Below are 56259 nucleotides of genomic sequence, written 5' to 3' on the forward strand. Positions count from 1 at the left end.
ATCAGCCAAGCAGGCCTGCGCCCCTTCATCCACGGCATGACCGTCCCCAACAGGCGCGACGTGGGCGTTTCAGAGTCAAACCGCATGTCCGGGTGATAAGGCAGAACGAACCGCATCGGCCAACTGATATGCGGCATGGCACGCAATAGCGTTTCACGTTCGATCAGGGCCTCGCGGACCAAGCGGAACTCGAAATACTCCAGATAGCGCAGCCCTCCGTGAAACAGCTTGGTCGAGGCTGACGAGGTGGCCGAGGCCAGATCGTTCATCTCGGCGAGCGTGACGCTCAACCCGCGCCCTGCGGCGTCGCGCGCGATGCCGCAGCCATTGATGCCGCCACCGATGATGAAAAGATCGGTGATCTGGGTGTCCGGCTGTTTCATGGTCTGATGATTCCATTTGCAAAAGGGTCGCCCGCATTAACGCGACAGGCACTCGTTTAGTCAATTTTGTTTTTCGTTTTTGTTCGCTTTGTCGCATCTCGCACAACTTGATCGTCGTTGACCTCTAGTTCCTTGGATGTCAAAGCAAGAAAACATCGGGCTTGCGCCCGATGCTAAAAAAGAACAAAAACGAACAACGCCAAACCCGCGGAGCCGAATATGTCCCTGTCCTTTCGCCAATCCGACATCCTGAGCCTTGCCAAGCAAAACGGGCGCGTCGCGGTCGAGGATCTGGCCGAGCGGTTCAATGTCACCGTCCAGACCATTCGTCGGGACCTGTCGGAACTGTCCGATGCCGGGATGCTGGACCGCGTTCACGGCGGCGCGGTTCTGAGGTCGGGCGTTTCGAATATCGGTTACGAAGACCGCCGCGGATTGAACGACGAAGCAAAGACCCGCATTGCCAAAAGATGTGCCGCCGACATACCGGACGGGGCATCGGTGTTCATGAACATCGGCACCTCGACCGAGGCCGTGGCGCGGCAACTTCTGAGCCACAAGAACCTGATGGTCGTGACCAACAATATGAACGTGGCCAACATTCTGGTCGAAAACCCCGAATGCGAGATCGTGGTCGCTGGTGGTGTGCTGCGCCGCTCCGATGGTGGCCTGATCGGAAACCTGACCGTTTCGACCATTCGCCAGTTCAAGTTTGACTACGCGGTCATAGGGTGTTCTGCGTTGGATGACGAAGGCGATCTGCTGGATTTCGATTTTCAGGAAGTGAATGTCAGCCAGACGATCATCGCGCAGGCGCGGCATACCAGCCTTGTTGCAGACCACTCGAAATTCCAGCGCTCGGCTCCGGCCCGCATCACGTCATTGTCCGAAATCGACACGTTCTACACAGACGCTCCCGTCACATCCGAACTGGCGGCGCGCTGCCGCGAATGGCAGACCCAATTGGTGGTGTGCGGCTAGGGTTCGCTCGCACATAAGGCGAACGGCCGACACCGAAACTTGCCAGATGGCAGCGGGCCTGACAGTATCACCACTACTGCAATCGTTGCACGGGAGGGGAGGACCGAGCCATGATCGCGCTTTTATTTGCGTTACTTACAGCCGTTATGGCGCTGAATTACTTTGGACGGACAAAAGCCGGGAACGTGGTTTTCTTTCTCACGCTGGCGTTGAGCGTCTATTGGCTCAAGTTTCACGCCACAAGCCAGCTGACAATACAGTTGTAGAAAGGGACGATCATGACACCTGAACTGTCCCGTACTCTGAATGCCCTTGGAATGCTGGCCGTCAGCCTTGTTCTGCTGCTGGCCTATGTCTACCAGCTCAAGCTGTACGAACTACCCTGCCCGCTCTGCCTGTTGCAGCGAGTTGGCTTCGTTGCGGTTGGTGTCGGTCTGGGCCTGAACCTGCTTTATGGCCCGCGGCCCCAACACTATGCGATCATGCTGATTGCAGCCCTCTACGGCGGCAGCGTGTCGGTGCGGCAGATCCTTCTGCACATCGTGCCGGGAACCGGGCACTATGGCTCTCCGGTGTTGGGCCTGCACTACTATACCTGGGCGGCCATCTGCTTTTTCCTGATCCTGTTGGGCACAGCGATCATGCTGATGTTCGAGAAACAGTATGTCTCGGACACGCGCGCGGAACCACGCTTTGGCGGCAGCACATTGGCAAAGGTCGCGTTCTTCATCATGCTGGGTCTTGCGGTGCTGAACGCTGGTTCGACGCTGTTGGAATGCGGTCCGGGCATCTGCGCCGACCCGCCGACCAGCTACAAATTGATTGACGAACTGGACACCAACAACTGAGGATGGGGCAACCGTCCAGACAGGAGGCGCGACGATGGGACTACTGGGGCAGCCGCTGGGCTATTATGACTACCTGACATTCGTCGCGCTGATCCTGCTGCTGGCGGCGGTCATGGCCTTGTTTCTGTTCATCATGGGCCTGCCCGGCCGCATCGCAATCAAACGGAACCACCCCCATGCCGAAGCCGTCAAACTGATGGGATGGATGGGGTTTCTGGCGATCATCCCCTGGGTGCACGCCTTCATCTGGGCCTATCATGATGGCATGACCGTGGACATCCGCCGCCTGCCCGAGGGCGAGCGCGAAGCGATCCGCAAGGAAATCGAGCGCCTTGGCGGACAGGTCAAGGACGAATACCGGGCCCCTGCTGCCGACGACCCACAGAAAACCTGACGCCGAAGGAAATCCACCACTATGTTCGTCGCCCTCGGCATCACGCTTTTCTACATCATTTTTGTCTGGTTCATTTTCTTCAAAGCACAATGGCTCAAGTTCAACATTGTCTGGGGGATCGTGTCGTTCTGGGTTGGCGCCCATCTGCTGCTGATCTTTCTGGTCGCGCTGCGGTTCTTCCAACCCTTCTCGATCGACAGCCACGTGGTGCGGTCCACCATCCAGATCGTCCCGAAACTGACCCAACCGACCATCCTGACCGAGGTCTTGGTCGAACCCAACACGCCCATCACCAAGGGCGATCCGCTGTACCGGTTCGATGACACGGTGTTCAAGCTGGCCGTCGAGAACGCGCAAGCGCAACTGGTGGCTGCCGAGCAAAACGCCAAGATCCTTGAACAGGACGTGATCGCCTCGACCGAGGCGGTGGAGCGTGCCAATGCCCAGCTGGCCTACGCGATGACGCAGAAGGCGCGCTATGAAAACCTGGTGCCTGCCGGGGGCGCGCGTCAGGACGAACTGGACCGCTGGAACGAACAAGTGACCGAAGATCAGGCTGCGGTCAAACAGGCTGAGGCCAATCTTAGAAAAGCGCAACTTGCGCAGGAGTCACAGATCGACGGAGTGAACACCGGTATCCTTCAGGCCAAGGCGCAGCTGGCCGAAGCGCAGTATTTCCTCGACAATACAACGATCTACGCTCCTGAAAACGGTATGATCGTCTCGCAACAGGCCCGTCCCGGCCTTGTGGTGGGTGATATCCGACTTGGGGCCATCGCCAGCTTCGTGACCGAGGATTCTCCCTATATCCTGGCCACATACCGTCAGCAGAACCTGAAATTCGTCGAACCCGGTCAGCCCGTCGAAGTCGCGCTGGATCTTTATCCGGGTGAAATTCTGACCGGCAAGGTCGAGGCCATCTGGTGGGCCACACGGCAAGGGCAATACCTGCCCTCTGGCCGCCTGCCCGGGTTCGAGCTGCCCAAAATTCCCGGGCGCATCGCGGTGCAGATTTCGGTCGACGTACCCGAAGGGCATACCTTCCCCGCTGGCGGGCACGCGGCAGTGGCCATCTACACGGGACAAGGCAAAAGCTTCGAGTTTTTGCGCCGCATCAACATCCGCCTCTATTCCTTCGCCAACTTCATCCGACCGTTGGATATCTGAGCATGACACACATGAACCCGGACCGTCCGCGCAGGCCACGAAACCGCCGCCGCATGTTGATCGGCACCGCGCTGAGCGCCGCATTGCTGTTTGCCTGCACCCCGGTCGGGCCGGATTTCGTGCGGCCCAACTCGCCGGTCGTGAAACAGTGGATGGAGGCCAACAGCCCCAGCGCCAGCCAGGCCAGCGGGCTGACATCGCGCAGCGCCCCTGTGGTCAAATGGTGGCAGAGCTTCAATGATCCGACCCTGAACAAGCTGGTGGCCGAGGCCTATGCCCAGAACCTGACCCTTCAGGTCGCAGGCGCGCGCGTGTTGCAGGCCCGCGCGCAACTGGGCATCGCCTTCGGCGAGCTCTATCCGCAATCTCAGGCCGTGGGCGGCGCGTTGGAGCGGCGCCGGATCAGCGACAATCTCGGTCCCATCGCAGACATCAACCGCATCATTCCGCTGGATACCGAGTTCTCGACGTCGCAGGTGGGATTTGACGCCCAGTGGGAACTGGACGTCTGGGGGGCGCAGCGGCGCGGGGTGCAGGCGGCGCGGTCGAACCTGGCGCTACAGGTCGCCAACTATGACGACGCGCTGGTGACGCTGACGGGCGATGTGGCCGCGCTGTACATCAACATCCGCGCGCTGCAGGAGTCGCTGGCCGTCGCGCGCGAGAACATCAAGCTGCAGCAGGAAGCCAATGATCTGACCCAGTTGCGGTTCACCAATGGTGTGACGACGGAATTGGATGTGCAGGAGTCCACCGCCCTGCTGAACAACACCAAGGCGCTGGTGCCGACATTGGAAAGCGATTTGCAGCAGGCCAAGAACGCGCTGGCGGTTCTGCTGGGCACGACACCGTCGCGCATGACCGGCCTTCTGGGAACGTCAGGGCGAATTCCGTCAGCAAGATCGAACGTGGCTGTCGGCGTTCCGGCCGAACTGCTGCGTCGCCGCCCCGACGTTCGCGCGGCCGAACTGGCCGCAGCCACGCAATCTGCGCAGGTGGGCATCGCCATGGCGGACCTGTATCCGCAGTTCATCCTGTCGGGCTCGATCGGCCTGCAGGCGTCGGGCGGGCGCGACCTGTTCAGCTCGAACAGCACCACGGGTCTGGCCAGCGCCGGCGTGGTCTGGAATGTTCTGAACTATGGGCGGATCAAGAACAACGTACGTGCGCAGGACGCCGCCTATCAGGCGCTGATTGCCAACTATCAGAACACCGTTCTGACGGCTTATTCCGAGGTCGAAAGCGCCATGGTCGCCTATGCCCAGGCGCGCAAGCAGGTGTCGTTTTACCAACGCAGTGTCGACGCGGCGCGCAAGGCCGCCGACATCGCCGTCAGCCAGTATCGCGACGGCATCGCCGACTATTCCCGCGTGCTGAACACGCAGACCGCGCTTCTGCGCTCGCAAGCCAACCTGATCGAGGCGCGCCAGCAGGTGTCGTCGAACCTGGTCGCGGTCTACAAGGGTCTGGGCGGGGGCTGGCAGATCCGTCAAAACCAGGAGTTCCTGCCGGAAACCGTACTGGCCGAGATGTCCTATCGCACCGATTGGGGTGACCTGCTGCAGCAGGATCCGACACGGGCAAGTCTGAACTAGGCGCTATTTCGTCAGGCCCGTCAGGCCACCAGAGATCAGGATGTTCACCTCGTACAGGATGCGCGGCGCGGCCAGACCGCCTGGGCTGGCCAGATAGTTGGGGCTCCATTCCGGGTCGAACTTCTGCTTGAAGGCGCGCAGACCCTCGAAGTGGTAGAACTGCTCACCGTGCTCGTAGACGAAGCCGCCGATCCGGTTCCAGAGAGAGGCGAGTTGCCGGTTCTCGATCCCGGAAAACGGCGCGGCCCCCAACGAGAACCAATGGAACCCTTGGCCGGCGCCCCAGTTCATCATCTCGGCGAACAGAGCATCCATAACAAAGCTGGGGCAGTCGGGCGCGTACCGCATCAGATCCAGCGACAGTTCCGACTTGTTGCCGCCCTGAAACAGGTTGGCAAAAGCCACGATCTTGCCTGTCTCGCCGTTCTTCAGAACCGCATGATCGAAATAGGACAAATACTGCTCGTCGAACCCGCCCAGGGCAAAACCCTTTTCCGCGCCCGCCTTGCCTTCCAGCCAGTGATCCGAGATCTGGCGCAGCTCCGGCAGGACAGGTCCCAGCTGTTCTTTGGGAATGATCTCGAAGACATACCCTTCACGCTCGGCCCGGTTCCGGGCCTGACGGAACCGCTTGCGGGATTTGCCGTCAAGCGTGAAGTCCTTCAGCGGAACACGGGCGACCTCGCCGATCTTGAGGATCGAGAGGCCGAGGTCCAGAAACGTAGGCAGATACTTGGTGGACACGCTGTAAAATGCGCAGAGCTTGCCTTCGGCATCCGCCATCTCGCGCAACTGCCAGATCAGTTGCTGGCCGGCGGCCTCATCGCCGACAGGCTCGCCCTTGCTGATCAACGCGTTGCCGGAATCGGCATAGGCCAGAAAGGCGCTTTCATCTGGCGCGATCAGGAACTGCTTGTCGCCGGTCAGGCTGATCTGCGCCTCGGTGTCTTCGCTGGCCATTGCCAGACGTTCGACCGCCGCGGGGATCTCGGTGCGTTGACGTGCGGGGATCGTGCGTCCGAACAACGAGTTCACGGCCACCACCCCGACGATCACCGCCACCACCATGCTGGAGCGCAGGAACCGCGAGGCATCGCCGTTCCATGCAAACTCCCACCACAACGCGTTTTCGTATTCGACATGGGAATAGGCGAACAACCCGATCCAGAAGATCACCGCCAGCAACGTGAGCAGGCTGACCAGCCAGGGAATGTTCAGTCGGAAGATGGATGCGCCGCTGACCCGGTAGAACGCCCCGCGAAACAGGGCCAACAAACCGATGGCTGCAAGCATTCCGACGGCCTCATGCGTATCCAGCCCCTTGGCCAGTGATGCGAAGAACCCGGCCAGCATCAGGATCATGGCAACGATCCATGCCCGGTACAGCTTGCGGTACAGCCCCCTCGCCACAAGCAGCAGCAGAACGCCAATGGCGCTTCCGGCCAGATGCGATGCCTCGACGAAGGATAGGGGCAGAAACTCGCGCAGGATCCCCAGTTTCGTCGAGCTGGCAGGCAAGGTGCCGGACACCAGAAGAACCACACCGGCCACTGCTGCAATACCGGCAGCCACCATCGGCACGATTGGCCGGACGGCCCGATAAAACCAGGTGGCCGCGCCGCTGATGTGATGCCGGTGTGCCAGCGCCGAAGCGATAGCGATCGACAGGCTTGCGATGGCAAATGGCAAAAACGTGTAGACAACCCGGTAGAGCAGCAAGGCGGCAATCACGTCCGACCGGCCCGAGGCCCCCAGCCCTGCGATCAACGTGGCCTCGAACACACCGATTCCGCCCGGCGCATGGCTGAGAATCCCAACTGCGATTGCGCAGATATAGATGGTGAAGAAATAGGGATAACCGACGCCCAGATCGTCGGGCATCAGAACATAAAGAGCCATCGACGCGCCGAACAGATCCCCGATTGCGGCCAGTGTCAAAAAGCTGGCCAACTTGCCTCCGGGCAGGTCAAATCCCACCCCGCCAAAGGACAGCCGACGCCCGCCTTTGGCCAGCCATACAAACAGCACCAGCAGACCGGCCAGCAGGGCGACCCCGATGACCGTTTCAAGCGTTCCGCTGATCGGCAACGCTTGGGCGATCCCGTCCGGATGAAGCGTCATCATTCCGCCGAGGATCAGGATGAGGCCCATCCAGAAGGCCACCCATGATGTGGCGATCACGCCCGCGACCCGTCCCAGATCCAACCCCAGCGACGCATAGATCCGATAGCGGATCGCCGTACCCGTGATGTACGAAAATCCTAGGCAATTCGACACCGCATAGCCGCTGGCCCCGGCCATGGCCGCAATGCGAAGGGGGACCGTTCCCCCCGCCACGCTCTGCACGGCGAAGACGTCATAGAAGGACAGAGACAGAAAACTGAAAGCCGTCCAGAACACGGCAAGGAACATCACCCGCCAGGACGTTCCGGCAATGTCAGCTTGCACGTCCGACCATTTCACATGGCTCGACAGGTCGTGCAGCACCGTCAACGCGATCAGCGTTATCACCACAGGTATCGCCAACCTGACGATCGGCTGCTCCAACAGACCGGTCACCCGGGCAATCAGGATCTCCGCCCGCGAGTTTTCGCCTGGGTCTGCTGTGCTCATATTGATTTCCCTGCCCATGGGCTTGATCAAGCCTGCGGGAAAACTCTTGCACAAATCGTTTGGTATTCAAAGCTATGCCGCGCCGGTGAATGGCGGGCGGTTCAAAAGCGGCCTTTTCGAGTGGACAGAAGCAGATTGGTCTCGGAGCGGGTCACGCCTTCGATGCGGCGGATCTGGAACAGAACCTCGTCCAGTTCGGCCAGCGTCTCGGTCCCGATCTCGGCGATCAGGTCCCATCCGCCATTGGTGGAATGCACCGCCCGCACTTGCCGCATGGCTGCGATCCGGGCCATGATGCGCTCGGTCCCGCGCCCTTCGATTTCCAGCATCATCAGCCCGCGCACCGGGCTTTGCGCGACGTCCCGACGGGTCAGGACGGTAAAGCCCACAATCTCACCCGATTGCTTGAGCCGCTGCAGCCGGCTGCGCACGGTCGTCCGCGTTACACCCAGCACTTCTGCAAGCTCTGACAGGGACGCGCGAGCGTCTCGGTGAAGGGCGCTGAGCAAGCGGCTGTCCAGATCGTCCATTTCGTGTTTCCAATTTGGATTTTCAGATTTCATTTTGAGCATTTTGCCTCCTTCACGCAACCCGCTTTGCACCGCTAAATGAACGTATGGATACCAAATCAGTCATTCTCGTTGGTGCCGGCATGGACGTCGGCAAGCGGCGCCAGGGTTGCCGGATGGGACCCGACGCGTACCGCGTGGCCGGAATCGCCGAGGCTCTGTCCGACCTCGGGCACACGGTCACAGACTTTGGCGACACCCGCCCGGACACTGTCGACATGCCGCAACATGATCACCTCTTTGCCCTACCCGAATGCGTAGGGTGGACGCGGGCTTTGAAACGGGTCGCGCAACAGGCGGCCCAACAAGGTCTGCCGATCTTCATGGGCGGGGACCACGCCCTGTCGATGGGCACGGTCTCGGGCATGGCCGCCCATGCGCAGCAGATCGGGCGCCCGCTGTTCGTTCTTTGGCTGGACGCGCACAGCGATTTCCACACGCCCAACAGCACCGGCAGCGGCAACCTGCATGGCACACCGGTCGCCTATTTCACCGGTCAGCCCGGGTTCGACGCTTTCCCCGCTTTGGATGCTCCGATACCCACGGACCGCGTCGGTATGATCGGCCTGCGCTCGGTCGATCCGGCCGAGCGCGCCGCGCTGGAGAAAGACCGCGCCATGCTGGCCGACATGCGCAGCATCGACGAACACGGCATCAAGGCCCCGCTGATGGCCTTTCTGGACCGCGTCCGCGCCGCGAACGGCATCCTGCATGTCTCGCTGGACGTGGATTTCCTTGACCCCGCCATCGCGCCGGCCGTCGGCACCACGGTTCCCGGCGGCGCCACCGAACGCGAGGCGCATCTGGCCATGGAACTGCTGCACGAAAGCGGGCTGGTCTGCTCGCTGGACCTGGTCGAGCTGAACCCCTTTCTTGATGAACGCGGCCGAACCGCGAAACTGATGGTCGACCTGGCCGCCTCGCTGCTGGGCCGCCGCATCTTCGACCGCATTACCCGGAGCTTCTGATGCATTCCCTTCAGGCCCCTTCGGCGGTGGTCATGATCCGGCCACACGCCTTTGCCTCGAACCCCGAGACCCGCGACGACAATGCGTTCCAGACGCTGGCCAACCGCTCGGCCGAGGCAACCTCGGCCGCCGCCCGCGACGAGCATGACCGCGCGGTCGAGCAACTGCGCAACGCCGGCGTGACCGTGCATGTGTTCGACGATTTCGGTGACAGCGACACGCCCGACAGCGTGTTTCCGAACAACTGGTTCTCGACCCATCCGGGCGGGCACGTGGCGATCTATCCGATGTTCGTTCCCTCGCGCCGGCGCGAACGTCGGATGGATGTGATCGAGATGCTGAAACGCGATTATCGCGTACAGGACGTGATCGACTATTCCGGCCTCGAGCAGGACAACCTCGCGCTGGAGGGTACCGGTGCGATGGTGCTCGATCACGTCGGGCGCATTGCCTATACCGTCAAATCCAACCGTGCCGACCCGGTGCTGTTGGAACGGTTCTGCACCCATTTCAACTACGAGCCCATCGCCTTCGAGGCCCGCGACGCGCAAGGCCGCGATGTCTATCACACCAATGTGCTGATGGGGATCGGCACGCATTACGCCCTGATCTGTCTGGACATGATCACCGACCCCGAGCGGCGCGCGACCGTGAAGGCGCGGCTCGAGGAGTCCGGCCGCACGGTGATCGACCTGACCCATGACCAGATCGCCGAATTTGCCGGAAACGCCATCGAACTGACGGGCCGTGACGGGCTGGTTCTGGCGCTGTCCAGCCGGGCTTTGGCCGCGCTGCGCCCGGATCAGATCGACATCATCCACGACAGCGCGACGCCCCTGCCGCTGTCCGTACCCACCATCGAAACCGCCGGCGGGTCGGTGCGCTGCATGATCGCAGGCATCCACCTGTCACGCCGCTAGGAGAGACCCCATGCAACCTTCCGACAAGGCGCTTGTTCCCTTCGTATCCGTCGACAACATGATGCGGCTGATCCACCACATCGGTGTCGAAAGAATGATTATCGAGATCGCCACCCAGATCGAGGACGATTTCAAACGGTGGGAGAGCTTTGACAAGACCCCGCGCATCCCGGCCCATTCCCCGCATGGCGTGATCGAACTGATGCCGACCTCGGATGGCGAGGCCTATGGGTTCAAATATGTGAACGGCCACCCCAAGAACACGTCCGAGGGCTTGCAGACCGTCACCGCGTTCGGCCTGCTTGCGGACGTGTACACCGGGTATCCGACCCTGTTGACCGAGATGACGATGTTGACGGCGCTGCGCACCGCGGCCACTTCGGCGCTTGTCGGCAAGTACCTGGCCCCCAAGAATGCGTCCACGATGGCGATGATCGGCAATGGCGCGCAGTCCGAATTCCAGTGCCTGGCCTTCAAGGCCATGTGCGGGATTGATACCGTTCGCCTTTTTGACATCGATCCCGCCGCCACCGCGAAATGCGCGGCCAACTTGCAGGGGACCGGGTTGAACGTGGTTTCGTGCCGCTCGGCTGAAGAGGCGATCGAGGGCGCGCAGATCATCACCACCTGCACCGCCGACAAGAAATATGCCACCATCCTGACTGACAACATGGTCGGTCCGGGCGTGCATATCAACGCGATCGGAGGCGACTGCCCCGGCAAGACCGAATTGCATCGCGACATACTTCTGCGGTCCGACATCTTCGTGGAATACCCCGAGCAGACCCGGATCGAAGGTGAAATTCAGGCCCTGGACCCTGACCACCCGGTCACCGAGATGTGGCAGGTCATCACCGGTCAGGCCGAAGGTCGCCGTGACGACCGGCAGATCACTCTGTTCGACAGCGTCGGTTTCGCGATCGAGGACTTCTCGGCCCTGCGCTACGTCAAGCGCGCGATCGAGGGAACCGAGTTCTTCGAACCCCTGGACATGCTGGCCGACCCGGACGATCCGCGCGACCTGTTTGGCATGCTCATGCGGGCAAAGTGAGCCGTTTCGCCCGATTTAGACGTTAGGCCGGATGGGGACGCTGCCCCCGTTCAGTCTTTGCGACACCGAGGTATTGGGTCCACTGCGGCACCGAGACTTCGTGCCGCCCGAATTTTCTATGCGCGCGGCAGAGCCATGCATCACAGCCCGTGCCTGGATTGCCCAAAACCTCAGCCGGCAAGCGATGGCAGATACAGAACGATCGCCGGAAACGCGACCAGCAGCGCAATCGTCACCGCATCAGCGACAAAGAACGGGGCCACGCCCTTGAACACGTCCTGAACGCTCAGGTCCGGGCGCACGCCAGCGACCACGAAGCAGTTCAGGCCGATTGGCGGCGTGATCAGACAGAACTCGGCCATCTTGACCACCAGAATGCCAAACCAGATCGCGCACATGGGGCCCGACATGCCAAATGTGCTGTCGGCCGCGCTTACCGCCTCGCCCCCGTTCAGGGCCATGACGGCAGGATAGACCACCGGCAGAGTCAGCAGCAGCATCCCGATTGCATCCATGAACATGCCAAGCACGGCATAGGCCAACAGGATACAGATCAGGATCAGCATGGGTGACATATGGAGGGAAGTAATCCAATCCGAGAACGCTCCGGGCAGGTCGGCGAAACCCAGAAAGCGCACGTAGATCAAGACACCCCAGATGATCGAGAAGATCATCGCCGTCAGCTTGGCGGTTTCCAACAGCGCCGACTTCAGCTCGGTCCAGCGCATGCCGTGGAACAGCGCAAAGCAGAACACGATGAATGCACCGATTGCGCCGCCCTCGGTCGGCGTTCCCCACGCCTTGTCACCAAATGGGTTGTAGACAAAACAGATGATGATCAGGATTACCGCGAAGATCGGCAGCGCACCGGGCAACGCGGCAAAGCGCTGTTTCCAGGTAAAGCCCCGCACCGGCGGACCCACGTTTTTGAAGAAAACCGCTATACCGATGATCAGCAGTCCGTAGATCACCGCCGAAAACGCACCTGGGATGAACCCGGCGAGCAGCAGTTTGCCCACGTCCTGCTCGACGATGATCGCGTAGATCACGAGGATCGCGGAAGGTGGGATCAGCGACGCCAAAGTACCGCCTGCGGCCACGACGCCTGCGGCAAACCTTTTGTTGTAGCCGACGTCCAGCATCTCGGGGATGGCAATGCGGGCAAAGACGGCCGACGTAGCCACTGACGCGCCTGACACGGCTGCAAAGCCGGCCGTCGCGAAAACCGTGGACACCGCCAAACCACCCGGCACCCAGGCGACCCAGCGCTTGGCCGCTTCGAACAACGCCCGGGTCAATCCCGCGTAATAGGCCAGGTATCCGATCAGGATGAAAGTTGGGATCAGGCTGAGCGTGTGCGAGGCCACTTTGGAATGCGGCACCTGCCCCGCCGTCTTGACGGCAACGGTCAAAGCCTTACCAAACCGATCCGGGTCGTATCCGAATTTGGCCCAGAATATCCAGACCAGCCCTACCAGCCCTGCAAGGCCTGCGGCAAACGCAACGCGCATGCCCGCGACGACAAGAACCAGCAGGCCGCCCGTGACCCACAGGCCGATTTCAATCGTGTCCATTTGTCAGCCCTGCCTCTCAAACTGCTCGGCTTCGGCCGCGGCCTGCGCGGCGGCGTCCTGGATCAGCGGCACCGCAACCGGAGATTCCAGCCCCAACAGGAACGCCCGACCATACCCCCAGATCTGGAGACACAACCGCAGACACAAAACGGAGAAGGCAACTGGCGCCAACAGCTTGGCGGGCCAGATCGGAATACCGATGTCGATCGAGCTGTCACGGCTCCACATCGGTGCGCCGAAATCAAACGATCGATCGAAATGGGACCAGCTGCCCCAGACCAACGCCAACATCAGGACAAGGATCAACACGACCGAAATCAGCTCGAACAACCACATTGCGCGCCCGTGCAGACGTGCAATCACAATGTCCATGCGGATGTGCCCGCCGTCCCGCTGAACGTAGGAAATGCCAAGAAACGCGATCAGAGGCATGGCCTGCTCGATCCAGTCGACATAGCCCGGCAATGGGGCGTTGATCGCGTTGCGGCCGCTGACGGACACAACAGCCAACACCATCAAACCGAAAACGGCGATGCCACTGAGAAGGGCCAGAAATCGTTCAAGTCGCAGCAATTGCCGGTCGAGACGGCTCAGGAGGCTGCCGTCCTCCAATACCGTGGCGTGTCCTGCCATCCGGTTGTCCCCTGTTCCAGATGATTCCGGGGGCATTTCAGCCCCCGGCTGTTTTTATCAGTTGCCGCCGCGCTGCTGCTTCAGCGTTGCCTGCACCAGATCATACAGATCCTGCGCCGGCAGGCCTTGCGCGGACATGTCGGCAATCCACTGGTCGCGGATCGGGTCGGCCGCCTTGGCACGGAACTCGTCCAGAACGGAGTCATCGATCATGACTTTCTGAACGCCCTTTTCTTCGAGCACGCCATCCCACTTTTTCAGCAGCTCACCGTAGTTGGTCAGGTAGTGGTCAATCGCCTCGTCGATCGAGCTGTCCAGCGCCTCACGGTGCTCCGGCGGCAATGCTTCATAGGCGTCGATGTTCACGACCACCGGGCAGTTCACCGTGCCGGGGTTCAGGTTCGCGGTCCACCAGTCGGCCTCATTGATGGTGCCGAACGACAGGTGTGCGTGCTGAGCAAATGCGACGGTGTCCACGACACCGGACTGCATCGCATTATAGGCTTCGGTCGCCGGAACCGATGTCGGAACGGCACCAACGGCCTCGAACGCCTGACCAAGGCCCCCGGTCGCACGAACGCGCATACCTTCAAACTCTGCCAGTTCGTCACGCGGCTCGCCTGTCCCGACCAGATTGTACTGCGGCATCGGAGAGGTCATGAGGATCCGAGCGTTCCACTTGGCCATCTCTTCCTTGACCGCAGGATGATCGTAGACCGCGTGGCTGACGGCCACTTCCTCATCCAGTGTGTTCACGCCCAGAAACGGCAGTTCCAGAACGGTGATCGCGCGGTTCTTGTCGCGATGATAACCAGCGCAGAACTGGGCCATCTCGAAGGCGCCGATTTCGATGCCGTCCAGGTTTTCCTTGGGCTTGGAAAGGCCGCCATAGCTGACGTTGATGGTGAACGCGCCATCGGTTTTCTCGCTGACCAGTTCGGCCAGTTTCTCAACATGTTCGGTGAAGGCGCGGCGCTTGCCCCAGACCGAGGCATTCCACTCGGTCGCAGCCGCCTCGGTGACAAAAGCAACGCCAAGGGCGGCGATGGCCGCTCCGCTCAACATCTTGTTCATAATGATCTCTCCCATTGGTGCACCCCCTCCCGGGGCGCTTGCGAGTCAAGCTAGCGCCAACATCGACACGTGCCAAGCCCCGCTGCCCGAATGGTACACTCGCGCAAGCGGTGATTTCTGCACGGCCCAGAAAGCCGGGCCGACACGTTCGACCCACAGGAGAAAAGACGTCGTCCTGGACCGTTAACAGTTCTTGGATCTTTAAATTATTGTTTTTTATCATGTTATCGCAAACTCAACTCGGTCGAATTTACAAAAAGCCCCGAGAAACGGAAAGTTGTTTACAAACAAATCCAAGGATTACGGCAATTTATTTCTTTCTTTTCTCGAAGGCGTATTATCCCGACCGGGGAGGAAACGGATCGACAATGCCAATCAATTGGGCAAACTCGGTCCACCTGAAGTCCAGTCAGAGGGAGGAGCCTCAGAATGACCACCGCTGCCCAGGCAGAAGCCAAGGTATTTCCGCCATCCGCAGAAACCGTCGCTCGCGCTCATGTCGATGCCGAAAAATACACCCAGATGTACGAGGCATCTGTCAATGACCCCGTGAAATTCTGGGGTGAGCATGGCAAGCGGATCGACTGGATCAAGCCCTACACCCAGGTCAAGGACGTCAACTACGACTTCGGCTCGGTCAAGATCAACTGGTATGCTGACGGCACGCTGAACGTCTCGGCCAACTGCCTGGACCGTCACCTGAAGACCCGCGGCGATCAGACCGCGATCATCTGGGAACCGGATGATCCGAACGACGAAGCCCAGCACATCACCTATGCCGAGCTGCACCGCCGCACCTGCCGTATGGCCAACATCCTCGAATCGATGGGCGTGCGCAAAGGCGACCGGGTCGTCATCTATCTGCCGATGATCCCCGAGGCCGCCTATGCCATGCTGGCCTGCGCCCGCATCGGCGCGATCCACTCGATCGTGTTTGCCGGCTTCTCGCCTGACGCACTGGCCGCTCGGGTCAACGGTTGTGACGCCAAGGTCATCATCACCGCCGACGAAGCCCCGCGCGGCGGCCGCAAGACTCCGCTGAAATCGAACGCCGACGCCGCGCTGCTGCATTGCAAGGACACGGTAAAGTGTCTGGTGGTCAAGCGCACCGGTGGCCAGACCACCTGGATCGACGGGCGCGACTACGACTACAACGAAATGGCGCTGGAGGCCGACGACTATTGCGCCCCGGCCGAGATGAACGCCGAAGACCCGCTGTTCATCCTCTACACCTCGGGCTCGACCGGACAGCCGAAAGGTGTGGTGCACACCACGGGTGGGTATCTGGTTTACGCCGCGATGACCCACGAAATCACCTTCGACTATCATGACGGCGACATCTACTGGTGCACCGCCGATGTGGGCTGGGTCACTGGCCACAGCTATATCGTCTATGGCCCGTTGGCCAATGGCGGCACCACACTGATGTTCGAAGGCGTGCCGACCTATCCCGACGCCTCGCGGTTCTGGCAGGTTTGCGAGAAGCACAAGGTCAACCAGTTCTACACGGCACCGACCGCGATCCGCGCACTTATGGGTCAGGGCAACGAGTTCGTAGAAAAATGCGACCTGAGTTCCCTGAAAACACTCGGCACGGTGGGCGAACCCATCAACCCCGAAGCCTGGAACTGGTACAATGACGTGGTCGGCAAGGGCAAATGCCCGATCGTTGACACCTGGTGGCAGACCGAGACCGGTGGCCACATGATGACCCCCCTGCCCGGCGCGCATGCGACCAAGCCCGGCTCGGCGATGAAGCCCTTCTTTGGCGTTCAACCCGTCGTGCTGGATCCGCAGTCGGGTGTCGAAATCACCGGAAACGGAGTCGAAGGCGTGCTGTGCATCAAGGACAGCTGGCCGGGCCAAATGCGTACCGTCTGGGGCGACCATGAGCGGTTCGAGAAGACCTATTTCTCGGACTACAAGGGGTATTACTTCACCGGTGACGGCTGCCGCCGCGACGAAGATGGCGATTACTGGATCACGGGCCGCGTCGATGACGTGATCAACGTTTCGGGCCACCGCATGGGCACCGCAGAAGTCGAAAGCGCGCTGGTGGCTCACGCCGCGGTCGCCGAAGCGGCCGTCGTTGGTTATCCCCATGAAATCAAGGGCCAAGGCATCTATTGCTACGTCACCCTGATGAATGACCGAGAGCCCTCGGATGAATTGCTGAAAGAGCTCCGCACATGGGTTCGGACAGAAATCGGCCCGATCGCCAGCCCCGACGTGATCCAATGGGCCCCGGGCCTGCCCAAGACGCGTTCGGGCAAAATCATGCGCCGCATTCTGCGCAAGATCGCCGAGAACGACTTCGGCTCGCTGGGCGACACCTCGACCCTGGCCGACCCGTCCGTCGTCGAAGATCTGATCGCCAACCGGGCCAACAAGTGAGGGCGTGATGCAGGTTGAAACAATCACAAAGCCCGCTGTCCTGATCCTTCTCGGCCCTCCGGGCGCCGGGAAGGGCACACAGGCGCGAATGCTGGAACAGAAATTTGGCCTGGTGCAGCTTAGCACCGGCGACCTGCTGCGCGCCGCGGTTGCTGCCGGGACCGAGGCCGGAAAGGCCGCAAAAGCGGTGATGGAAGCCGGCGACCTAGTCAGCGATGATATCGTCATCGCGATCCTGCGCGATCGCATTGCCGAGCCCGATTGCGCGCGCGGTGTCATCCTGGATGGGTTTCCCCGCACCACGGTTCAGGCCGAAGCGTTGGACAGGCTGCTGGCCGAAAACGGACAGAAGGTTAATGCGGCCATCAGCCTCGAGGTCAAGGACGCCGAGATGGTCACCCGGATCGCCGGACGCTACACCTGTGCAATGTGCGGTGAAGGCTATCACGATCAATACAAGCAGCCGAAGTTGGACGGTGTATGTGACAAGTGCGGCAGCACCGAATTCAGCCGCCGCGCCGATGACAATGCCGAAACTGTGGCGTCCCGGCTGGAGGCCTATCACGAACAAACCGCTCCACTGATCGACTACTACAAGGATCGCGGCGTACTCAGAAAACTGGATGCCATGGGGCAGATCGATCAGATCGCCCATGGCCTGGAAAGCATCGTGGGCGACGCGATGCGGTAAGGGGAAGAGGACTCCCCAAAGCGGGCACTGACCCCGACACGAGTTTCTTCAACGGAACCGCTCTGGCGGACCGGAGAAGCTTTGCCTGGCGCCATCGCGGCGCTCGGCGCAATCGAATGGCGGCCCTTCGCCGGAGGACAAATGCACCGGGCCGCCTTGGAGGAACCAAGGAGGAAACCGCAATGGCGGATAATTCAACAAACTCCGCGCAGACTGCCGAGTCCGACAAGGGCTATTGGCAGGCAAACCTGCGTCTCATCTACATCAGCCTCATCATCTGGGCGCTGGTATCTTTCGGGTTCGGCATTCTGCTGCGCCCGTTGCTGTCGGGCATCGCCGTCGGCGGCACCGACCTGGGCTTCTGGTTCGCGCAGCAAGGCTCGATCCTGGTCTTTCTGGCGCTGATCTTCTTCTACGCCTGGCGCATGAACAAGCTGGATGCCGAATACGGCGTCGAAGAAGAATAAGGGAGCGACGGAACAATGGATCAGTTTACCATCAACCTGCTGTTCGTGGGCGCGTCGTTCGCGCTCTACATCGGCATCGCGATCTGGGCCCGCGCGGGGTCCACGTCGGAATTCTACGCCGCCGGGCGCGGCATTCACCCGGTCACCAACGGCATGGCCACGGCGGCCGACTGGATGTCGGCGGCCTCGTTCATCTCGATGGCGGGCCTGATTGCCTTTACCGGCTATGACAACAGCTCGTTTCTGATGGGCTGGACCGGCGGCTACGTGCTGCTGGCGCTGCTGCTGGCGCCCTATCTGCGCAAATTCGGCAAGTACACGGTTTCGGAATTCATCGGCGACCGTTTCTACAGCCAAACCGCACGTGTCGTGGCCGTGATCTGTCTGATCGTGGCCTCGGTCACCTATGTGATCGGCCAGATGACCGGCGTCGGCGTGGCCTTTGGCCGCTTTCTGGAGGTGTCGAACACCACCGGTCTGCTGATCGGCGCAGGCGTCGTGTTCGCCTACGCGGTGTTCGGCGGCATGAAGGGCGTGACCTATACTCAGGTCGCGCAGTACTGTGTGCTGATCACCGCCTACACGATCCCGGCGATCTTCATCTCGCTGCAGCTGACCGGCAACCCGATCCCGGCCCTGGGCCTGTTCGGCGACACCGCCGGCGGCGAGCCGCTGCTGACCAAGCTGGATGCCATCGTGGCCGAGCTGGGCTTTGCGGAATACACCGCTCATCATTCGAACACGCTGAACATGGTTCTGTTCACCCTGTCGCTGATGATCGGCACCGCCGGCCTGCCCCACGTCATCATGCGGTTCTTCACCGTTCCCAAAGTGTCTGACGCACGTTGGTCGGCCGGTTGGGCGCTGGTGTTCATCGCGCTGCTGTACCTGACCGCCCCCGCGGTCGGCGCCATGGCCCGCCTGAACATCACCGACATGATGTGGCCCAATGGCGGTATCGAAGGTGGCGCGGTTTCGGTCGAGCAGATCGACAACGATGCCCGCTATGACTGGATGGCCACCTGGCAGAAAACCGGCCTTCTGGACTGGGAAGACAAGAACGGCGACGGCAAGATCCAGTACTACAACGATCAGAACGCCGACATGCAGGCGCTTGCCGAAGAAAAGGGCTGGGTCGGCAACGAGTTGACCAAGTTCAACCGCGACATCCTGGTTCTGGCCAACCCCGAAATCGCCAACCTGCCGGGTTGGGTGATTGGTCTGGTCGCGGCCGGTGGTCTTGCGGCTGCGCTTTCGACCGCTGCGGGCCTGCTGCTGGCAATCTCGTCGGCGGTGTCGCACGACCTGATCAAGGGCTCGATCAACCCGAGCATCTCGGAAAAGGGCGAGCTTCTGGCGGCGCGGATCGCAATGGCCGTAGCCATCGTGGTCGCCACCTATCTGGGCCTCAACCCTCCGGGCTTTGCGGCGCAAACCGTGGCGTTGGCCTTCGGTCTGGCGGCGGCCTCGATCTTCCCGGCGCTGATGATGGGGATCTTCTCGACCCGCATCAACAACACCGGCGCGGTCGCAGGCATGCTGGCTGGTCTGACCGTGACCCTGGTCTACATCTTCCTGCACAAGGGCTGGCTGTTCATTCCGGGCACCAACTCGTTCACCGATGCAGACCCGCTGCTGGGTCCGATCAAATCGACCTCGTTCGGTGCGATCGGTGCCATGGTCAACTTCGGCGTCGCCTATGTGGTGGCCGGCATGACCAAGGAAACCCCGCAGGAGATCAAAGATCTGGTCGAAAGCGTGCGCATTCCCCGTGGTGCGGGCGCGGCTCAGGACCACTGAGCCGGATGCGGTCCGCGATGATCCATCACGGGCCGTTTCCCTCGACCAACTTTTCCCGCCCGGCTAACCCCCGGGCGGGGCTTTTCATTCAAGCGGACGGGCGAACCCATGGCACTTTCACCTGATCAGATCACCCGGTTCCTGAAATCCGTGCACCCCTATGACGCGCTGCCTGTCGAGGAACTGGCCGACATCGCCGCCCGGATCGAAGCGCGCGAAATCCCCAAAGGCACCGTCATCTATCGCCGCGGCGCGCAGTTGCCCGGCCTGTTCATCATCTACGAAGGCCAGGTCGAGATCACCGACGAAAACGGCGCGGTCGTATCCCATCTGGGCCTGCGCAACTCGTTCGGCGAGCGTGGTCTGATGCGCGACGGGCGCGCGGTGACCACGGCAACGGCTGACGCCCCCTCGGTGCTGATGATCATCCCCACCGACCTGTTTTCCGATCTGCTCAAGCGCCACGTCGTCTTCGCCAAATTCTTCAACCGGGCCCGCCCCGCGCGGCCGGAACAGCAATCGCTGGCCACCACCCGTGTCGAAACTCTGATGGCGCGCAAGCCGGCCACCTGCACCCCGGACACGACCGTTCAGGAAGCCGCGCGCCTGATGCGCGACCGGGGCATTTCGTCGGTCTGCATCACCGAGCGCGGTGCGTTGCGCGGCATTGCCACAGTTCGGGACCTGTCGGGCAAGGTCGTGGCGGGCGCCCTGCCCCCGACGACCCCGGTGTCGCAGATCATGACCCCGGACCCGCTGACCCTGTCGCCCGGTGATATCGGCTCGGACGTTCTGCACGCGATGCTGGAACGCGGTATCGGCCATATCCCGATCACCGAGGGCGGTCGTCTGGTCGGGATCGTCACCCAAACCGACCTGACCCGGTTCCAGGCCGTCAGCTCGGCCGAGTTGGTTAGCCGCATCGCCCGGGCCGGATCGGCGACTGAGATGGCCGCGGTCACGGCCGAGATCCCGAACCTGCTGGTGCAACTGGTGGCGGGCGGCAACCGGCACGAGATCGTCACCCGCCTGATCACCGACATCGCCGACGCCGCGACGCGCCGGCTGCTGGCGCTGGCTGAACGCGACCTCGGCCCGGCGCCCGTCCCCTATCTGTGGCTGGCCTGCGGCTCGCAAGGCCGGCAGGAGCAGACAGGCGTATCCGATCAGGACAATTGCCTGATGCTGGATGACAGCGTCACCGATGCCGACCTGCCCTATTTCGAGGCGCTGGCCAAATTCGTGTCCGACGGGCTGGATGCTTGCGGGTATTTCTATTGCCCCGGCGACATGATGGCGACCAATCCGCGCTGGCGGCAGCCGGTCCGGGTCTGGCGCGACTATTTCAACGGCTGGATCGCCAAGCCCAACCCCGAGGCGCAGATGCTGGCCTCGGTCATGTTCGACCTGCGCCCCATCGGTGGCCGGTTCGAGCTGTTTTCCGACCTGCAGGCCGAAACTCTGCGCGCGGCCCGGGCGAACTCGATTTTCGTGGCGCACATGATCTCGAATTCTCTGAAGCACACGCCGCCGCTGGGCCTGCTGCGCGGGATCGCCACGATCCGCTCGGGCGAGCATCGCAACACGCTGGACCTCAAACACAACGGCGTGGTCCCGGTGGTCGATCTGGGCCGCGTCTACAGCCTGCAGGGTGAATTGACCGAGGTGAACACCCGCGCGCGCCTCAAGGCCGCCGAGGCCGCCGGGGTGCTCAGCCCGTCGGGCGCGCGGGACCTGCTGGATGCCTATGACCTGATCGCGGAAACCCGGTTGAACCATCAGGTCAAACAGATCAGGAATGGCGACAGGCCCGACAACTATCTTGCGCCCTCGGAATTGTCGGACTTTGAGCGAAGTCATCTTCGGGACGCGTTTGTCGTGGTAAAGACGATGCAATCCGCGGTCGGGCACGGCAAGGGGATGCTGGGGTAAAAACCCCGGCGGAAAGAACGGAGGAGGAAGATGTTTCTTGAGCTGATCGGCACGATCTTTGCGGGCTTTGCCATCGCGGGCCTCGTGATGGGCCTGAACCGGCTGACCGGTGGCCGTCTGCCGAAATGGTCGGCTCCGGTTGCGGCCGGTTTGGGCATGATCGCGGTCACGATCATCAGCGAGTATTCCTGGTACGACCGCACCCGGGACGCCCTGCCCGACGGCCTGACCGTCGTGCAAGAGGTCGAAAGCCGCGCGCTCTATCGCCCCTGGACCTATGCGGTGCCCTATGTCGACCGTTTCGCGGCCGTCGATACGGCCTCGTTGCGGACCAATGCGCAGGTGCCGGATCAGCGCCTGATCGACCTGTACTTCTTTGGCCGCTGGGCGCCAGTGTCCAAGATGCCGATCGCGGTGAATTGCGCCGAGCACAGCCGGGCAAGTCTGGCGGATGGGGCCGAGTTCTCGGATGACGGGCGTCTGGTCGGTGCCGATTGGGTAACGGTTGGCGCGGACGATCCGGTGGTCTCAGCTACTTGTGAGGCCTGACCATGCTGACCCGCCTGAGCCTGCGCCTGAGAATATTTCTGTTCTTCTGCTTGCTTGCGGCGGGTGGCATCGCCATCACCGTGATCGCCCTTTGGCTTGGCCTGCAACGCGCGGATCCGAATGATCTAACCAGCGCCTTCGTGTTCAGCGGCCTGCTGATCTCGTTTGGCTTGCTGGGGCTGGTTGTCGGTGTCTGGCTGCTGTTCGACGACAACGTGGCCAAACCGATCGAACGCCTGTCGGCGCAGTTGCGTGCGCGTGCACATGCGGGGGTGGATACTGATCTCGACCTGCAAGCGGCACGCTATCTGGGTGACCTCGCCCCCGCCGCCGCCAGCCTGGCCGAACGACTGGCCACCACCGCCCTGTCCACGGCCGAGGCTGTCGCTGCCGAAACCGCGCATCTGGCGTCAGAGAAGGAACGCCTGACCGCGCTTCTGTCCGAGATCCCGGTCGCGATGCTGCTGGCGGGGCCAAACCACCAGATCGTTCTGTATGACGCGCAGGCCGCCGAGGTTCTGGCGCAGATCGCCCATCCTCGCCTGAACGCCTCACTGTTCGACTATCTCGAACGCAAACCCTTGCTGGACGCTTACGAGAAGCTGGCGAAAACCGGCATGGATGTCTATTGCACCCTGGCCAGCGTGGACGGTCGGCAGACCTACACGGCACGCATGAAACCGCTGGGCGATGCGCCGGGCTATATGCTGATCTTCGAAGACAGCGTCGCCCGTATTCCGCCCGAGGCCGCGCGCCCTCTGGTCTATGATTTCGATCTTCTGGACACCCCCGGCGACGATGCGTTCGAAAACCGCCCCCTGTCGCAGCTGTGTTTCGTGGTTTTCGACACCGAAACCACCGGTTTGCTGCCGCACAAGGACGAAATCGTGCAGATCGGCGCCGTCCGTGTCGTCAAGGGGCGCATCGTCGAGGGCGAGCGGCTGGACACGCTGGTCAATCCGGGCATTCCGATCCCACCCGCTTCGACCAAGGTTCACAAGGTCAGTGACCGTATGGTGCAGGACGCACCCGACATCGCACAAGCCGGGCGCATGTTCCACCACTTCGCCCGTGATGCAGTGATCGTGGCGCACAATGCACCTTTCGACATGGCGTTTCTGCGCCGTCACGCCAAGCGCATGGAAGTCACGTGGGATCATCCCATCCTGGACACGGTTCTGCTGTCGGCCGTTCTGTTCGGAGCCAGCGAAACCCATACGCTGGACGCTTTGTGCGAAAGACTGGGCGTGGAAATTCCCGAGACGCTCCGTCATACGGCCTTGGGGGATGCGGTTGCGACGGCTGAAGCGTTGGTGCGAATGTTACCGATGTTGGCTGCACGCGGAATGCAGACCTTCGGCGACGTAATCGTAGAAACCCGCAAGCACGGTCGGCTGCTGGAAGACCTGAACTGACTCAGCCTATTGATCGCGATACAGCTTTTCGTGGACAATTCTGCTGCGGCATGGCACCCCGTGCCCGTCCACCACACGAGCGCGCGATGACCGAAAGAACATTCAAACCCGGACACGATCAAAGCATGGCCTTCCGCGAGGCCTTGGGGTGCTTTGGCACTGGTGTAACGGTCGTGACGACCAGCACCTCGGATGGGCCGTCGGCCATCACCGTCAACTCGTTTGCATCGGTGTCGCTGGATCCACCATTGGTCCTGTGGTGTCTGGCAAAAGAGTCGAACCGTTACGGGGCCTTTCAAGCGGCGCAGCATTACTCGATCCATGTCGTGGCCGAGGATCAGCAGGACCTGGCCCTTCGTTTTGCGCGCAATGGCCTCGATTTCTCGCATGCAGACTGGTCCCCGGATCACAAAGGTCGGCCGCAGCTGAGCCAGTGCCTGGCCCGATTTGACTGCACATTGTCTGCCCGCCACGAGGCCGGGGATCATCTGATTCTCGTGGGAGAGGTCGAACAGGTCATGTACCGCACCGGCAAGGGCTTGATCTTCAAGCGCGGACAGTTCGGCGGTTTTGCCGACCTTTTGTAATCACTCGTCCAATGACCCGTGCACGGCAAAGGCCTCCAACTCGGCCTCTTGCGGCGTGATCACCCGAAAAGCCTCGTGAACGCCGGACTCGGTCAGGCTGCGGGCAACGGTCAGCAGGGTGTTGGGGGCATGATCGTCACACAACTCGGACATGTGAGCCAGCTCGGCCCGGGCCACGTCCAGCGCCGCCTCGACCGACGGCGCGCCGTAAAGGCGCACGAAATGCTCGGCCAGATTGGTGGCCAGCCGCTCCATCTCGACCGGCTCGATCTGCGTCACCGCTACGAAGGTCACGCGCCCGAAGGTCTCGAGCCCCAGCCACCCATTGGCAAAGGCCTGGCGCGCCTTGCCGGCCAGGTCGGCCTCGCCCCAGTTCGAAAACTCGAACCCGCCCGAGATGCACCACTCGCCCGTTCGGGCAGGCGAGTGAAAGACGTTCAGGTCGCTTTCGTCGAAATGAATGGCGCGGGCCAGATTCAATGGGCGTCCTCCAACAGATGGGTCAAGGGAACAATCTGCGTATCCGCCCCGTTCCGCAACAGCATGCCGAACCGCTCATCGGCCCCGAGAAACACGCCGCGATCACCATAGGGCTCTCCGACGCCCTGCAGCAAGCCCATCCATTCCCCGTGCAATGGTGCGTTGCCGTCCTCGGACCAACGGTTCAGCCAGGTCAGCATGTGGCGCGACCAGCTTTCGACCAGCTGCACCGGGGACACATCCGCGCAGCCTTCGTCATACAGGGCCGTCACATCGGGCGACTTGCCGGGCTCGTCCCCGGTTTGCAGCAAGGCCAGTTCCCAGCCGACGACCAGCCAGTCGGGCACGGCTTCCGGATCCGAGGTCGACGCGGTCACACGAAATCGGCCACACCGGGCCCCGTTGACGAAAATCGGACCATCCCAGCCGAGATGCACCGCCACCTCGGGCGGAGCCAGCGCGCCCAGCGCGTTCTGGAACCCGACGGCGCACAGCGGCAGCATGGCCATTGCGTCCTGCAAGGGCACCTCGGGCGCAAAGACGATGGCCGCGCGTAGGCGATCCGCCTGGATGTTGTAGACGACGCTGCCCGCATCGCAGCCCAGCGCCGCCATTGCCTGTGCATGGTCGAACGGGTCTTCCCCACCCTGCACCGGGTGCCCGGACAGCAATGGGGGAAAGACCGGCTGCGTCATGCCTTGCCCGCGGCGATCAGATCGCGGGCGATCTTGCGGAAGGCCTCGGCCTGCGGGCTGTCGGGTTTGCTGACCACGATCGGCGCCCCGCCATCGGCGGCCACGCGGATATCCAGATGCAGAGGGATTTCTCCCAGCAACGGCACACCCAGTTCGGCGGCTTCGGCGGCGACGCCTCCATGACCGAACACGTGCTCCTCGTGCCCGCAGTTCGAGCAGATATGCGTGGACATGTTCTCGATCATGCCGACGATCGGCGTCTTCAACTGGCGGAACATGTCGATGCCCTTGCGCGCGTCGATCAGGGCCACGTCCTGCGGGGTCGAGACGACGATGGCGCCGTCCACCTTGAATTTCTGGCTCAGCGTCAGCTGCACGTCACCGGTACCGGGCGGCAGATCGACGACCAGCACGTCCAGCGCGCCCCACTGCACCTGGCTCATCATCTGCTGCAGCGCGCCCATCAGCATCGGACCACGCCAGACCACCGCCTGACCTTCGTTGGTCATCAACCCCATCGACATCATGGTGACGCCGTGATTGCGCAGCGGCAGGATGGTTTTGCCATCGGGGCTGGCGGGTCGACCGGACACGCCCAGCATGCGCGGCTGCGAAGGGCCGTAGACATCGGCATCCAGCAGACCGACGCGCCGCCCTTCGGCAGCCAGCGCACAGGCCAGGTTGGCCGAAACGGTCGACTTTCCGACCCCGCCCTTGCCCGAGGCCACGGCGATGATCCGGTCAACCCCCGGTACCGCCTGCGGCCCGGTCTGCGAGGGTTTGGGCTTGGGTTTCAAATCCGGCGGCGCCTTGTCGGAATGCGCGGTCAGCATGACCGAGACCTTGGAAACCCCGTCGACCATCTGCGCCGCCTTTTCGGCGGTGGCGCGCACCGGTTCCATCTTGTCGGCATTCTTGGGGTCGATTTCGAGAACGAAGCGCACGGTATCGCCCTCGACATTCAGCGCGCGGACTACGCCCGCGCTGACGATGTCCTGTCCCGAAACCGGGTCGGTGATCTTTTTCAGGTTCGTCAGAACAGCGTCGCGGATGCTCATGCGTCGCCGTCCTTGATCTGGCCGGTCACGACATGTTCGACGTCTAGGCCGTCAATCGTCAGGACTATCTTGGCCTCAAAGCTTTTGCCTGCCGGATCGCCCGCCTTGCGCAGCGCGTCTTCGATGGCCTGCTGGCTGGTCACGCCAACCTGTTTGAGGAATTTGCGCATCGACATGTTGTAATCGCCGCTCATCGCCGTTGTCTCCGTCTTGTTCGTTCATTTGACGCATTCGCCCTGTCACCGTTAGGCTGGGCCATGCGCTTTGTTCTTTTGTGCCTGAGCCTGACGCTCTTCGCCAGCCCCTCTTGGTCGCAGGAGGAGATTGGTCTGGCCGCGCCGGAAGATGTCGCACGCTCGGGTCTTTTGAAACATATTCTTCCGCGCTTCTCGCTCAAGACCGGAATCCGCGTTGTCGCGGATGATGCGGGCGCGATGGTTCTCACGGTCGGGCCACCGGGACAGCCGGTGTTTCAGCGCGGCAACGACATCTATCACTTGCGCATTCAGGACGAACCGCGGCAGGCCCGTTTTCAGGATTGGCTGTTGTCCGACGTGGGCAAGCGTACCGTCGAAAGCTTTGCACCGGCCGAGGGCGGCCCGTTCTCGGCCAGTTTCGAAACGGTCGCTGCGCCTGTGTCCGACGCAATCGAAGGCGACGCCTTGCTGGGCGAAAAGCTGTCGCTGACCCATTGCGGGCGCTGTCACGTGATTGGTCCGCAGAACCGAATGAACGGGTTGGGCTCTACTCCGTCCTTCGCCGTACTGCGCGCGATGCCGGACTGGTCGAACCGGTTCCAGGCGTTCTTCGCCTTGAACCCACATCCGTCCTTTACCCAGATCGAAGGGATCACTGCGCCTTTCGACCCCGAACGCCCCCCGCCCATTCACCCGCTGATGCTGACGCAAGACGAGCTTGAGGCGATCCTGGCGTATGTCTCGGTCATCCGCGCGGCCGATCTGGGGGCGCCGCTCAAGCTTCAGTGATCTTTGCGCTTGCTGAAGTAGTCATCGGTGGTAACGACCTTGGGCTTGGGCTTTGAGGTAAACGGATTATCCTCGCTGTGGAACTGCGCCTGCACACGGCAATCGTCACACATCTGGATCATCTTCGCCTGCTCGGACGTGGCAAACATCGGGTGGCTGCCGGCCAGCTTCTCCATGATCCGTTCGACCGTCGATTTCACCCCGAACAGAGCACCGCATTCGATGCAGGCAAAGGGCTCTTCTTCCTTCAGGACACGCGGCGACAGCGCGCGGTCGCTCAGGTCCAGTTCTGGCACTAGGGTGATCGCGCTTTCGGGACAAATGGTCTTGCACAGCCCGCATTGCAGGCAGGCATCCTGCTGAAAGTTCAGCTGAGGCAAATCAGGATTGTCGATCAATGCGCCCGACGGGCACAGCGACACGCAACTCAGGCACAGGGTGCAGGCCTCGGTGTCCACCTCCACCGCGCCATAGGGCGCGTGTTCCGGCAGAGGCAGCGGCTGAGACGCATCGGGGCGCAGCGCCTGCGCCGCCAGCCGCGTAATCTGGCGCCGGTTGCCCAGCGGCAGCACCGGTTGGGCCAGAGGCTGCGGCACGTCCTGCGCATAGAGCAGATCGGCCAGCGCATCGGGATCGGATTCGTCGATCACTCCAACGACGTCCGCTCCGGCGATGGCCAGCGCCAGCGGCAGTTCGCGCCCCAACGCATCCCGCTCGGTCGTCGGGGCCAGCAGGATATCGACCCGGGCAAAGCCATGAGCCAAGGCAGCCATCATCTCGGCATGTCCAAAGCCGGACACCACCCCCAGTTCCAGCGGGATCACATCGGTAGGCAGCCCGCGCCCGAACCGCGCGGCCAGCCGGATCATCTCGGCCCCGTGGGCATCATGTACCAACAGGCGCGGAGCACGCCCCCCGGCCCGACGGTAGGTCGCCGCCAGGGTCTGCATCCGAGCCAGCAGGGCCGCCACCGGCGGATCCTCGTAGCTGATCGCGGTCGAGGGGCACAGGGCCGCGCATTCACCGCAGCCCGCGCAGACCATCGGGTCGATGGCCACGTGATCTCCGGCCGGGGTGATGGCCCCGGTGGGGCAGATGTCCAGACAGTTGGAACAGCCCACCTGCCCGGCCCGCGAATGAGCGCACAGGGTTGCTTCGAGCCGGACATACAGCGGCTTTTCAAATGTCCCGACCAGCTGCGCCGCGTCAAAGGCCAACCGGGCAACCGCCACAGCATCGCGGGGATCGGCGCGCAGGTAGCCTTCGCGCTTGTCCGGGGCCGTCACGAAAGGCGTCCCCCCCGCCAGGTCGATCAGTACATCGCAACCCGACACCGCACCGTCGCGCGGCGGGGTCCAGGCAAACGCACCGCGCCCCGCCGGATCAATCTGCTGCAACGCATCCAACCGCAGGGTGAACCCGCCCAGCGCCCCCGAGACCGACCGGACCCGCGCGCGCACCACGTCATAGGCCCGGCTGTCAGGCTGCGCATCATCGGTGGCGACCACCGTCACCGCCATCGTGTCCGACAGTCGTTGGGCAAGGTCAAACGCAACCTCACCCGGCCCGATGATGCATGCGGTGCCTTCGCTGATGACATCCACGCTGGGCGTGATCGGCTGCTGCAACAGCGCCTCGGCGGCCAGCGCCGCCATCTTGGGCATCGCCGCGCGCCCCTGCTCGGACCAGCCGGCCCGGTCGCGCAGATCGACAAAGCCGGGGTGATCCACGCCCAGTTCATCGGCCAGCTCGTGAAACACTTGAGCCTCTTGCCCGCAGGCGATGACGATCTGGTCGTCCGACTGCATCAGCTTGGCCGCAGCGGTCAGTTCGGAGGTGCACAGCGCCGTGTGGACCCTGCTGCATTCAGCACCGCAGGCGTCCGATATCCCCTGCCCGTCCAGGGCCTGACTTCCAGCGCAATCGCACAAGACCAATTTGGTGACCATGTTCCCCCCGCATCTCTTCCTTGCCCCAACCTTAGACCCAAACGCCGCCCATGCAACGTGTGGCGGCCGGTTCTGGTCAGAAACTCTGTGTCGCCCGCCAAAGTCGGCTGATCGTCGCCGCGACCCATTTGCGACGACTTTTTTCCAAATCACGACCATTTCAGGGCGCTGCGGACTTGGCACGTGGCCCATTTGTGTACCATAGTGAACCCAAGGGAAAGCAGGGGAGAGCTTTTCCGGGGAGGATCAAAGTGGCCGAGGCCGCAAAACAGATCGAAATGCCGGTTGGCGTCGTCGTGCGCAAGACACCGGGGGTCACGCGCTGGGCCCGGTGGAATTGGCGCGCGGTTGCTGTGCTGCCCGGCGCCCCGCCCGCCGACTGGGTCGAACTGCGCCGCGAGGGCGATGCGGTCGAATACCACGCTGCCACCCTGCCCTTGAAACTCTGGTCCGACGAAACCGAGGCCTATATGGCGAATCTCTCGGACAGCCAGCCATCGCTGTATCTTGTCCTGCGTGACGATGCCGAAGGTGATCGCCCGCTGAACGCGTTTCTGATCACCGCCTCGCCCTACGAGGGGCAGGACTATGCCGATACCGGCGAAGAGATCGTGGAAAAGATCCCGATGACCGAAGGCCTGATCGCCTGGGTGCGCGATTTCACTCTGGCCCATCACCACGATGAGGTGTTCGTCAAACGCCGTCGTGACAAGAAACGGGTGGATCTTGTGGAAGACGGCAAGGGCGATGCGCGCATCCGGCAGACCTCGGATGTCTACCGCGCCCCGCGGAGGGCCCTGCAATGAGCGCCCGACAGGATTTCTGGTCTCGCCGCAAGGCCGCCGTGCAGGCCGAAGCACATGCCGAACAAGAGGCCCTGACCGCGCAGGAGATCGCCGCACAGCAGGCCGAACTGGAAGAAAAGACCGACGCCGAGATTTTGGCCGAGCTTGACCTGCCCGACCCGGACCTGCTGCAGGCGGGCGACGACGTTTCGGGCTTCATGGCCAAGGCCGTGCCGGACCGTCTGCGCCGCCGCGCCTTGCGGCGCTTGTGGCGGTTGAACCCGGTGCTGGCGAATGTGGATGGGCTGGTCGATTACGGCGAGGATTACACCGACGCCGCCTGCGTGGTCGAAAACCTGCAGACGGCCTATCAGGTGGGCAAAGGCATGTTGCGCCATATCGAGGCGCTGGCCGAGCAGACGGAGGCCGAGGAACAACCGGTCAAGGCCGAAGCCGAGCCGGCAACCGAAACGCCTGAGCCTGAAGCCGAGCCCGCGCCCCATGTCGAAGTGGCAGACTCCATCCAACCGGATGAGGACGAACGCCCCCCGGCCCCGCGGCGCATGAAATTCGAATTCGAAGGATGACCCGATGAACATTCGCGACCCGCAGACGTTCGAGATTTCCGCCGAGGACCGTCTGCGCGCGGATTTCTACAACTTTCTGGGCCTGCTGCTGGCCACACCACCCGACCAGACCCTGTTGAGCCAGATCGCTGCGCTGTCGGGGGACGAGACTGATCTGGGTCAGGCCATTCAGGCCATGGCCCGCGTGGCCAAGGTGACCAAGCCCGAAGCGGCCGAGCGCGAGTTCAACGCGCTGTTCATTGGGCTGGGGCGCGGAGAACTGCTGCCCTATGCCAGCTTCTACCTGACCGGGTTCCTGAACGAGAAACCGCTGGCGCAGCTACGCAACGACATGGCGGCGCGGGGCATCACCCGGGCGGCAAACGTGTTCGAACCCGAAGACAACATCGCCTCGCTGATGGAGATGATGGGCGGCATGATCGTCGGCCGTTTCGGCGGCCCGGCCGCGTTGGAAGATCAAAAGACGTTCTGGAACAAGCATATCGGCCCCTGGGCCGAGCACTTTTTCTCGGACCTGGAAGCAGCCGAGCATTCGGTTCTCTATGCCTCGGTCGGCACCGCCGGCCGGGTCTTCATGGAGATCGAACGCGAGGCCTTCCGCATGACGACGCACTAGGCGGCCGTCATTCGCTGGCGCCCCGGCGGGCGCTGAACCGCAAATGGGAAAGGAGGATCCCATGAGCAAGACCAAGGAGACCGGCGCCAGCCGCCGCGACTTCCTGAAACTGGCGGGCACCGCGGCCCCGGCAGCCGTTGCAGCGGCCAGCCTGGGAACGGAGGCCGAAGCGGCCGAGCAACCCTCGGACGAGACCCGCATTCAGGACACGGCGCATACCCGCGCCTATTTCGACAGCGCGCGCTTCTAGGCCGCCCCGGCGACGCCCGGCGCAGGTCCGGACGTGGTCACACTCGGCTGACGGTTGCGATTGGCCCTGACGTCGATTTCGAAACACCAAGCCAGCCATGGTCAACATGGCCAGCAAGGGAGGAAGGAAATGCTTAGGAAAAAGACCAACGGGGTTGCGAGACGCCCCCAGCGGACAAGTATCCTGTCCCAAATCGGCGAAAAGAGCGTCGATCGCCGCGCGTTCCTGCGTGGCTCGGGCCTGACGATCGGCGGCCTGGCCGCGATCAGCGCCACGGGTGGAACCGTGTCGCCCGCCAGCGCCCAGACCGCAGCCAACACGGCTGTCGAGAACATCAAATCCGTCTGCACGCATTGCTCGGTCGGCTGTACCGTGGTTGCCGAGGTGCAGAACGGCGTCTGGATCGGGCAGGAACCCGGTTGGGACAGCCCATTCAACCTGGGCGCTCACTGTGCAAAGGGGGCCGCTGTCCGTGAACACGCCCATGGCGAGCGCCGCCTGAAATACCCGATGAAGAAAGAGGGTGGCGAGTGGAAGCGCATCAGCTGGGAAGAGGCGATCAACGAGATCGGCGACGGCATGATGAGCATCCGCGAGGAAAGCGGGCCTGACAGCGTCTATTGGCTGGGTTCGGCCAAGCACAACAACGAACAGGCCTACTTGTTCCGCAAGTTCGCGGCCTACTGGGGCACCAACAACGTGGATCACCAGGCGCGGATCTGCCACTCGACCACCGTTGCGGGTGTTGCGAATACATGGGGCTACGGCGCCATGACCAACAGCTACAACGACATCCACAATTCCAAGGCGATCTTCATCATCGGCGGCAACCCGGCCGAGGCGCACCCGGTCTCGCTGCTGCACGTCCTGCGCGCGAAAGAGCAGAACAACGCCCCGCTGATCGTCTGCGATCCGCGCTTTACGCGCACCGCGGCCCATGCCGACGAATATGTCCGCTTCCGCCCCGGCACCGACGTGGCGCTGATCTGGGGCATCCTGTGGCACATCTTCGACAACAGCTGGGAAGACAAAGAGTTCATCCGCACCCGTGTCTGGGGCATGGACCAGATCCGCGAAGAGGTCGCCAACTGGACCCCCGAAGAGACCGAGCGCGTCACCGGCGTGCCGGGATCGCAGCTCAAGCGCGTGGCGCGGACGCTGGCCAACAACCGTCCCGGCACCGTGATCTGGTGCATGGGCGGCACCCAGCACACCAACGGCAACAACAACACGCGCGCCTATTGCGTGCTGCAGTTGGCGTTGGGCAACATGGGCACCTCTGGCGGCGGTACGAACATCTTCCGCGGCCATGACAACGTGCAAGGCGCAACCGATCTGGGCGTTCTGTCCCACACCCTGCCCGGCTATTACGGCCTGTCCGCAGGCGCATGGGGTCATTGGGCCCGCGTCTGGGGCGAGGAACCGGAGTGGCTGGCTGGCCAGTTCGCAATGGTCAAGGACAAGGACGGCAAGGACAAGTCGCTGCAGAACGAACGGGGCATCCCGGTTTCGCGCTGGATCGACGGTGTTCTGGAAGATCCCGAGAACATGGATCAGCCCAACAACGTCCGCGCCATGGTACTGTGGGGTCACGCGCCCAACTCGCAGACCCGGATGGTCGAAATGAAGACGGCGATGGAAAAGCTGGACATGCTGGTCGTGATCGACCCGTATCCCACCGTTTCCGCCGTGCTGCATGACCGGACCGATGGCGTCTATCTGCTGCCGGCCTGTACGCAGTTCGAAACCCGTGGCTCGGTCACGGCCTCGAACCGCTCGCTTCAGTGGCGCGACAAGGTGGTCGATCCGCTGTTCGAAAGCCTGCCGGACGAGGTCATCATGGCCAAGTTCGCCAACAAGTTCGGCTGGGCCGACCGGCTCTTCCGCAATATCGAGATGGAGGACCCCGAAACCCCGAATGTCGAAAGCATCACGCGCGAGTTCAACGCGGGGCTGTGGACGATCGGCTATACCGGTCAGTCGCCAGAGCGGATCAAAAGCCATATGGCCAACCAGCACACGTTCGACAGAACCACGCTGCAGGCGGTGGGCGGTCCGAATGACGGCGAATATTACGGTCTGCCGTGGCCGTGCTGGGGCACCGCCGAGATGGGGCATCCGGGGACGCCAAACCTCTATGACATGTCCAAACCGGTGGCCGAGGGCGGCCTGACCTTCCGCGCACGTTTCGGCGTCGAGCGTGACGGTCAGAACCTGCTGGCCGAAGGGGTCTACAGCGTCGGCTCGGAAATCCAGGACGGATACCCCGAGTTCACGATGCAGATGCTGATGGATTTGGGCTGGGATGGCGACCTGACGGCCGAGGAACGCGCGGCCATCGACGCCGTGGCAGGGCCCAAGACCAACTGGAAGACCGACCTGTCGGGCGGCATCCAGCGGGTGGCCATCAAGCATGGCTGTGCACCCTTCGGCAACGCCAAGGCCCGCACCGTGGTCTGGACCTTCCCGGATCCGATCCCGCTGCACCGCGAGCCGCTGTACACGCCGCGGCGCGATCTGGTGGCTGACTATCCCACCTACGAGGACCGTCAGGCCTATCGCCTTCCGACCTTGTATGCTTCGATCCAGAAGAACGACTTTTCAAAGGATTATCCGATAATCCTGACGTCAGGTCGTCTGGTCGAATATGAAGGTGGCGGCGACGAGACACGGTCGAACCCGTGGCTGGCCGAGCTGCAGCAGGACATGTTCGTCGAGATCAATCCGCGTGACGCCAACAACCTTGGCATTCGCGACGGATCGCAGGTCTGGGTCGAAGGTCCCGAGGGCGGCAAGGTCAAGGTGATGGCGATGCTGACCGAAAGGGTCGGTGCCGGCGTGGCCTTCATGCCCTTCCACTTTGGCGGCCATTTCCAGGGCGCGGACCTGAGGGAGAAATACCCGAAAGGCGCCGACCCGTACGTGCTGGGTGAAAGCACCAACACCGCCCAGACCTATGGCTATGATTCAGTGACCCAGATGCAGGAGACCAAAGCGACTCTCTGCAAGATCTGGGCAGCGTAAGGAGGACGACAATGGCTAGAGCAAAGTTTCTCTGCGACGCTGAACGCTGCATCGAGTGCAACGCCTGCGTGACTGCGTGCAAGAACGAACACGAGGTCCCGTGGGGCATCAACCGCCGCCGGGTGGTGACGATCAATGACGGCAAACCGGGTGAACGCTCGATCTCGGTCGCCTGCATGCATTGTTCGGATGCGCCCTGCATGGCTGTCTGCCCGGTCGACTGCTTCTATCAGAACGAAGAAGGCGTCGTCCTGCACTCCAAGGACCTGTGCATCGGCTGCGGCTATTGCTTCTATGCGTGCCCGTTCGGCGCGCCGCAATACCCGCAGGCCGGCAACTTCGGATCGCGCGGCAAGATGGACAAATGTACCTTCTGCGCCGGCGGCCCCGAGGAAACGCACTCGACCGCAGAGTTCGCCAAATACGGCCGCAACCGGATCGCTGAGGGCAAACTGCCCATCTGCGCCGAGATGTGTTCGACCAAGGCCCTGCTCGCCGGTGACGGTGACGTGGTATCGGCCATCTACCGCGAACGCGTCGTGGCGCGCGGGTTCGGCTCGGGCGCCTGGGGTTGGGGCACGGCCTACGACCAGAAGGACGGCTGAGACCTCAGCCTGACAACACGGGTGACCCGCCCCCGTGGGTCACCCGATTTTGGATTGATACCGAGGTTCCGATGCTGCGCATTTTTCTGGCTTTGACGTTGACACTTGGGATCGCGCACGGCGCGCTTGCACAGGACACGACCGGCACAGACGAACCAACCGCTGCCCCGCGCGCGCAGACCGGAGGCGCCACGACGCTCGAGGATATTCTGGCTCGGCAACGCGGCGAGAAGGTCGACAACAGCTATCGCGCACAGAATACCGGGCAAGGCAATGCCGAAGGGCTGCTGGGTCAGTTGGGCACGCGCGGCGTCGCCTCGGACAGCGACGTGTATCGCGCCATCCGCTATGGCTCAGCCGATGTCACCGTGTCGACCAAAGGGCCGGCTGCCGGCGTGCTGATCCAGGACGGCGGCATGTGGTGGTGGACTTTCCGCACAGGTCCGCTGCGTGAATACGGAACCTACATTCTGGGCGGGATGCTGGTCGTTCTGCTGCTGTTTTTCCTCATCCGAGGGCGCATCCGCATCGATGGTGAGAAAACGGGCCGCACGGTCACCCGGTTTTCAGGATTTGAAAGGTTTGGGCACTGGCTGTTTGCCGGCTCGTTCCTGATACTTGGATTGACCGGTCTGCTGACGCTCTACGGCCGGGATTTCCTGATCCCCCTGTTCGGCAAGGAAGGGTTCGCCACCATCGCGCAAGGCTGCAAGTGGTTGCACAACAATCTGGCCTGGGCCTTCATGCTGGGATTGGTCATCATCACCGTGAACTGGATCGCCCACAACATCCCCAACCGGACCGACCTGAAATGGCTGGCGGCGGGCGGCGGATTGTTCACCAAAGGCAGCCACCCCCCGGCCAAGAAATTCAACGCCGGTCAAAAGATCATTTTCTGGCTGTGCATTCTGCTTGGCGTCTCGATCAGCCTGTCGGGTCTGTCGCTGCTGTTCCCGTTCGAGCTTCCGATGTTCGCCAAGACGTTTTCGATCGCCAACGCGACCGGTTTGCCCCAACTGATGGGCTTGGACCTGCCCACGCAGATGTCTCCGCAGGAAGAGATGCAATATGCCCAAATCTGGCATGTCATGGTCGCCTATGCCTTCATCGCCATCATCCTGGCCCATATCTACCTCGGCTCGGTCGGCATGGAGGGCGCGTTTGACGCCATGGGTACCGGCGAGGTCGAAGAGCAATGGGCGCGCGAGCACCATTCGCTGTGGCTGGAAGAGGTAAAGGCGCAGGAGGCCAGCGACGGCGCGGCCTCGCCTGCCGAATAGATGCGCGGGCTGGCTTTGGCGCTGGCCCTGCTGCCGCTGCCGCTGGCGGCGGATTTCTACACGCTCAAGGGCCATGGCGGACCGATCATGGACATCGCCGCAGCCCCGGACGGACGCATTGCCACCGCCAGTTTCGACAATTCCGTGGGCCTGTGGTCCGGGCAGCAGCCGGACTGGCTGGAAGGTCACGAGGCTGCCGTGAACGCGGTGGTTTTCAACGGCACCGCGATCTATTCGGCCGGCGACGACTTTACCCTGCGCCGTTGGCCCGGTGGACAGGTCGTTGGTCAGCACAAGGGCAAGGTCGTCGGGCTTGCTGCCTCAAAGACCCTTGTGGCGACTGCCAGTTGGGATGGGACCATCGGCCTGTGGCCCACCGAGGGCGGAGCGGCCAAGGTGCTGGGCCCTACAGGCAGCGGCGTCAACGCGGTGGCCTTCGCGCCGGACGGGCAGTCGCTGTATTCCGCTGGGGTCGACGGCAGCCTGCGGGTCTGGGACGTCACGACAGGAACCGAGACCGCGCGGCTGGTCGAGCATGGTTTCGGCATCAACGAATTGGTCCTGAACGCGCAAGACGGTTGGATCGCCTATGGCGCGGTCGATGGCGTGACCCGCATTCTTGACCTTACCACCGGGGCCGAGCGTGATTTCACGCTGGACCGCCGCCCGATCCTTGCGCTCGCCCTCAGCCCGGATCGGTCGCTGCTGGCGGTGGGCGATGGTGAGGGCTACATCATGGTCATCGACACGCAGGACTGGCGGATCGCGCAGGACTTCCGGGCAACGCTGCGCGGCCCGGTCTGGGCACTGGCCTTTTCGCCCGATGGTGAAAACCTGCACGCAGGCGGGCTGGATCAGGCCATGTACAGCTGGCCGGTGGCCGCGCTGGGGTCACAGGAACGGATGGCCAGCCAAGAGCCGAGTTTCCTGAAGGACCCCGAAGAAATGCAAAACGGAGAACGGCAGTTCGCCCGGAAATGCTCGATCTGCCACAGCCTGACGCCGGACGATCAGCGCCGGGCCGGACCGACCCTGCATGGCGTATTCGGGCGTCAGGCCGGGACACTGCCCGGCTACGTCTACTCGGAAACGCTGCAAGGGTCTGATATCATTTGGAACGAACAGACGATAAACGCTCTTTTCGATCAGGGACCGGACCACTACATTCCGGGATCGAAGATGCCGATGCAGCGGATCGCGCAGGCGCAGGACCGCACCGACCTGATTGAATTTCTGCGCAGCGCGACAGCGCCCGCAGACTAAGCCGGAGGATAAGATGAAAGCCTTTCTTGCAGCTGCCGCCGCAATGGTCGTCATTACTGCCGCCGCACCGATGGTTTTGAAGCAACTCGGACACTCAGCGGCCGAGGCACAGACCGGCTCCTCGGTGCGACTAGACTGAATGTCCGAATTCCTGACCACACGAGAGTTGGCGGACCTGCTGCGCATTGGCGAACGCAAGGCTTATGATCTGGCGTCTTCGGGCGAAGTGCCCTGCGTGAAAGCGATGGGCAAACTTCTCTTTCCCCGGGCTGAAGTACTGGCCTGGCTCAATGCGTCGCGTACCGGGCCGCACACGGTCAAACCGCCCCTGCCCGACATCGTGGCTGGCAGCCATGACCCCCTTTTGGATTGGGCGCTCCGCGAAAGCGGCTCGGGGTTGGCCACCTATTACGACGGCTCATTCGACGGGCTGAACCGCCTTGCGCGACGTGACGCACAAGCCGCGGTACTGCACATCCATGAACCGGGCGGGTTCAACGTCAATTCCGTCCGCGATGCGCTGGGAGAGGCGCCCGTGGTACTGTACGAGGTCGCAAGCCGCCAGCGCGGCCTGTTGCTGGCCCCCGGGGTTCAGGGAATTTCCGATTTTGGTGATCTGAAAGGCCGCCGTGTCGTGCTGCGCCAGGACAGTGCCGCCAGTCAGCACTTGTTCGATGCCCAGTTGCGAAGCTGCGGTCTGAGCCGCGCCGATCTTGACGCCCTGCCGACTTGCGCCCGCACCGAAGAGGAACTGGCAATCGCTCTGCATGACCGGAAGGCCGAGGCAGGATTCGGCATCGGAGCCTTGGCGCGCCTCTACGGGTTGGGCTTCATTCCAACCCATTCCGAACGTCTCGACCTCGCCATCTGGCGGCGGTCCTGTTTCGATCCGCCGATGCAGAAACTGCTGACTTTTTTGGGAACGGACAAATTCAGGCGTCGCGCAGATGAATTGGGCGGATACGATCTGTCCGGCTTGGGACAGATCCATCACAACGGCGCAAGTGACTGACCGGCCCTATTGCTGCGCGTTCGGAAAAAAGAGCTGCTCACCGTTCAATTTGTACGCCGCGATCGCTTCCTGACCGTCGGGGCCAGTGAGCCAGTCGATGAACCTTCTTCCCGCGGCCGCCCGGACCCGCGGATGCTTTTCGGGGTTCACGAGGATCACTCCGTATTGATTGAACAACCGTGGATCGCCTTCGACCAGAACCTCAAGGTTTCCCTTGTTGCCGAACGACAGCCATGTGGCCCTATCGGTCAGAGCATAGGCATCCATGCCCGCAGCCAGGTTGAGCGTCGCACCCATGCCCGACCCGGTCTCGCGGTACCACTCGCCCGAAGACAAGGTCGGGTCCGTTCCGGACAGGCTCCAAAGAGCCTTCTCCGCCTTGTGGGTCCCGCTGTCATCCGCGCGCGACGCGAACGGAGCTTTGGCCTGCGCGATCGCTGCCAACGCGGCCACTGCGTCGTCGCCGCCTTTGATCTTGGCCGGGTCCGATTTCGGCCCCACCAAGACAAAATCGTTGTACATCACGTCCCGCCGCTCGACACCCCAGCCGTCGGCCACGAATTGCTCTTCCGCTGGCTTGGCATGCACCAGCAGAACGTCACCGTCGCCGTTGATCGCGTTTCTGATCGCCTGCCCTGTCCCCACGGCCACAACACGGACATCGATCCCGCTTTCCGCCTCGAACCCCGGAAGGATAAAGTCCAGAAGGCCGGAATTCTGTGTCGATGTCGTGGACTGCACGACAATGAATGGTTCTTCGGCCGCTGCCGGACCGGCGAACAGCCCGAACAGGATCATTGCGCTTTTGATTGCTGCGCGAAACATGGATTGCCTCCGGTTGTTATTATGTGACCAGCCATCCCGCCAGATACTGGCGCGATGCCTGACACTGTGGCGCTTCCAGCACCTGTTTGGCGGCGCCATGCTCGACCACGCGTCCGCCTTGCATCATCACGATATCCGCCGCCAACCGACGGGCTTGCCCGACGTCGTGGGTGACCATCACGATCCGCACCCCCCGGGCCGAGGCGCGCAGGATCATCGCCTCGATCATTTGGGTCGCCGCGGGATCGAGGGCGCTGGTGGGTTCGTCCAGGAACAGGGTCTCGGGGCCAAGCGCAAGCGCGCGAAGGATGGCCAGACGCTGTGCCTCGCCACCCGACAGCGAGCGCGCCGACTGCCGGGCCTTTGTCTCAAGCCCTCCTTCGGCCAGAAGTTCCTGGATCCGGTTCTTCCGAGCAGTCCTGCCGAGCCCCAACCGTTTCAAAACAAAGTCCAGATTGGCAGACACCGAGCGGCGCAGCAGAACCGGTTGCTGAAACACCATGGCCTGCCGGGCCTTGTGGGCTGCATTCAGAACTCCGCCATCCTGCAGAACCTGCCCCGCATCGGCCTTGATCAAACCATGCAGGCAACGCAGCAGCAGGCTTTTGCCAGCACCGTTCGGCCCAAGGATCAAAGTCGGGCCCGGACCATCCATCATAAGCTGCGGGACATCCAGCAACAGCTTGCCATTTCGTTCCACTCGCAGACCATCCGCCTGCAGACAATTGGGCATTTCCGACATCAGATCACGCATGGCGCAACCCCTCCTGCTCGGCCCGAAGCGTCAGGGCGCTGACTGCCGCATTCACGGCCACGGCAATTCCGATCAGGATCGTCCCCAAGGCCAGCGCCAAGGCCAAGTTGCCTTTCGAGGTCTCCAACGCAATCGTCGTCGTCATGACCCGCGTCACGTGGTTGATGTTGCCGCCGACGATGATCACCGCGCCGACTTCGGCGATGGCTCGTCCGAACCCGGCCAGCAAGGCAGTCACCAACGCCAGACGCGCATCCCACAACAGCACGGGAACAGACGCCAGCCGCGACACTCCCAACGAGCGCAACTGTTCCGAATATTCCTCGGCCAGCATCTCGATCACCTGCCGAGTCAGCGCCGCGACGATCGGGGTCACCAGCACTGTTTGAGCAATGATCATGGCGGTCGGCGTATACAAAAGCTCCAGCACGCCCAGCGGACCCGAACGGGACAGCATCAGGTAAACCAGCAGGCCGACGACAACCGGGGGAAAGCCCATCAGAGCGTTCATCAGAATGATCAACGCGCGCCGTCCAGGAAAGCGGGCCACCGCCAAGGCCGCGCCAACCGGCATCCCGATTACGGCTGAAATCAACACAGCCAGCACCGAAACTTGCAGCGACAGCATCACGATCGCCCAAAGGTCCGGATCCCCGGTCAGGATCAAGTGGCCTGCTTGGCTGAATTGTGATGCAAAATCCTGCATTTTATTCCCAAACCCACCAATTTTCGTAGGGATCGCAAAATCTTACAGGAATAATAGAGGAAACTGCCTCTGAAGACAGTTAAATTCCGACATCCGCAAAAACAAACGCGGCCCACAGGGGGCCGCGCTGAATTGTTGTCATGGTACAACCAATCAGTTCAGGGCTGCATCCGTGATCTGGCTGGTCCACGCGCCTTCCGGCTTTTTGGTAATCACCGGGTCCGAGCCACCGGCCAGCAGCGTGTTCACCGTGCGCTCGAAATCAGCCGGATCCAACGCGCCGTTCGAACCTGCGGTCAGCTTGGCGATCTCGCCCATCATGCGCTTCTGGTGTTCCTCGGTCTGGGCACCGGTCGCATCGTTTTCCAGAACGATTTCGGCGGCTTCGTCCGGGTTCTCCTCGGCGTATTTCCAGCCTTTCATCGAAGCGCGCACAAAGCGTTCCATCTTGTCGACGAAGGCCGGATCGCTGAGGTTTTCTTCAAGCACGTACAGGCCATCTTCCAGCGTGGCAACGCCCTGGTCTTCATACTTGAAGGTCACCAGTTCGTCGGGGCTGACGCCGGCGTCGATCACCTGCCAGTATTCATTGTAGGTCATGGTGCTGATGCAATCGGCCTGACGCTGCAGCAGCGGGTCGACGTTGAAGCCCTGCTTCAGAACCTCGACGCCGTTCTCGCTCTTGCCGCCGGTGTCGATGCCCAGCTGGCTCATCCAGCTCATGAACGGGAATTCATTGCCGAAGAACCAGACGCCCAGCGTGCGGTTCTTGAGGTCCTCGGGCGAGGAAATGCCCGCGTCCTTCCAGCAGGTCAGCATCATGCCCGAGCTCTTGAAGGGCTGCGCAATGTTGACCAGCGGCAGGCCCTTTTCGCGTGCGGCCAGCGCGGCGGGCATCCATTCCACGGTGACATCAGCGCCACCGCCCGCGATCACCTGCGTGGGCGCGATGTCGGGGCCGCCGGGCAGGATGGTGACATCCAGCCCCTCTTCTTCGTAAAACCCCTTGTCCTTTGCGACGTAGTAGCCCGCGAACTGGGCCTGGGTGACCCATTTCAATTGCAGCGTCACCTCGTCTGCGGCAAAGGCCGAACTTGCGGCGAATCCTAGGGCGGCTATGGCCCCGGTCAGTAGCTTGTTCATCTTCATCTTCTCCTAGTTGCTAGTGCTGCCCCGTTATCGGGGTCTGTTGAATTGTTGTTCCGCTTAACTGCGTTGTGACGGGTGCCAGAAGGTCACCAATTTCTCGATCATGGCGACCAGACCGTAGAAGGCGGTCCCGGCCAGTGCCGCGACCACGATTTCCGCCCAGACCATGTCCAGCGACAATTGCCCGACACTGGTCGAGATCCGGAACCCCATGCCCAAGGTGGGCGAGCCGAAGAACTCTGCCACGATAGCGCCGATCAGGGCCAGCGTGGTGGAAATTTTCAACCCGTTGAAAATAAACGGCATGGCCGCGGGCAGCCGCAGCTTCAGAAAGCTCTGCCAATAGGTTGCGGCATAGGTCTCCATCAGGTCGCGCTGCATTGCGGTGGCCTCGCGCAGGCCGGCCACCGTGTTCACCAGCATCGGGAAAAAGACCATCACCACGACCACAGCAGCCTTCGAATGCCAGTCGAACCCGAACCACATTACAAGGATCGGCGCGGTACCCACGATCGGCAGCGCGGCCACGAAATTGCCCACCGGCAGCAGGCCCAGGCGCAGGAAATCCCACCGGTCCACGGCGATTGCCATCAGGAAGGCGGCGCCGCATCCGATGATATAGCCGCTGAGCGCGCCCTTGATGATGGTCTGCACGAAATCGGCCCACAGGATCGGCAAGCTGTCCCAGAACCGGTCCCAGATCACCGAAGGCGCCGGCAGGATCACCAGAGGCACATCGAGCCCGCGCACCAGCATTTCCCAAACCCCGATGACGGTCAGGCCGAAGATCAGCGGAGCAAGAATGCGCACCGTCCGCGTGTCGGCATAAGGTCCGCTGGCCAGGCGGGTGTTCAGCCACCAACCGGCCAACCACAAAAGGATTGCAAGACCGACCATCATCATTGCGTCATCCCCATGCGTTTCAACACCGCGCGCTCGATCAGGCCCAACAGGCCCACAAGACAGGCCGCCAGAATGGCCGCGGCAAACAGCGCCGACCAGATCTGCACCGTTTGGCCATAGTAGCTGCCGGCCAGCAGACGCGCGCCCAGCCCCGCCACGGCGCCGGTCGGCAGTTCGCCGACGATGGCCCCCACCAGCGACGCGGCGATCCCGATCTTGAGAGAGGCGAACAGATAGGGCATCGAGGCCGGCAGGCGCAGTTTCCAGAACGCCTGCCCGTTGCTTGCATTGTAGGTGCGCAGCAGGTCCAACTGCATCGCATCGGGGCTGCGCAGGCCCTTGACCATGCCGACGACCACCGGGAAAAAGCTCAGATAGGCCGAGATCACCGCCTTGGGGATGATCCCCTGAATGCCGATCGAATACAGCACCACGATGATCATCGGCGCCAATGCGATGATGGGGATGGTCTGGCTGACGATGGCCCAGGGCATGACCGACAGGTCCATCACCCGACTGTGCACGATCCCCACCGCCAGCAGGATGCCCAGCCCCGTGCCGATGGCAAAGCCCAAGATCGTCGCGCTGAGCGTCACCCAGCCGTGATAGACCAATGACCGTTTCGAGGTGATCTTCTTCTGAACCGTGGTCTCCCACAGTTCGATGCCCACCTGATGCGGTGCGGGCAGACGCGGCCGATCCTGCGCCCAGGTCGCCGGAACGGCAAAGCTGTTGCGCAGCGCCAGACCGATTTCCCCCATGTCGCGGCGGTCTTTGGCCGAGGGCGGAACCACTTCGGCCCCGGCCCGTTCCTGTTCAGTTAGAACGCCCTTGATGTTCATCGGAATGCAGGCCGCGTACCAGATGACGATGATGGCCAGCAGAACGGTCAGAACGGCAACAAGCTGCTTCATGCGTGCCACTCCATCCGCACGACGGGGACGGTCTCGGGCGGCGTTGCGGCCTCGGTCCCGGTCTCGACAAAGCCCTCGCGGCGATAGAACCGTTGCGCGGCGGCATTCGGTTGATGGGCCGTCAGCCACAGAAAGCTGCGCCCCTGTTTTGCCCGGTCCAGCAGGCGCTTGCCGATGCCCTGCCCGGTCCGCAGGCAATACAGCGCGCCGACCTTCTGCGCCGCAGGATCGACCGACATGTAGCAATCGACGGGGTCGCCCACGACCCACATCTCGCGGTCCGGGAAGGCCTGCGCGATCAGCGCCTCCAACTCCTGTTGGGGCAGTTCATCCGTCATCCACTCGGTCTGGCAGACCCAGGTCGAAACCACCGCCGCGCAGGCCGGCACATCCGCCTCGGTCGCGCGTCTGATGTCATCCCTGCCCATCACACATCGTCCCCATGCCCGGCGCGCAGCCCTTCGCGCACGCGATGCGCGACGTCGATGAATTCGGGCGTGTCGCGGATGTCCAGCGGCCGTTCCCTAGGCAGCGGGCTGTCGATCACATCGGTAATCCGCCCGGGGCGCGGGCTCATCACCACGATCTTGGTGCTCAGATACACCGCCTCGGGGATCGAGTGGGTGACAAACCCAATCGTCTTGCCGGTGCGCGCCCACAGCGCCAGAAGCTGTTCGTTGAGGTGATCGCGCACGATCTCGTCCAGTGCGCCGAAAGGCTCATCCATCAACAGAATATCGGCGTCGAAGGCCAGTGCCCGGGCGATGCTGGCCCGTTGCTGCATCCCACCCGAAAGCTGCCAGGGGAATTTTCCACCAAAACCTGCAAGATCAACAAGTTCCAGAACGTTATTCACACGTTCTTCCTGCTCCTGCGCCGAGTATCCCATGATCTCGAGCGGCAGTTTGATGTTCTTGGCGATGGTCCTCCATGGGTACAGGCCCGCCGCCTGAAACACATAGCCGTAGGCCCGGTTCCGGCGGGCCTCGTCCGGGGGCATGCCGTTGACGGTCAGCGTGCCGCTCGTCGGCGTTTCCAGCGCAGCGACACAGCGCAGAAAGGTCGTCTTGCCACAGCCCGAAGGGCCAATGAAACTGACGAATTCGCCCTTGTCGACCGCCAGGTTCACGTCCTTGAGGGCGTGCACGGGTCCGTCATTGGTCTGGAAGGTCAGGTCGAGGTTCTTTGCCTCGATCACGGGCTGGGTATTGCTTTCCGATGTCATCCTACTGCCTTGAAGTTTTGGCTTTTTTGCCCGTTCGGTAACCTTTGTGCATCATACCCCCGTCGCCGGGATGCCCGACCTCTCAACCGGGCGCGGGGCGGTCAGCTCTTTCCAGGTGCTCAGCGCCTTGTTCACGGTGGTGTTGGCCTCGCGCGCGACGAATTTGCCATGGCCTTCCTGCGTTCGGATCTCGCCATCATGCACCGCCACCTGTCCACGGGTCAGGGTAAAGCGCGGCAGGCCCTTGACCGCGTGCCCCTCGAACACGTTGTAGTCGATCGCCGACTGCTGCGTCGCCGCACTTATGGTCTTGGTCTTGTCCGGGTCCCACACCACCAGATCGGCATCTGCGCCCACCAGAACGGCGCCCTTTTTCGGATAGCAATTCAATATCTTGGCGATATTTGTTGAAGTCACGGCCACGAATTCGTTCGGCGTCAGCCGCCCGGTCGCCACGCCATGGGTCCACAGCATCGGCATCCGATCCTCAAGGCCGCCCGTGCCGTTGGGTATCTTGGTGAAATCGCCCACGCCGAACCGTTTCTGCTCGGTCGTGAAGGCGCAGTGATCGGTGGCCACCACGCTCAGCGAGCCTGACTGCAGCCCCGCCCACAGGCTGTCCTGGTGCTGCTTGTTGCGGAACGGCGGGCTCATCACCCGGCGCGCGGCGTGATCCCAATCGGGATGCGCATATTCGCTGTCGTCCAGCGTCAGGTGCTGGATCAGAGGCTCGCCCCAGACGCGCTTGCCCTGCATCCGAGCCCGGCGGATGGCCTCATGCGCCTCTTCGCACGAGGTGTGCACCACATAGAGCGGCACACCGGCCATGTCGGCGATCATGATGGCGCGGTTGGTGGCCTCGCCCTCGACCTGCGGCGGGCGCGAATAGGCATGGGCCTCGGGGCCGGTATTGCCTTCGGCCAGCAGCTTGGCCTGCAACTCGGCCACCACGTCGCCGTTTTCGGCATGGACCATCGCGATCCCGCCCAGCTCGGCCAGCCGCTTGAACGAGGCAAACAGCTCGTCGTCATTGACCATCAGTGCGCCTTTGTAGGCCATGAAATGCTTGAACGTGTTGATGCCCCGCTGTTCGATCACGGTTTTCAGATCGTCGAACACCTGTTCGCCCCACCACGTCACGGCCATGTGGAAGGAATAGTCGCAATTGGCGCGGGTCGATTTGTTGTCCCAGCGTTTGAGCGCATCCAGCAGGCTTTCGCCCGGGTTCGGCAGCGCGAAGTCCACCACCATGGTCGTGCCGCCGGCCAGCGCCGCGCGGGTGCCGCTTTCGAAATCATCGCTGGAATAGGTTCCCATGAATGGCATTTCCAGATGCGTGTGCGGGTCGATCCCGCCGGGCATGACATAACAGCCGGTCGCATCCAGTTGCTCATCCCCCTTCAGATCCGGCCCGATTTCGGTGATCACGCCACCTTCGATCTTGACGTCGGCCTTGTAGGTCAGATCCGCGGTAACGACGGTTCCGTTCTTGATGACTGTGCTCATGTTCAACTCCCTGCGGGCGCGTCTGTTGCGCCTCTATTGGTTTTCCAGCGGATTCGGGGCGCGCGGCCCCGGCTACTCCACGATCTCGGCGGTTTCGACGACCGCGTGGAACAGGACATCCGCCCCGGCGGTTGCCCATTCCTTGCTGATTTCCTCGGCCTCGTTGTGGCTCAGGCCATCCACGCAGGGGCACATCACCATCGCGGTCGGCGCCACGCGGTTGATCCAGCAGGCATCGTGCCCCGCGCCCGAAATGATGTTGGTATGCGAATAGCCCAGCCGCTCGGCCGCATTGCGCACGGCGGCGACGCAGGTCTCGTCGAATTTCACCGGGTCGAACCCGCCGACCTTCTCGAACGCGACCTGCAGGCCCATCTCATCCACGATGTCCTCGGCTGCGACGCGCAGCCGGTTCTCCATGTCCTTGATGACGTCCAACTCGGGCGAGCGGAAATCGACCGTGAACACCACCTTGCCCGGGATCACGTTGCGCGAGTTCGGATAGACGTCGATATGCCCGGCAGCCCCCACGGCATGGGGCGCGTGCGACCAGGCGATCTCGTCCACCTTTTCAAGAATGCGCGCCATCGCCAGCCCGGCATTCTTGCGCATCGGCATCGGGGTTGATCCGGTATGCGCGTCCTTGCCGGTCACGGTCACCTGGGTCCAGCTCAGGCCCTGCCCATGGGTGACGACGCCGATATCCTTGCCCTCGGCCTCGAGGATCGGGCCTTGTTCGATATGCAGTTCAAAGAAGGCATGCATCTTGCGGGCCCCGACTTCTTCGTCGCCGCGCCAGCCGATGCGCTGCAATTCGTCGCCGAACTTCTTCCCCTCGGCGTCCTCGCGGTCATAAGCCCAGTCCTGCGTGTGCATCCCCGCGAACACGCCCGAGGCCAGCATGGCCGGGGCAAAGCGCGTGCCCTCTTCGTTGGTCCAGTTGGTGGCCACGATCGGGTGTTTGGTCTTGATGCCCAGATCGTTCAGGGTGCGGATGATCTCAAGCCCGCCCAGAACCCCCAGCACCCCGTCATACTTGCCGCCCGTCGGCTGCGTATCGAGGTGCGAGCCGACATAGACCGGCAGCGCATCGGGGTCGGTGCCGGGGCGCATGGCGAACATGTTGCCCATCTGGTCAAGACCCATGATGCAGCCGGCCTCTTCGCACCATTTCTGGAACAGCGCGCGGCCCTCGGCATCTTCGTCGGTCAGGGTCTGGCGGTTGTTGCCGCCGGCAACGCCCGGGCCAATCTTGGCCATCTCCATCAGGCTGTCCCACAACCTGTCGCCATTGATCCTGAGATTCTGCGCCGGAGCTGCCATGTTCGTCTTCCCTGTTGCTTGCGATTTGGCTCGCTTTTGGTGTCTTGATTTGACCATCTGGTCAAACTCACGCTATCACGGGTTCGACTTCAGTCAAGAAATTGCATCGCGCCGATGCAAAAATCGGCATATTCAACACCTGCTTGTTCGAAAAAGAGACGCCCTGCATACATGCCCAAAGACCGCGCCCCGACCCGAATTCAGAAAAAGAACCGCGCCGCGATTCTCGAGGCCGCGCTGAACGTGTTCTCGGCCCACGGCTTTCGCGGGGCGACCGTCGATCAGATCGCGGCCGAGGCCGGGCTGAGCAAGCCGAACCTTCTGTATTATTTCCCGTCCAAAGAGGCGATCCACACCGCGCTTCTGTCCGGCCTGCTGGACACCTGGCTGGCGCCGCTGCACGACCTTGACGAAAACGGCGAGCCGATGGAGGAGATCCTCTCGTACATAAAGCGCAAGCTGCAGATGAGCCGCGAGTTGCCGCGCGAAAGCCGCCTGTTCGCGAATGAGTTGGTGCAGGGCGCGCCCCGCATCCATGACGCCCTGTCGAACGATCTGAAGGCGCTGGTCGATCAGAAGGCAGCCGTTCTGACGCACTGGATGGACCAGGGCAAAATCGCCCGCCTGCACCCACATCACCTGATCTTTTCGATCTGGGCGCTGACCCAGCACTATGCGGATTTCGATGTTCAGGTGCGCGCGATCCTAGGCGACGAAGACCCGTTCGAAGGGGCCGCGCCCTTCATCGATACCCTGTACCGAAAACTACTGACCCCATGAAAAAAGGGCCGCAGCGCGGCCCCTTTTGGTGATCTGACGCCGGTCACTCGGCGGCCTTGGCCATCGGGTTGTTCGGGTGGGTCGTCCAGTTGGCATAGTCCGGCTGAACCACCTTGCCGGTGCGCGGATCGACCTCGCCCGCCGCCATCGGAACCATCGAGATGCAGCCCTCGACCGGGCAGACATCCACGCATAGGTTGCAGGCCACGCATTCCTCGTCGATCACCTCGAACACGCGGTCGGGCGACATGGAAATGGCCTGGTGGCTGGTGTCCTCACAGGCCGCATAGCAACGGCCGCACTTGATGCACTGATCCTGATCGATCTTGGCCTTGGCGACGTAGTTCAGGTTCAGATACTGCCAGTCGGTCACGTTCGGAACGGCCCGCCCGACGATCTCGGAGACGTTGGAATAGCCCTTCTCGTCCATCCACTGCGACAGGCCCGCCGTCAGTTCGTCGATGATCTTGAACCCATAGGTCATCGCCGCGGTGCATACCTGCACCGTGCCGCAGCCCAGCGCCATGAACTCGGCCGCGTCGCGCCATGTGGTCACTCCGCCGATGCCCGAGATCGGCAGGCCTTGGGTCGCCTCGGCGCGGGCGATCTCGGACACCATCGACAGGGCGATGGGCTTGACCGCTGGGCCGCAATAGCCGCCATGGCTGCCCTTGCCGTCGATCGAGGGTTCGGGGCTGAATGTGTCCAGATTGACGCTGGTGATCGAGTTGATCGTGTTGATCAGCGACACCGCATCGGCCCCGCCATTCCGCGCCGCAGCCGCCGGCTTGCGAATGTCGGTGATGTTGGGCGTCAGCTTCACGATCACCGGGCGGTCATAGTATTTCTTGCACCAGCGGGTGACCATTTCGATGTATTCGGGCACCTGCCCCACGGCCGAGCCCATGCCGCGCTCGCTCATCCCATGCGGGCAGCCGAAGTTCAGCTCGATCCCGTCAGCGCCGGTTTCGGCCACGCGCGGCAGGATGGCTTTCCACGCCTCTTCCTCGCACGGCACCATGATCGAGGCGATCAGTGCGCGATCCGGGTAATCCGCCTTGACGCGGGCCATCTCCTCGAGGTTCACCTCGAGCGGCCGGTCGGTGATCAGTTCGATGTTGTTGAGGCCCAGCAGACGCCGGTCGGCCCCGTAGATCGCCCCGTACCGGGGGCCGTTCACGTTGACCACCGGCGGGCCTTCCGAGCCCAGCGTTTTCCACACGACGCCGCCCCATCCGGCCTCGAAGGCACGGCGGACGTTGTATTCCTTGTCGGTCGGCGGCGCCGAGGCCAGCCAATAGGGGTTGGGGCTTTCGATGCCCAGAAAGTTCGTTTTTAAATCAGCCATTTATCCGGCCTCCCTGATGCGAAGATGCATCTTCGTCCTGTCACACATATTCACGCGCCGACGCCTGGCTCAGGCGCTCAGGTTGGCGTGAATGTCCATCGCGGCATCGCGGCCCTCGGCCACGGCGGTCACGGTCAGATCCTCGCCACCCGCAGCACAGTCTCCGCCGGCCCAGACCCCCGGAACCGAGGTGCGCCCGGTTGCGTCAACGGCGATCTTGTTGCCGTCGAGTTCCAAACCTTCCGGCGCACCATCCAAGGTCTGACCGATCGCCTTCAGAACCTGATCCGCAGGCAGGCGAATGGTTTCGCCCGTGCCGGTCAACGTGCCATCTACGGTGGCAGTATACTCCAATTCGATCTCGGCCGCCGCTCCGTTGCCATGGATGGCGACGGGCTGGACGTTGCACAGAATTCGGACGCCGTGCGATGCGGCCAGATCCTGTTCGTAGCGGCTGGCACCCATTGCGTCGCGGCCGCGGCGATAGGCGATGGTCACATGTTCGGCCCCCAGCAGCTTGGATTTCACCGCGGCATCCACGGCCGTCATTCCACCGCCGATAATCACCACATTTCGGCCTACCGGCAGTTTTGCCAAATCGGATGCTTGCCGAACATCTGCGATGAAGTCGACAGCGTTCCTGACGCCGTCCTTGTCCGACCCTTGAGCGCGCAAAGCGTTGACGCCCGCAAGGCCGATTGACAGGAAGACAGCGTCGTAGGCCTCCAACAATCCGTCCAACGAGATCGTGTCGCCCAGAACCGATCCGGTTTCAATCGCGATGCCGCCGATCTTCAGCAGCCAGTCCACCTCGGCCTGGGCAAAGTCATTGGTCGCTTTGTATGCGGCGATCCCGTATTCGTTCAGCCCGCCGGGTTTGGGTTTCGCCTCATGGATCACCACGTCATGGCCCAGCATCGCCAACCGATGCGCACAGGCCAGCCCCGCCGGCCCTGCCCCAATCACGGCGACGGTCTTGCCGGTGCGGGCCGCGCGCGTGAACGGATGCACACCGGCCTGCATCAGCGTGTCGGTCGCATACCGCTGCAAGCGCCCGATCTCGACCGGCTTGCCCTCGGCCGTTTCGCGCACGCAGGCTTCCTCGCACAGCGTTTCGGTCGGACACACACGGGCGCACATGCCGCCCAGGATGTTCTGATCGAGGATCGTTTTCGCCGCCGATTCCGGTTGCCCGGCCTGAATCTGCCGGATGAACAGCGGAATATCGATATCGGTCGGACAGGCCGTCACGCACGGCGCGTCATAGCAGAAATAACACCGATCGGCGGCCACAGCAGCCTCGTGCGGCGCCAGAGGCGGATGCAGATCGGTGAAATTCGAGGTCAGCTCATCGCTGGAAAGCCGCCCGGCGACGATGCCGGGTGCCATCTGGCCCTGTGCCATCACTCTACTCCCTGTAGATATGTTTGTTATTGAGACCAGCTTGCCACAAACAAAAATTTTATCAATTGGTAAAATTTGCCAATTGGTCAAAAAAGCGAAAACCGGGCCGAATGACCCGGTTTTTTGGTGGCATTTGCCCTTTTTTCAGGCGAAACCGGCCTCAGACCATGCCGGACAGGTGACCTGACTTCATCCAGACGCGGGCGCCATCCGGTCCTGCCCGCAATTCAGTGCGCGTTCCGGGCGGCAGCCGCAGCCAATCCCATCGCGCGAATTCCTCGCCTTGTTCGGTGAAACCGCCTTCGATCACAAAGACCTCGGCCCCACCGTGTGCGTCAATCGGCACGACCTGACCGGACGGCCAACTGCGCATTTCGACCGTTTCGTGGTCGTCCTTGAACAGCGGCACATGGTCGGCACCGTTGATCGAGCGGCGCACGGTGGTGCGGTCACTCGGGTCGAATTGATGCAGTTTGACCAGGATCGTCGCGCCTTGGCTGGCCGATGGCGTATGCGACGAGGTCGGCGGGTTGCGGGCATAGCTCCCCACCGGGAAATCTCCGGTCTCGTCCTGAAACACGCCGTCCAAAACCAGGTATTCCTCGCCCCCGTCATGGGTGTGGGCGGCAAAGGCGCTGCCGGGCGCAAAGCGCACGATGGTCGTGGCGCGCGCCACCTCGTCGCCGATCCGGTCCAGCATCTTGCGCTCGACCCCTGCGGCGGGCGAGGCCACCCACTCGGTCTGGTCGAAGTGAACCGCCACCCGTTGGGTGAAATCCGCATTGATCCGCATGTCGCGCTCCTGTCTGGTCTTCTCCATCAACATGGGCGTGCCGGGCCGGATTTCAAACACGCGGCGTTAACGGTTTTGACGCAGGTTCAGCGATGCTGTAGGTCGAAACCAACGGCAAGGGGCGGGCAAGCGCCCCGAACGGAAGGCGCAGATGCAGGCAGACCGGCAGAAATTCAACATCCTGATCATCGGGCAGAACAACCGCCTGCAATACGAAGCCGTCCTGTTCGCCGCCTCGCTGCGCCATTGTTCGCCCGGGTTCTCGGGCCGCCTGTTCGTTGGCGTTCCGCAACCCGGCCCGCGCTGGAGCCAGGACCCGAGCATCCGCAACGAGGATGTTCTGAAGGCGCTGAAACAGCTCGATGCCGAGATCCTGCCCTTTTCGTCCGAGGTGTTCGGCCAAAGCTATCCCTACGGCAACAAGATCGAGGCGCTGGCCGCCCTGCCCGAGGGTGAGCCCTTCGTGTTCTTCGACACCGACACGTTGATCACCGGCGACCTGGCCGCGGTGCCGTTCGAATTCGACCGGCCCGGCGCGTCGCAGAAGGTCGAGGGCACCTGGCCCAAGCCAACCCTGTACGGGCCGGGGTTCGACGGCATCTGGCGGGCGCTCTATGACCGGTTCGGGCTGGATTTCCAAAGCTCGATCGACCCGACCCAACCGGCGGAATACTGGCGGCGGTATCTGTATTTCAATGCGGGCTATTTCTTTTACAAATGCCCCCGCCAATTCGGCGCACGGTTTCTGGACTATGCCCGCACCATCCGTGATGGAGAGATCCCAGCCCTGACCGGCCAGAACCTGGACCCCTGGCTGGACCAGGCGGCGCTGCCGCTGGTCATCCACGCGCTTGGCGGCGGGCGCGATGTTCTGCCCGAGGGCCTGCTGGATGGCTCGGTCAGTTGCCACTATCGCCTGTTTCCGCTGCTCTATGCGCGCGAAAGCGACCGGGTGGTCGAGGTGCTGGAAACCGTTGCCGCGCCCAACAAGGTCAAGAAGGTGCTCAAGAACTATGATCCGCTGAAACGGCTGGTCTATCAGGGCAAGGGCGCCAGGATCCGCGCCATGTTCGACCGGGACAACCTGCCCCAGCGCGAGCAGGCCATCCGCAAGGTCATCAAGAACAAGGGGCTGTGGCTGCGCTGACGCGGACATTGTGCCGGGCCCGGCAATCGCCTAGAGATTCTGCAACGCTTATACCCAACAGGAGAGTGACGGATGTCCGACGGCCCCACCTATGGTTTTGATACGCTGCAAATTCACGCGGGCGCCCGCCCCGATCCGGCGACCGGCGCGCGCCAGACCCCGATCTATCAGACCACTGCCTATGTGTTCCGCGATGCCGATCACGCGGCCGCTTTGTTCAACCTGCAAGAGGTCGGCTATATCTACTCGCGCCTGACCAACCCCACGGTGGCAGTTCTGCAAGAGCGGGTGGCGACGCTGGAAGGTGGCGTTGGCGCGGTGTGCTGCTCTTCGGGGCACGCGGCGCAGATCATGGCGCTGTTCCCGCTGATGGGGCCGGGCTGCAACGTGGTCGCCTCGACCCGGCTGTATGGCGGGACGGTCACGCAGTTCAGCCAGACCATCAAACGCTTTGGCTGGACGGCCAAATTCGTCGATACCGATGATCTGGATGCGGTTAAGGCCGCCATCGACGACGACACCCGCGCGGTGTTCTGCGAGTCCATCGCCAATCCGGGCGGTTACGTCACCGATATCCGCGCGCTGGCCGATGTGGCCGACGCCGCCGGCATTCCGCTGATCGTCGACAACACCTCGGCCACGCCCTATCTGTGCCGCCCGATCGAGCATGGCGCCACGCTGGTCGTGCATTCGACCACCAAGTACTTGACCGGCAACGGCACGGTCACCGGCGGCTGCATCGTGGATTCGGGCAAGTTCGACTGGTCCGCCAATGACAAGTTCCCCTCGCTCAGCGCGCCGGAGCCTGCCTATCACGGCCTGAAGTTCCACGAAACCTTCGGCCCGCTGGCCTTCACCTTCCACGGTATCGCCGTTGGCCTGCGCGACCTGGGCATGACGATGAACCCGCAGGCAGCGCATTATACGCTGATGGGGATCGAGACGCTCAGCCTGCGCATGCAGCGCCATGTCGAAAACGCCGAAAAGATCGCCGCCTGGCTCGAAAAAGACGACCGCGTGGAGTATGTGACCTATGCGGGCTTGCCCTCGTCGCCCTATCACGACCGGGTCAAGAAGCATTACCGCAGAGGCGCCGGGGCCCTGTTCACCTTTGCGGTCAAGGGCGGTTATGACGCCTGCGTCAAGCTGGTGAACGCGCTGGAAATCTTCAGCCACGTCGCCAACCTGGGCGATGCGCGGTCGCTGATCATCCATTCGGCCTCGACCACGCACCGGCAGTTGACGCCCGAACAGCAAGAGGCTGCCGGCGCTGGGCCGAACGTGGTGCGGGTCTCGATCGGGATCGAGGATGCCGACGACCTGATCGCCGATCTCGAACAGGCGCTGTCCAAGGCTTGCGCCTAGGCCGAAATGCCAGGGCACCGGATCAACGCGTTGGGGCAGCCCGTGGGCCTGCCGGTTGTGGGGAAGTTCCCGCGCCCGGCCCCACCGCGCGCGCCCATGCAGGGGCGGTTCTGCTGCGTGGTGCCCTTGGATGTGAATGCGCATGCGCCCGGCCTGTTTCGAGCGTTTGCCGCCGATACCGACGGGCGCAATTGGACCTACCTGCCCTACGGCCCGTTCGACTCGCTTGCCGAGTTCGCCGCTTGGCTGGCCCAAACCTGCACGTCGGACGATCCGCTGTTCCACACGGTTCTGGACCGGGGCGGGCAGCCCGTCGGGATGGCATCCTATCTGCGTATCGACCGCAATGCCGGGGCGATCGAGGTGGGGCACATCCATTTCTCTCCGCTGATGCAGCGTACTCCGGTCGCGACCGAGACGATGTTCCTGATGATGTGCCGCGTGTTCGACGAGTTGAGCTATCGCCGGTACGAATGGAAATGCGATGCGCTGAATGCCCCGTCGCGCCAAGCCGCCGAACGGTTGGGTTTTGTCTTCGAAGGCGAATTTCGGCAGGCCACCCATTACAAGGGCCGCAACCGCGACACGGCGTGGTTTTCGATCGTCGACACGGACTGGCCACGCATCCGGCAAGCGTTCGAAACCTGGCTGTCACCCGAGAATTTCGATGCCACGGGCCAACAGCGGAATCCGCTGATGGCCCGCAGCGAAAGCTGACGTCACTCGGAAATGTCAAATTCCATCAACACGGTGACCGAAACCGAAACCTCGCCACCGGCGACAGGTACCCCGCCCGAATCGGCCATGGCCATCTCGCGCATCTGGGGCATTGGGCGAATGCCCCCGTCCTGTTCGTTGATCGACACGACTGAACCCAAGGTTACACCTGCGGCCTGAGCCAATTGTTCGGCCTTGGCCCCAG

General features: G+C 62.5%; 57 protein-coding genes (2 of these 57 cut by a window edge). 32 read left to right on the plus strand and 25 right to left on the minus strand.

What is annotated here, in order from left to right:
• A protein-coding gene (gene glpD, locus ACR0FC_RS06175; protein ID WP_170338999.1) for a glycerol-3-phosphate dehydrogenase crosses the window boundary here: on the minus strand, nucleotides 1–383 show its 5' portion. The gene continues 1210 nt to the left of window position 1, outside the view; the window shows 383 of its 1593 coding nt (coding positions 1–383); the start codon lies at nucleotides 381–383; the stop codon falls past the left edge of the window.
• Nucleotides 384–602: 219 nt separating this feature from the next.
• Here glpD and ACR0FC_RS06180 point away from each other — a divergent pair, with 219 nt between their 5' ends.
• The 6 genes from ACR0FC_RS06180 (at nucleotide 603) to ACR0FC_RS06205 (ending at nucleotide 5368) form a co-directional block, all read left to right on the plus strand.
• Entirely contained in the window at nucleotides 603–1364 is a 762-nt protein-coding gene (locus ACR0FC_RS06180) for a DeoR/GlpR family DNA-binding transcription regulator (protein WP_170339001.1), read from the plus strand.
• A 110-nt stretch (nucleotides 1365–1474) separates the two neighbouring features.
• Complete coding sequence (locus tag ACR0FC_RS06185; protein WP_170339565.1) at nucleotides 1475–1630, plus strand: DUF5993 family protein; 156 nt, start codon at nucleotides 1475–1477, stop codon at nucleotides 1628–1630.
• A gap of 12 nt (nucleotides 1631–1642) precedes the next feature.
• Nucleotides 1643–2212: a disulfide bond formation protein B gene (locus ACR0FC_RS06190; protein WP_170339003.1), complete on the plus strand. Its 570-nt coding sequence runs from the start codon at nucleotides 1643–1645 to the stop codon at nucleotides 2210–2212.
• Nucleotides 2213–2246: 34 nt separating this feature from the next.
• Nucleotides 2247–2606 (plus strand): DUF3302 domain-containing protein, encoded by a 360-nt coding sequence (locus ACR0FC_RS06195; RefSeq protein WP_093961840.1) that lies wholly within the window; start codon nucleotides 2247–2249, stop codon nucleotides 2604–2606.
• 21 nt (nucleotides 2607–2627) lie between these two features.
• A complete protein-coding gene (locus ACR0FC_RS06200) occupies nucleotides 2628–3773 on the plus strand; it encodes an HlyD family secretion protein (RefSeq protein WP_170339005.1) in 1146 nt (381 codons plus the stop codon).
• Between the two features lie 2 nt (nucleotides 3774–3775).
• Nucleotides 3776–5368 (plus strand): efflux transporter outer membrane subunit, encoded by a 1593-nt coding sequence (locus tag ACR0FC_RS06205; protein WP_170339007.1) that lies wholly within the window; start codon nucleotides 3776–3778, stop codon nucleotides 5366–5368.
• 3 nt (nucleotides 5369–5371) lie between these two features.
• Here ACR0FC_RS06205 and mprF read toward each other — a convergent pair whose 3' ends face one another.
• Together mprF and ACR0FC_RS06215 are read right to left on the minus strand one after the other, a co-directional pair.
• Nucleotides 5372–7981 (minus strand): bifunctional lysylphosphatidylglycerol flippase/synthetase MprF, encoded by a 2610-nt coding sequence (mprF, locus tag ACR0FC_RS06210; RefSeq protein WP_170339009.1) that lies wholly within the window; start codon nucleotides 7979–7981, stop codon nucleotides 5372–5374.
• Between the two features lie 101 nt (nucleotides 7982–8082).
• Complete coding sequence (locus ACR0FC_RS06215) at nucleotides 8083–8511, minus strand: Lrp/AsnC family transcriptional regulator (protein ID WP_093961837.1); 429 nt, start codon at nucleotides 8509–8511, stop codon at nucleotides 8083–8085.
• An 86-nt stretch (nucleotides 8512–8597) separates the two neighbouring features.
• On the opposite strand from ACR0FC_RS06215, the gene rocF reads away from it, so the two are divergent.
• From rocF to ACR0FC_RS06230, 3 genes are read left to right on the plus strand one after another with little or no spacing between them, the layout of a single operon-like run.
• The gene (gene rocF, locus ACR0FC_RS06220; protein WP_170339011.1) at nucleotides 8598–9518 is read left to right on the plus strand and encodes an arginase; all 921 of its coding nucleotides are present in this window, start codon (nucleotides 8598–8600) and stop codon (nucleotides 9516–9518) included.
• Nucleotides 9518–10438, plus strand: a complete 921-nt coding sequence (gene ctlX, locus ACR0FC_RS06225) for a citrulline utilization hydrolase CtlX (protein ID WP_170339013.1) — start codon at nucleotides 9518–9520, stop codon at nucleotides 10436–10438. Before rocF ends, ctlX begins: the two co-directional genes overlap by 1 nt.
• Nucleotides 10439–10448: 10 nt before the next feature.
• Nucleotides 10449–11489 carry an ornithine cyclodeaminase gene (locus ACR0FC_RS06230; protein ID WP_170339014.1) on the plus strand — a complete coding sequence of 347 codons (1041 nt, stop codon included), beginning with the start codon at nucleotides 10449–10451 and terminating at the stop codon, nucleotides 11487–11489.
• A gap of 170 nt (nucleotides 11490–11659) precedes the next feature.
• Here the strand turns inward: ACR0FC_RS06230 and ACR0FC_RS06235 are convergent, their stop codons facing one another.
• From ACR0FC_RS06235 to ACR0FC_RS06245, 3 genes are read right to left on the minus strand one after another with little or no spacing between them, the layout of a single operon-like run.
• The gene (locus ACR0FC_RS06235; protein WP_170339016.1) at nucleotides 11660–13063 is read right to left on the minus strand and encodes a TRAP transporter large permease; all 1404 of its coding nucleotides are present in this window, start codon (nucleotides 13061–13063) and stop codon (nucleotides 11660–11662) included.
• A 3-nt stretch (nucleotides 13064–13066) separates the two neighbouring features.
• Nucleotides 13067–13696, minus strand: coding sequence for a TRAP transporter small permease subunit (locus ACR0FC_RS06240; protein ID WP_170339018.1), 630 nt, complete (start codon nucleotides 13694–13696; stop codon nucleotides 13067–13069).
• A 57-nt stretch (nucleotides 13697–13753) separates the two neighbouring features.
• Nucleotides 13754–14770: a C4-dicarboxylate TRAP transporter substrate-binding protein gene (locus ACR0FC_RS06245; RefSeq protein ID WP_170339465.1), complete on the minus strand. Its 1017-nt coding sequence runs from the start codon at nucleotides 14768–14770 to the stop codon at nucleotides 13754–13756.
• A 429-nt stretch (nucleotides 14771–15199) separates the two neighbouring features.
• Here ACR0FC_RS06245 and acs point away from each other — a divergent pair, with 429 nt between their 5' ends.
• The 8 genes from acs (at nucleotide 15200) to ACR0FC_RS06285 (ending at nucleotide 24605) form a co-directional block, all read left to right on the plus strand.
• Complete coding sequence (gene acs, locus ACR0FC_RS06250; RefSeq protein ID WP_170339021.1) at nucleotides 15200–17164, plus strand: acetate--CoA ligase; 1965 nt, start codon at nucleotides 15200–15202, stop codon at nucleotides 17162–17164.
• A gap of 7 nt (nucleotides 17165–17171) precedes the next feature.
• Nucleotides 17172–17855: an adenylate kinase gene (locus ACR0FC_RS06255; protein WP_170339023.1), complete on the plus strand. Its 684-nt coding sequence runs from the start codon at nucleotides 17172–17174 to the stop codon at nucleotides 17853–17855.
• Nucleotides 17856–18037: 182 nt separating this feature from the next.
• Nucleotides 18038–18322, plus strand: coding sequence for a DUF4212 domain-containing protein (locus ACR0FC_RS06260; RefSeq protein ID WP_093962930.1), 285 nt, complete (start codon nucleotides 18038–18040; stop codon nucleotides 18320–18322).
• Between the two features lie 15 nt (nucleotides 18323–18337).
• Nucleotides 18338–20122 carry a sodium:solute symporter family protein gene (locus tag ACR0FC_RS06265; RefSeq protein WP_170339025.1) on the plus strand — a complete coding sequence of 595 codons (1785 nt, stop codon included), beginning with the start codon at nucleotides 18338–18340 and terminating at the stop codon, nucleotides 20120–20122.
• A 108-nt stretch (nucleotides 20123–20230) separates the two neighbouring features.
• Nucleotides 20231–22054 carry a DUF294 nucleotidyltransferase-like domain-containing protein gene (locus tag ACR0FC_RS06270; protein WP_170339028.1) on the plus strand — a complete coding sequence of 608 codons (1824 nt, stop codon included), beginning with the start codon at nucleotides 20231–20233 and terminating at the stop codon, nucleotides 22052–22054.
• A gap of 30 nt (nucleotides 22055–22084) precedes the next feature.
• Entirely contained in the window at nucleotides 22085–22603 is a 519-nt protein-coding gene (locus ACR0FC_RS06275; protein ID WP_170339029.1) for a hypothetical protein, read from the plus strand.
• Nucleotides 22604–22605: 2 nt separating this feature from the next.
• Complete coding sequence (locus tag ACR0FC_RS06280) at nucleotides 22606–24018, plus strand: 3'-5' exonuclease (RefSeq protein ID WP_170339031.1); 1413 nt, start codon at nucleotides 22606–22608, stop codon at nucleotides 24016–24018.
• 86 nt (nucleotides 24019–24104) lie between these two features.
• A complete protein-coding gene (locus tag ACR0FC_RS06285) occupies nucleotides 24105–24605 on the plus strand; it encodes a flavin reductase family protein (protein WP_093961825.1) in 501 nt (166 codons plus the stop codon).
• On the opposite strand, the gene ACR0FC_RS06290 is transcribed toward ACR0FC_RS06285, so the two are convergent.
• From ACR0FC_RS06290 to ACR0FC_RS06305, 4 genes are read right to left on the minus strand one after another with little or no spacing between them, the layout of a single operon-like run.
• A complete protein-coding gene (locus tag ACR0FC_RS06290) occupies nucleotides 24606–25085 on the minus strand; it encodes a DUF6505 family protein (protein WP_170339033.1) in 480 nt (159 codons plus the stop codon).
• Entirely contained in the window at nucleotides 25082–25780 is a 699-nt protein-coding gene (locus tag ACR0FC_RS06295; RefSeq protein WP_170339035.1) for a biotin/lipoate--protein ligase family protein, read from the minus strand. Before ACR0FC_RS06295 ends, ACR0FC_RS06290 begins: the two co-directional genes overlap by 4 nt.
• Nucleotides 25777–26838: an Mrp/NBP35 family ATP-binding protein gene (locus ACR0FC_RS06300; protein ID WP_170339037.1), complete on the minus strand. Its 1062-nt coding sequence runs from the start codon at nucleotides 26836–26838 to the stop codon at nucleotides 25777–25779. The genes ACR0FC_RS06295 and ACR0FC_RS06300 overlap by 4 nt, the downstream gene beginning before the upstream one ends.
• On the minus strand, nucleotides 26835–27032 hold the full coding sequence (locus ACR0FC_RS06305; protein WP_170339039.1) for a DUF6494 family protein: 198 nt from the start codon (nucleotides 27030–27032) through the stop codon (nucleotides 26835–26837). The genes ACR0FC_RS06300 and ACR0FC_RS06305 overlap by 4 nt, the downstream gene beginning before the upstream one ends.
• Before the next feature lie 63 nt (nucleotides 27033–27095).
• On the opposite strand from ACR0FC_RS06305, the gene ACR0FC_RS06310 reads away from it, so the two are divergent.
• On the plus strand, nucleotides 27096–27824 hold the full coding sequence (locus tag ACR0FC_RS06310; RefSeq protein ID WP_170339041.1) for a c-type cytochrome: 729 nt from the start codon (nucleotides 27096–27098) through the stop codon (nucleotides 27822–27824).
• On the opposite strand, the gene ACR0FC_RS06315 is transcribed toward ACR0FC_RS06310, so the two are convergent.
• A complete protein-coding gene (locus tag ACR0FC_RS06315) occupies nucleotides 27818–29773 on the minus strand; it encodes a 4Fe-4S binding protein (protein WP_170339043.1) in 1956 nt (651 codons plus the stop codon). The genes ACR0FC_RS06310 and ACR0FC_RS06315 overlap by 7 nt on opposite strands.
• A 251-nt stretch (nucleotides 29774–30024) precedes the next feature.
• Between ACR0FC_RS06315 and ACR0FC_RS06320 the strand changes: the two genes are divergently transcribed.
• The 10 genes from ACR0FC_RS06320 (at nucleotide 30025) to ACR0FC_RS06365 (ending at nucleotide 39195) form a co-directional block, all read left to right on the plus strand.
• Nucleotides 30025–30579, plus strand: a complete 555-nt coding sequence (locus ACR0FC_RS06320; protein ID WP_170339045.1) for a DUF3305 domain-containing protein — start codon at nucleotides 30025–30027, stop codon at nucleotides 30577–30579.
• On the plus strand, nucleotides 30576–31145 hold the full coding sequence (locus ACR0FC_RS06325) for a DUF3306 domain-containing protein (protein WP_170339046.1): 570 nt from the start codon (nucleotides 30576–30578) through the stop codon (nucleotides 31143–31145). The genes ACR0FC_RS06320 and ACR0FC_RS06325 overlap by 4 nt, the downstream gene beginning before the upstream one ends.
• 4 nt (nucleotides 31146–31149) lie before the next feature.
• Entirely contained in the window at nucleotides 31150–31761 is a 612-nt protein-coding gene (locus ACR0FC_RS06330) for a TorD/DmsD family molecular chaperone (RefSeq protein ID WP_170339048.1), read from the plus strand.
• A gap of 61 nt (nucleotides 31762–31822) precedes the next feature.
• Nucleotides 31823–32011 (plus strand): twin-arginine translocation signal domain-containing protein, encoded by a 189-nt coding sequence (locus ACR0FC_RS06335; protein WP_005983760.1) that lies wholly within the window; start codon nucleotides 31823–31825, stop codon nucleotides 32009–32011.
• A gap of 129 nt (nucleotides 32012–32140) precedes the next feature.
• Nucleotides 32141–35035, plus strand: a complete 2895-nt coding sequence (locus tag ACR0FC_RS06340) for a formate dehydrogenase subunit alpha (protein WP_170339050.1) — start codon at nucleotides 32141–32143, stop codon at nucleotides 35033–35035.
• A gap of 11 nt (nucleotides 35036–35046) precedes the next feature.
• Entirely contained in the window at nucleotides 35047–35640 is a 594-nt protein-coding gene (fdh3B, locus tag ACR0FC_RS06345) for a formate dehydrogenase FDH3 subunit beta (protein ID WP_005983764.1), read from the plus strand.
• Nucleotides 35641–35711: 71 nt separating this feature from the next.
• Nucleotides 35712–36920: a formate dehydrogenase subunit gamma gene (locus ACR0FC_RS06350; RefSeq protein ID WP_170339053.1), complete on the plus strand. Its 1209-nt coding sequence runs from the start codon at nucleotides 35712–35714 to the stop codon at nucleotides 36918–36920.
• Nucleotides 36921–38183 carry a c-type cytochrome gene (locus ACR0FC_RS06355; protein WP_170339055.1) on the plus strand — a complete coding sequence of 421 codons (1263 nt, stop codon included), beginning with the start codon at nucleotides 36921–36923 and terminating at the stop codon, nucleotides 38181–38183.
• Nucleotides 38184–38196: 13 nt separating this feature from the next.
• A complete protein-coding gene (locus ACR0FC_RS06360) occupies nucleotides 38197–38322 on the plus strand; it encodes a hypothetical protein (RefSeq protein WP_302476838.1) in 126 nt (41 codons plus the stop codon).
• Nucleotides 38323–39195: a helix-turn-helix transcriptional regulator gene (locus ACR0FC_RS06365; RefSeq protein ID WP_170339057.1), complete on the plus strand. Its 873-nt coding sequence runs from the start codon at nucleotides 38323–38325 to the stop codon at nucleotides 39193–39195. It abuts the gene before it with no gap.
• A gap of 6 nt (nucleotides 39196–39201) precedes the next feature.
• Here ACR0FC_RS06365 and ACR0FC_RS06370 read toward each other — a convergent pair whose 3' ends face one another.
• The 10 genes from ACR0FC_RS06370 to ACR0FC_RS06415 form a co-directional block, all read right to left on the minus strand.
• Nucleotides 39202–40020: an ABC transporter substrate-binding protein gene (locus ACR0FC_RS06370; protein ID WP_170339058.1), complete on the minus strand. Its 819-nt coding sequence runs from the start codon at nucleotides 40018–40020 to the stop codon at nucleotides 39202–39204.
• 19 nt (nucleotides 40021–40039) lie between these two features.
• Entirely contained in the window at nucleotides 40040–40774 is a 735-nt protein-coding gene (locus ACR0FC_RS06375) for an ATP-binding cassette domain-containing protein (protein ID WP_170339060.1), read from the minus strand.
• Nucleotides 40767–41480, minus strand: coding sequence for an ABC transporter permease (locus ACR0FC_RS06380; protein ID WP_170339062.1), 714 nt, complete (start codon nucleotides 41478–41480; stop codon nucleotides 40767–40769). The genes ACR0FC_RS06375 and ACR0FC_RS06380 overlap by 8 nt, the downstream gene beginning before the upstream one ends.
• A 153-nt stretch (nucleotides 41481–41633) precedes the next feature.
• Nucleotides 41634–42623 (minus strand): ABC transporter substrate-binding protein, encoded by a 990-nt coding sequence (locus ACR0FC_RS06385; protein WP_093961809.1) that lies wholly within the window; start codon nucleotides 42621–42623, stop codon nucleotides 41634–41636.
• Nucleotides 42624–42686: 63 nt separating this feature from the next.
• Entirely contained in the window at nucleotides 42687–43532 is an 846-nt protein-coding gene (locus ACR0FC_RS06390; RefSeq protein WP_170339063.1) for an ABC transporter permease, read from the minus strand.
• Nucleotides 43529–44446 carry an ABC transporter permease gene (locus ACR0FC_RS06395; protein ID WP_170339065.1) on the minus strand — a complete coding sequence of 306 codons (918 nt, stop codon included), beginning with the start codon at nucleotides 44444–44446 and terminating at the stop codon, nucleotides 43529–43531. The genes ACR0FC_RS06390 and ACR0FC_RS06395 overlap by 4 nt, the downstream gene beginning before the upstream one ends.
• On the minus strand, nucleotides 44443–44874 hold the full coding sequence (locus ACR0FC_RS06400; RefSeq protein WP_170339067.1) for a GNAT family N-acetyltransferase: 432 nt from the start codon (nucleotides 44872–44874) through the stop codon (nucleotides 44443–44445). Before ACR0FC_RS06400 ends, ACR0FC_RS06395 begins: the two co-directional genes overlap by 4 nt.
• Nucleotides 44874–45671, minus strand: a complete 798-nt coding sequence (locus ACR0FC_RS06405) for an ABC transporter ATP-binding protein (RefSeq protein WP_170339068.1) — start codon at nucleotides 45669–45671, stop codon at nucleotides 44874–44876. Before ACR0FC_RS06405 ends, ACR0FC_RS06400 begins: the two co-directional genes overlap by 1 nt.
• 51 nt (nucleotides 45672–45722) lie before the next feature.
• Entirely contained in the window at nucleotides 45723–47177 is a 1455-nt protein-coding gene (hydA, locus tag ACR0FC_RS06410) for a dihydropyrimidinase (RefSeq protein ID WP_170339070.1), read from the minus strand.
• Between the two features lie 72 nt (nucleotides 47178–47249).
• Nucleotides 47250–48500: a Zn-dependent hydrolase gene (locus tag ACR0FC_RS06415; protein ID WP_170339071.1), complete on the minus strand. Its 1251-nt coding sequence runs from the start codon at nucleotides 48498–48500 to the stop codon at nucleotides 47250–47252.
• Nucleotides 48501–48671: 171 nt separating this feature from the next.
• On the opposite strand from ACR0FC_RS06415, the gene ACR0FC_RS06420 reads away from it, so the two are divergent.
• The gene (locus ACR0FC_RS06420; protein ID WP_093961802.1) at nucleotides 48672–49280 is read left to right on the plus strand and encodes a TetR family transcriptional regulator C-terminal domain-containing protein; all 609 of its coding nucleotides are present in this window, start codon (nucleotides 48672–48674) and stop codon (nucleotides 49278–49280) included.
• Nucleotides 49281–49323: 43 nt separating this feature from the next.
• On the opposite strand, the gene preA is transcribed toward ACR0FC_RS06420, so the two are convergent.
• From preA to ACR0FC_RS06435, 3 genes are all read right to left on the minus strand, one after another.
• Complete coding sequence (preA, locus tag ACR0FC_RS06425; protein WP_093961801.1) at nucleotides 49324–50628, minus strand: NAD-dependent dihydropyrimidine dehydrogenase subunit PreA; 1305 nt, start codon at nucleotides 50626–50628, stop codon at nucleotides 49324–49326.
• Between the two features lie 69 nt (nucleotides 50629–50697).
• Nucleotides 50698–52032 (minus strand): NAD(P)-dependent oxidoreductase, encoded by a 1335-nt coding sequence (locus tag ACR0FC_RS06430; RefSeq protein WP_170339073.1) that lies wholly within the window; start codon nucleotides 52030–52032, stop codon nucleotides 50698–50700.
• 160 nt (nucleotides 52033–52192) lie between these two features.
• Complete coding sequence (locus ACR0FC_RS06435; RefSeq protein WP_170339075.1) at nucleotides 52193–52825, minus strand: cupin domain-containing protein; 633 nt, start codon at nucleotides 52823–52825, stop codon at nucleotides 52193–52195.
• Nucleotides 52826–52976: 151 nt separating this feature from the next.
• Between ACR0FC_RS06435 and ACR0FC_RS06440 the strand changes: the two genes are divergently transcribed.
• From ACR0FC_RS06440 to ACR0FC_RS06450, 3 genes are all read left to right on the plus strand, one after another.
• A complete protein-coding gene (locus ACR0FC_RS06440) occupies nucleotides 52977–53972 on the plus strand; it encodes a hypothetical protein (RefSeq protein WP_170339077.1) in 996 nt (331 codons plus the stop codon).
• A gap of 72 nt (nucleotides 53973–54044) precedes the next feature.
• Nucleotides 54045–55337 (plus strand): O-acetylhomoserine aminocarboxypropyltransferase/cysteine synthase family protein, encoded by a 1293-nt coding sequence (locus ACR0FC_RS06445; protein ID WP_170339078.1) that lies wholly within the window; start codon nucleotides 54045–54047, stop codon nucleotides 55335–55337.
• 6 nt (nucleotides 55338–55343) lie between these two features.
• Complete coding sequence (locus ACR0FC_RS06450; RefSeq protein WP_170339081.1) at nucleotides 55344–56054, plus strand: GNAT family N-acetyltransferase; 711 nt, start codon at nucleotides 55344–55346, stop codon at nucleotides 56052–56054.
• Between the two features lie 2 nt (nucleotides 56055–56056).
• On the opposite strand, the gene ACR0FC_RS06455 is transcribed toward ACR0FC_RS06450, so the two are convergent.
• Nucleotides 56057–56259: the final stretch of an SIMPL domain-containing protein gene (locus ACR0FC_RS06455; protein ID WP_170339083.1), read on the minus strand. The gene runs 493 nt beyond the window's last position; only the last 203 of its 696 coding nucleotides appear in the window; its start codon lies beyond the right edge, outside the window; the stop codon is at nucleotides 56057–56059.

It is taken from the genome of Ruegeria sp. BB9 (assembly GCF_056539345.1).

Bases quoted from the DNA above. Each gene is read 5' to 3' on its own strand.
- ACR0FC_RS06180 (WP_170339001.1), top strand. From the start codon at position 603: ATGTCCCTGTCCTTTCGCCAATCCGACATCCTGAGCCTTGCCAAGCAA.
- ACR0FC_RS06185 (WP_170339565.1), top strand. From the start codon at position 1,475: ATGATCGCGCTTTTATTTGCGTTACTTACAGCCGTTATGGCGCTGAAT.
- ACR0FC_RS06190 (WP_170339003.1), top strand. From the start codon at position 1,643: ATGACACCTGAACTGTCCCGTACTCTGAATGCCCTTGGAATGCTGGCC.
- ACR0FC_RS06195 (WP_093961840.1), top strand. From the start codon at position 2,247: ATGGGACTACTGGGGCAGCCGCTGGGCTATTATGACTACCTGACATTC.
- ACR0FC_RS06200 (WP_170339005.1), top strand. From the start codon at position 2,628: ATGTTCGTCGCCCTCGGCATCACGCTTTTCTACATCATTTTTGTCTGG.
- ACR0FC_RS06205 (WP_170339007.1), top strand. From the start codon at position 3,776: ATGACACACATGAACCCGGACCGTCCGCGCAGGCCACGAAACCGCCGC.
- mprF (WP_170339009.1), bottom strand. From the start codon at position 7,981: ATGAGCACAGCAGACCCAGGCGAAAACTCGCGGGCGGAGATCCTGATT.
- ACR0FC_RS06215 (WP_093961837.1), bottom strand. From the start codon at position 8,511: ATGGACGATCTGGACAGCCGCTTGCTCAGCGCCCTTCACCGAGACGCT.
- rocF (WP_170339011.1), top strand. From the start codon at position 8,598: ATGGATACCAAATCAGTCATTCTCGTTGGTGCCGGCATGGACGTCGGC.
- ctlX (WP_170339013.1), top strand. From the start codon at position 9,518: ATGCATTCCCTTCAGGCCCCTTCGGCGGTGGTCATGATCCGGCCACAC.
- ACR0FC_RS06230 (WP_170339014.1), top strand. From the start codon at position 10,449: ATGCAACCTTCCGACAAGGCGCTTGTTCCCTTCGTATCCGTCGACAAC.
- ACR0FC_RS06235 (WP_170339016.1), bottom strand. From the start codon at position 13,063: ATGGACACGATTGAAATCGGCCTGTGGGTCACGGGCGGCCTGCTGGTT.
- ACR0FC_RS06240 (WP_170339018.1), bottom strand. From the start codon at position 13,696: ATGGCAGGACACGCCACGGTATTGGAGGACGGCAGCCTCCTGAGCCGT.
- ACR0FC_RS06245 (WP_170339465.1), bottom strand. From the start codon at position 14,770: ATGAACAAGATGTTGAGCGGAGCGGCCATCGCCGCCCTTGGCGTTGCT.
- acs (WP_170339021.1), top strand. From the start codon at position 15,200: ATGACCACCGCTGCCCAGGCAGAAGCCAAGGTATTTCCGCCATCCGCA.
- ACR0FC_RS06255 (WP_170339023.1), top strand. From the start codon at position 17,172: ATGCAGGTTGAAACAATCACAAAGCCCGCTGTCCTGATCCTTCTCGGC.
- ACR0FC_RS06260 (WP_093962930.1), top strand. From the start codon at position 18,038: ATGGCGGATAATTCAACAAACTCCGCGCAGACTGCCGAGTCCGACAAG.
- ACR0FC_RS06265 (WP_170339025.1), top strand. From the start codon at position 18,338: ATGGATCAGTTTACCATCAACCTGCTGTTCGTGGGCGCGTCGTTCGCG.
- ACR0FC_RS06270 (WP_170339028.1), top strand. From the start codon at position 20,231: ATGGCACTTTCACCTGATCAGATCACCCGGTTCCTGAAATCCGTGCAC.
- ACR0FC_RS06275 (WP_170339029.1), top strand. From the start codon at position 22,085: ATGTTTCTTGAGCTGATCGGCACGATCTTTGCGGGCTTTGCCATCGCG.
- ACR0FC_RS06280 (WP_170339031.1), top strand. From the start codon at position 22,606: ATGCTGACCCGCCTGAGCCTGCGCCTGAGAATATTTCTGTTCTTCTGC.
- ACR0FC_RS06285 (WP_093961825.1), top strand. From the start codon at position 24,105: ATGACCGAAAGAACATTCAAACCCGGACACGATCAAAGCATGGCCTTC.
- ACR0FC_RS06295 (WP_170339035.1), bottom strand. From the start codon at position 25,780: ATGACGCAGCCGGTCTTTCCCCCATTGCTGTCCGGGCACCCGGTGCAG.
- ACR0FC_RS06300 (WP_170339037.1), bottom strand. From the start codon at position 26,838: ATGAGCATCCGCGACGCTGTTCTGACGAACCTGAAAAAGATCACCGAC.
- ACR0FC_RS06305 (WP_170339039.1), bottom strand. From the start codon at position 27,032: ATGAGCGGCGATTACAACATGTCGATGCGCAAATTCCTCAAACAGGTT.
- ACR0FC_RS06310 (WP_170339041.1), top strand. From the start codon at position 27,096: ATGCGCTTTGTTCTTTTGTGCCTGAGCCTGACGCTCTTCGCCAGCCCC.
- ACR0FC_RS06315 (WP_170339043.1), bottom strand. From the start codon at position 29,773: ATGGTCACCAAATTGGTCTTGTGCGATTGCGCTGGAAGTCAGGCCCTG.
- ACR0FC_RS06325 (WP_170339046.1), top strand. From the start codon at position 30,576: ATGAGCGCCCGACAGGATTTCTGGTCTCGCCGCAAGGCCGCCGTGCAG.
- ACR0FC_RS06330 (WP_170339048.1), top strand. From the start codon at position 31,150: ATGAACATTCGCGACCCGCAGACGTTCGAGATTTCCGCCGAGGACCGT.
- ACR0FC_RS06335 (WP_005983760.1), top strand. From the start codon at position 31,823: ATGAGCAAGACCAAGGAGACCGGCGCCAGCCGCCGCGACTTCCTGAAA.
- ACR0FC_RS06340 (WP_170339050.1), top strand. From the start codon at position 32,141: ATGCTTAGGAAAAAGACCAACGGGGTTGCGAGACGCCCCCAGCGGACA.
- fdh3B (WP_005983764.1), top strand. From the start codon at position 35,047: ATGGCTAGAGCAAAGTTTCTCTGCGACGCTGAACGCTGCATCGAGTGC.
- ACR0FC_RS06350 (WP_170339053.1), top strand. From the start codon at position 35,712: ATGCTGCGCATTTTTCTGGCTTTGACGTTGACACTTGGGATCGCGCAC.
- ACR0FC_RS06355 (WP_170339055.1), top strand. From the start codon at position 36,921: ATGCGCGGGCTGGCTTTGGCGCTGGCCCTGCTGCCGCTGCCGCTGGCG.
- ACR0FC_RS06360 (WP_302476838.1), top strand. From the start codon at position 38,197: ATGAAAGCCTTTCTTGCAGCTGCCGCCGCAATGGTCGTCATTACTGCC.
- ACR0FC_RS06365 (WP_170339057.1), top strand. From the start codon at position 38,323: ATGTCCGAATTCCTGACCACACGAGAGTTGGCGGACCTGCTGCGCATT.
- ACR0FC_RS06370 (WP_170339058.1), bottom strand. From the start codon at position 40,020: ATGTTTCGCGCAGCAATCAAAAGCGCAATGATCCTGTTCGGGCTGTTC.
- ACR0FC_RS06375 (WP_170339060.1), bottom strand. From the start codon at position 40,774: ATGCGTGATCTGATGTCGGAAATGCCCAATTGTCTGCAGGCGGATGGT.
- ACR0FC_RS06380 (WP_170339062.1), bottom strand. From the start codon at position 41,480: ATGCAGGATTTTGCATCACAATTCAGCCAAGCAGGCCACTTGATCCTG.
- ACR0FC_RS06385 (WP_093961809.1), bottom strand. From the start codon at position 42,623: ATGAACAAGCTACTGACCGGGGCCATAGCCGCCCTAGGATTCGCCGCA.
- ACR0FC_RS06390 (WP_170339063.1), bottom strand. From the start codon at position 43,532: ATGATGATGGTCGGTCTTGCAATCCTTTTGTGGTTGGCCGGTTGGTGG.
- ACR0FC_RS06395 (WP_170339065.1), bottom strand. From the start codon at position 44,446: ATGAAGCAGCTTGTTGCCGTTCTGACCGTTCTGCTGGCCATCATCGTC.
- ACR0FC_RS06400 (WP_170339067.1), bottom strand. From the start codon at position 44,874: ATGGGCAGGGATGACATCAGACGCGCGACCGAGGCGGATGTGCCGGCC.
- ACR0FC_RS06405 (WP_170339068.1), bottom strand. From the start codon at position 45,671: ATGACATCGGAAAGCAATACCCAGCCCGTGATCGAGGCAAAGAACCTC.
- hydA (WP_170339070.1), bottom strand. From the start codon at position 47,177: ATGAGCACAGTCATCAAGAACGGAACCGTCGTTACCGCGGATCTGACC.
- ACR0FC_RS06415 (WP_170339071.1), bottom strand. From the start codon at position 48,500: ATGGCAGCTCCGGCGCAGAATCTCAGGATCAATGGCGACAGGTTGTGG.
- ACR0FC_RS06420 (WP_093961802.1), top strand. From the start codon at position 48,672: ATGCCCAAAGACCGCGCCCCGACCCGAATTCAGAAAAAGAACCGCGCC.
- preA (WP_093961801.1), bottom strand. From the start codon at position 50,628: ATGGCTGATTTAAAAACGAACTTTCTGGGCATCGAAAGCCCCAACCCC.
- ACR0FC_RS06430 (WP_170339073.1), bottom strand. From the start codon at position 52,032: ATGGCACAGGGCCAGATGGCACCCGGCATCGTCGCCGGGCGGCTTTCC.
- ACR0FC_RS06435 (WP_170339075.1), bottom strand. From the start codon at position 52,825: ATGCGGATCAATGCGGATTTCACCCAACGGGTGGCGGTTCACTTCGAC.
- ACR0FC_RS06440 (WP_170339077.1), top strand. From the start codon at position 52,977: ATGCAGGCAGACCGGCAGAAATTCAACATCCTGATCATCGGGCAGAAC.
- ACR0FC_RS06445 (WP_170339078.1), top strand. From the start codon at position 54,045: ATGTCCGACGGCCCCACCTATGGTTTTGATACGCTGCAAATTCACGCG.
- ACR0FC_RS06450 (WP_170339081.1), top strand. From the start codon at position 55,344: ATGCCAGGGCACCGGATCAACGCGTTGGGGCAGCCCGTGGGCCTGCCG.